The sequence below is a fragment of the Mycobacterium sp. TY814 genome (assembly GCF_030755175.1).
Lineage (GTDB): Bacteria > Actinomycetota > Actinomycetes > Mycobacteriales > Mycobacteriaceae > Mycobacterium.
The window spans coordinates 461,374-519,044 of sequence record NZ_JAUFRY010000002.1; the positions used below are offsets into that span (position 1 = coordinate 461,374).

The 57,671-nt window shown below is 67.2% G+C and carries 43 protein-coding genes (2 of these 43 only partly in view); 33 read left to right on the forward strand and 10 right to left on the reverse strand.

Annotation, left to right across the window (positions count from 1 at the left end):
- A protein-coding gene (locus tag QXH22_RS15855) for a thiamine pyrophosphate-binding protein (protein WP_306244624.1) crosses the window boundary here: on the forward strand, positions 1 to 351 show its 3' portion. 2,688 nt of this gene lie to the left of the window's left edge; the window shows 351 of its 3,039 coding nt (coding positions 2,689-3,039); its start codon lies off the left edge, out of view; it ends in the stop codon at positions 349 to 351.
- A gap of 13 nt (positions 352 to 364) precedes the next feature.
- Here the strand turns inward: QXH22_RS15855 and QXH22_RS15860 are convergent, their stop codons facing one another.
- Positions 365 to 1,732 (reverse strand): cytochrome P450, encoded by a 1,368-nt coding sequence (locus tag QXH22_RS15860; protein ID WP_306276896.1) that lies wholly within the window; start codon positions 1,730 to 1,732, stop codon positions 365 to 367.
- Positions 1,733 to 1,965: 233 nt separating this feature from the next.
- On the opposite strand from QXH22_RS15860, the gene QXH22_RS15865 reads away from it, so the two are divergent.
- From QXH22_RS15865 to proB, 17 genes are all read left to right on the forward strand, one after another.
- Positions 1,966 to 2,532, forward strand: a complete 567-nt coding sequence (locus QXH22_RS15865) for a TetR/AcrR family transcriptional regulator (protein ID WP_306276259.1) — start codon at positions 1,966 to 1,968, stop codon at positions 2,530 to 2,532.
- A gap of 64 nt (positions 2,533 to 2,596) precedes the next feature.
- Positions 2,597 to 3,253 (forward strand): heme oxygenase (biliverdin-producing), encoded by a 657-nt coding sequence (locus QXH22_RS15870; RefSeq protein WP_371934235.1) that lies wholly within the window; start codon positions 2,597 to 2,599, stop codon positions 3,251 to 3,253.
- Positions 3,254 to 3,333: 80 nt separating this feature from the next.
- Entirely contained in the window at positions 3,334 to 4,590 is a 1,257-nt protein-coding gene (locus QXH22_RS15875) for a trans-acting enoyl reductase family protein (RefSeq protein ID WP_306276260.1), read from the forward strand.
- Between the two features lie 103 nt (positions 4,591 to 4,693).
- Positions 4,694 to 5,281: a DUF937 domain-containing protein gene (locus QXH22_RS15880; RefSeq protein WP_306244618.1), complete on the forward strand. Its 588-nt coding sequence runs from the start codon at positions 4,694 to 4,696 to the stop codon at positions 5,279 to 5,281.
- Positions 5,282 to 5,370: 89 nt separating this feature from the next.
- Positions 5,371 to 6,006, forward strand: coding sequence for a LysM peptidoglycan-binding domain-containing protein (locus QXH22_RS15885; RefSeq protein ID WP_306276261.1), 636 nt, complete (start codon positions 5,371 to 5,373; stop codon positions 6,004 to 6,006).
- Between the two features lie 64 nt (positions 6,007 to 6,070).
- A complete protein-coding gene (locus QXH22_RS15890; RefSeq protein WP_306244616.1) occupies positions 6,071 to 8,716 on the forward strand; it encodes a valine--tRNA ligase in 2,646 nt (881 codons plus the stop codon).
- Complete coding sequence (locus QXH22_RS15895; protein WP_306276262.1) at positions 8,716 to 10,155, forward strand: folylpolyglutamate synthase/dihydrofolate synthase family protein; 1,440 nt, start codon at positions 8,716 to 8,718, stop codon at positions 10,153 to 10,155. Before QXH22_RS15890 ends, QXH22_RS15895 begins: the two co-directional genes overlap by 1 nt.
- Positions 10,152 to 10,532 carry a DUF4233 domain-containing protein gene (locus QXH22_RS15900; RefSeq protein ID WP_306244614.1) on the forward strand — a complete coding sequence of 127 codons (381 nt, stop codon included), beginning with the start codon at positions 10,152 to 10,154 and terminating at the stop codon, positions 10,530 to 10,532. The genes QXH22_RS15895 and QXH22_RS15900 overlap by 4 nt, the downstream gene beginning before the upstream one ends.
- A gap of 217 nt (positions 10,533 to 10,749) precedes the next feature.
- Positions 10,750 to 11,205 carry a hypothetical protein gene (locus QXH22_RS15905; RefSeq protein WP_306276263.1) on the forward strand — a complete coding sequence of 152 codons (456 nt, stop codon included), beginning with the start codon at positions 10,750 to 10,752 and terminating at the stop codon, positions 11,203 to 11,205.
- 47 nt (positions 11,206 to 11,252) lie between these two features.
- Positions 11,253 to 12,415 (forward strand): IS3 family transposase gene (locus QXH22_RS15910; protein ID WP_142283724.1). Its coding sequence is split into 2 segments (ribosomal slippage): positions 11,253 to 11,537 and positions 11,540 to 12,415, totalling 1,161 coding nucleotides; the frame shifts between segments, so codons are not numbered across the junction.
- Between the two features lie 19 nt (positions 12,416 to 12,434).
- A complete protein-coding gene (locus QXH22_RS15915) occupies positions 12,435 to 13,703 on the forward strand; it encodes an RNA-directed DNA polymerase (RefSeq protein WP_306276264.1) in 1,269 nt (422 codons plus the stop codon).
- A gap of 172 nt (positions 13,704 to 13,875) precedes the next feature.
- The gene (gene ndk, locus QXH22_RS15920) at positions 13,876 to 14,286 is read left to right on the forward strand and encodes a nucleoside-diphosphate kinase (protein WP_306276265.1); all 411 of its coding nucleotides are present in this window, start codon (positions 13,876 to 13,878) and stop codon (positions 14,284 to 14,286) included.
- Positions 14,287 to 14,581: 295 nt separating this feature from the next.
- A complete protein-coding gene (locus tag QXH22_RS15925) occupies positions 14,582 to 17,515 on the forward strand; it encodes an Rne/Rng family ribonuclease (protein ID WP_306276266.1) in 2,934 nt (977 codons plus the stop codon).
- 203 nt (positions 17,516 to 17,718) lie between these two features.
- Complete coding sequence (gene rplU, locus QXH22_RS15930) at positions 17,719 to 18,030, forward strand: 50S ribosomal protein L21 (protein ID WP_055577886.1); 312 nt, start codon at positions 17,719 to 17,721, stop codon at positions 18,028 to 18,030.
- Positions 18,031 to 18,042: 12 nt separating this feature from the next.
- A complete protein-coding gene (gene rpmA, locus QXH22_RS15935; RefSeq protein ID WP_306244611.1) occupies positions 18,043 to 18,309 on the forward strand; it encodes a 50S ribosomal protein L27 in 267 nt (88 codons plus the stop codon).
- Positions 18,310 to 18,361: 52 nt separating this feature from the next.
- Positions 18,362 to 19,801 (forward strand): GTPase ObgE, encoded by a 1,440-nt coding sequence (obgE, locus tag QXH22_RS15940; protein ID WP_306276267.1) that lies wholly within the window; start codon positions 18,362 to 18,364, stop codon positions 19,799 to 19,801.
- Positions 19,801 to 20,907, forward strand: coding sequence for a glutamate 5-kinase (proB, locus tag QXH22_RS15945; protein ID WP_306244608.1), 1,107 nt, complete (start codon positions 19,801 to 19,803; stop codon positions 20,905 to 20,907). The genes obgE and proB overlap by 1 nt, the downstream gene beginning before the upstream one ends.
- On the opposite strand, the gene QXH22_RS15950 is transcribed toward proB, so the two are convergent.
- Positions 20,904 to 21,542, reverse strand: a complete 639-nt coding sequence (locus tag QXH22_RS15950; protein WP_306276268.1) for a TetR/AcrR family transcriptional regulator — start codon at positions 21,540 to 21,542, stop codon at positions 20,904 to 20,906. The genes proB and QXH22_RS15950 overlap by 4 nt on opposite strands.
- A gap of 95 nt (positions 21,543 to 21,637) precedes the next feature.
- On the opposite strand from QXH22_RS15950, the gene QXH22_RS15955 reads away from it, so the two are divergent.
- Together QXH22_RS15955 and QXH22_RS15960 are read left to right on the forward strand one after the other, a co-directional pair.
- Positions 21,638 to 22,897, forward strand: a complete 1,260-nt coding sequence (locus QXH22_RS15955; protein WP_306244605.1) for a cytochrome P450 — start codon at positions 21,638 to 21,640, stop codon at positions 22,895 to 22,897.
- 179 nt (positions 22,898 to 23,076) lie between these two features.
- Positions 23,077 to 23,241, forward strand: coding sequence for a hypothetical protein (locus QXH22_RS15960; protein WP_306244604.1), 165 nt, complete (start codon positions 23,077 to 23,079; stop codon positions 23,239 to 23,241).
- On the opposite strand, the gene QXH22_RS15965 is transcribed toward QXH22_RS15960, so the two are convergent.
- Positions 23,225 to 24,094, reverse strand: coding sequence for an NAD-dependent protein deacetylase (locus QXH22_RS15965; protein WP_306276269.1), 870 nt, complete (start codon positions 24,092 to 24,094; stop codon positions 23,225 to 23,227). The two genes, QXH22_RS15960 and QXH22_RS15965, sit on opposite strands and share 17 nt — an antisense overlap.
- A gap of 47 nt (positions 24,095 to 24,141) precedes the next feature.
- Between QXH22_RS15965 and QXH22_RS15970 the strand changes: the two genes are divergently transcribed.
- Positions 24,142 to 26,184: an NAD(+) synthase gene (locus QXH22_RS15970; protein ID WP_306276270.1), complete on the forward strand. Its 2,043-nt coding sequence runs from the start codon at positions 24,142 to 24,144 to the stop codon at positions 26,182 to 26,184.
- 82 nt (positions 26,185 to 26,266) lie between these two features.
- A complete protein-coding gene (locus tag QXH22_RS15975) occupies positions 26,267 to 27,466 on the forward strand; it encodes a Fic family protein (RefSeq protein WP_306276271.1) in 1,200 nt (399 codons plus the stop codon).
- Between the two features lie 55 nt (positions 27,467 to 27,521).
- On the opposite strand, the gene QXH22_RS15980 is transcribed toward QXH22_RS15975, so the two are convergent.
- Entirely contained in the window at positions 27,522 to 28,397 is an 876-nt protein-coding gene (locus QXH22_RS15980) for a ribokinase (RefSeq protein ID WP_306276272.1), read from the reverse strand.
- Positions 28,398 to 28,467: 70 nt separating this feature from the next.
- Here QXH22_RS15980 and QXH22_RS15985 point away from each other — a divergent pair, with 70 nt between their 5' ends.
- The 6 genes from QXH22_RS15985 to QXH22_RS16010 all read left to right on the forward strand — a co-directional run bounded on the left by QXH22_RS15985 (position 28,468) and on the right by QXH22_RS16010 (position 36,575).
- Positions 28,468 to 29,217: a hypothetical protein gene (locus QXH22_RS15985; RefSeq protein ID WP_306276273.1), complete on the forward strand. Its 750-nt coding sequence runs from the start codon at positions 28,468 to 28,470 to the stop codon at positions 29,215 to 29,217.
- A 134-nt stretch (positions 29,218 to 29,351) separates the two neighbouring features.
- Positions 29,352 to 31,532: an adenylate/guanylate cyclase domain-containing protein gene (locus QXH22_RS15990; protein ID WP_306276274.1), complete on the forward strand. Its 2,181-nt coding sequence runs from the start codon at positions 29,352 to 29,354 to the stop codon at positions 31,530 to 31,532.
- Positions 31,532 to 32,980 (forward strand): mechanosensitive ion channel domain-containing protein, encoded by a 1,449-nt coding sequence (locus QXH22_RS15995; protein WP_306276275.1) that lies wholly within the window; start codon positions 31,532 to 31,534, stop codon positions 32,978 to 32,980. The genes QXH22_RS15990 and QXH22_RS15995 overlap by 1 nt, the downstream gene beginning before the upstream one ends.
- On the forward strand, positions 32,980 to 34,227 hold the full coding sequence (locus QXH22_RS16000; protein WP_306276276.1) for a glutamate-5-semialdehyde dehydrogenase: 1,248 nt from the start codon (positions 32,980 to 32,982) through the stop codon (positions 34,225 to 34,227). Before QXH22_RS15995 ends, QXH22_RS16000 begins: the two co-directional genes overlap by 1 nt.
- Positions 34,228 to 34,257: 30 nt before the next feature.
- Positions 34,258 to 35,133 carry a MoxR family ATPase gene (locus QXH22_RS16005; protein WP_306244591.1) on the forward strand — a complete coding sequence of 292 codons (876 nt, stop codon included), beginning with the start codon at positions 34,258 to 34,260 and terminating at the stop codon, positions 35,131 to 35,133.
- Positions 35,133 to 36,575, forward strand: a complete 1,443-nt coding sequence (locus tag QXH22_RS16010) for a VWA domain-containing protein (RefSeq protein ID WP_306276277.1) — start codon at positions 35,133 to 35,135, stop codon at positions 36,573 to 36,575. The genes QXH22_RS16005 and QXH22_RS16010 overlap by 1 nt, the downstream gene beginning before the upstream one ends.
- A 75-nt stretch (positions 36,576 to 36,650) precedes the next feature.
- Here the strand turns inward: QXH22_RS16010 and QXH22_RS16015 are convergent, their stop codons facing one another.
- Positions 36,651 to 37,643 carry a bifunctional 2-polyprenyl-6-hydroxyphenol methylase/3-demethylubiquinol 3-O-methyltransferase UbiG gene (locus tag QXH22_RS16015; protein WP_306246343.1) on the reverse strand — a complete coding sequence of 331 codons (993 nt, stop codon included), beginning with the start codon at positions 37,641 to 37,643 and terminating at the stop codon, positions 36,651 to 36,653.
- A 203-nt stretch (positions 37,644 to 37,846) separates the two neighbouring features.
- On the opposite strand from QXH22_RS16015, the gene nadD reads away from it, so the two are divergent.
- The 5 genes from nadD to QXH22_RS16040 are packed head-to-tail and all read left to right on the forward strand — an operon-like array spanning position 37,847 to position 41,123.
- The gene (nadD, locus tag QXH22_RS16020; RefSeq protein WP_306276278.1) at positions 37,847 to 38,512 is read left to right on the forward strand and encodes a nicotinate-nucleotide adenylyltransferase; all 666 of its coding nucleotides are present in this window, start codon (positions 37,847 to 37,849) and stop codon (positions 38,510 to 38,512) included.
- The gene (gene rsfS / locus QXH22_RS16025; RefSeq protein ID WP_306244585.1) at positions 38,509 to 38,892 is read left to right on the forward strand and encodes a ribosome silencing factor; all 384 of its coding nucleotides are present in this window, start codon (positions 38,509 to 38,511) and stop codon (positions 38,890 to 38,892) included. The genes nadD and rsfS overlap by 4 nt, the downstream gene beginning before the upstream one ends.
- Positions 38,889 to 39,560: a glucosyl-3-phosphoglycerate phosphatase gene (gpgP, locus tag QXH22_RS16030; protein WP_306244584.1), complete on the forward strand. Its 672-nt coding sequence runs from the start codon at positions 38,889 to 38,891 to the stop codon at positions 39,558 to 39,560. The genes rsfS and gpgP overlap by 4 nt, the downstream gene beginning before the upstream one ends.
- Positions 39,547 to 40,290 (forward strand): diglucosylglycerate octanoyltransferase, encoded by a 744-nt coding sequence (octT, locus tag QXH22_RS16035; protein ID WP_306244583.1) that lies wholly within the window; start codon positions 39,547 to 39,549, stop codon positions 40,288 to 40,290. Before gpgP ends, octT begins: the two co-directional genes overlap by 14 nt.
- A gap of 2 nt (positions 40,291 to 40,292) precedes the next feature.
- Positions 40,293 to 41,123, forward strand: coding sequence for a DegV family protein (locus tag QXH22_RS16040; protein ID WP_306244582.1), 831 nt, complete (start codon positions 40,293 to 40,295; stop codon positions 41,121 to 41,123).
- A gap of 10 nt (positions 41,124 to 41,133) precedes the next feature.
- On the opposite strand, the gene QXH22_RS16045 is transcribed toward QXH22_RS16040, so the two are convergent.
- The 5 genes from QXH22_RS16045 to QXH22_RS16065 form a co-directional block, all read right to left on the reverse strand.
- Entirely contained in the window at positions 41,134 to 42,669 is a 1,536-nt protein-coding gene (locus tag QXH22_RS16045; protein ID WP_306276279.1) for a PecA family PE domain-processing aspartic protease, read from the reverse strand.
- A gap of 97 nt (positions 42,670 to 42,766) precedes the next feature.
- Positions 42,767 to 48,931 carry a PE domain-containing protein gene (locus QXH22_RS16050; protein WP_306276281.1) on the reverse strand — a complete coding sequence of 2,055 codons (6,165 nt, stop codon included), beginning with the start codon at positions 48,929 to 48,931 and terminating at the stop codon, positions 42,767 to 42,769.
- 75 nt (positions 48,932 to 49,006) lie between these two features.
- Positions 49,007 to 54,364: a PPE family protein gene (locus QXH22_RS16055; protein ID WP_306276282.1), complete on the reverse strand. Its 5,358-nt coding sequence runs from the start codon at positions 54,362 to 54,364 to the stop codon at positions 49,007 to 49,009.
- Positions 54,365 to 54,653: 289 nt separating this feature from the next.
- Positions 54,654 to 57,560, reverse strand: a complete 2,907-nt coding sequence (locus QXH22_RS16060) for an RND family transporter (protein WP_306276284.1) — start codon at positions 57,558 to 57,560, stop codon at positions 54,654 to 54,656.
- On the reverse strand, positions 57,557 to 57,671 hold the 3' end of the coding sequence (locus QXH22_RS16065; RefSeq protein WP_306244575.1) for an MmpS family transport accessory protein. It continues 341 nt past the right edge of the window; only the last 115 of its 456 coding nucleotides appear in the window; its start codon lies beyond the right edge, outside the window; its stop codon occupies positions 57,557 to 57,559. The genes QXH22_RS16060 and QXH22_RS16065 overlap by 4 nt, the downstream gene beginning before the upstream one ends.

Sequence of the window (57,671 nt, forward strand, 5' to 3'; positions counted from 1 at the left end):
ATCAAGTTCGAAAGCGAGATCATGGGATGGCCTGACCACGGGTCGGCCCTACCCGACATCAATTTTGCCGAGTACGCCAAGTCCGTCGGTGTGCAGTCGTGCCGGGTGAACTCGTTGCGCGCCTTCCGTTCTGCGTTCAACGAGGCCATCGGCACCCCTCGTCCTTATCTGATCGATGCACGCTGCGTTCTCAACGACGCCCCGATACAAGCGGGAAAGAAGAACTGGCGACAGATTCTCGGGTTCTTCGTGGCCTGGTCCAGGGAGGGCTCCGGTTCGATCGGTTCGTTCCGTGAAGTGGTGCGCGCCGTCGTGCTCGGCAAGCTCGATGAAAAGGGCTTCACCGGATAGTTCCGGCGATGCACTAGGCCCTGGACAAGCAGACTGGAAGGCCGTCTCGCAGAGTCACCGAGAAGGTGAAGCGGGATTCCGGTTGCCATCCCTCGGGCAGGCTCAGTCGATACCGCTGAAAGAGGATGGTCAGGAAGAACTGAGCGGCCATGTACGCCATCGTGGTACCCAGGCAGAAGTGCTGCCCGGAACTGAAAGGCATGAACGCAAGCCGTGGTCGCGCCCGCACCTGGTCGGGGTCAATGAATCGGCCCGGGTCGTATCGGTCGGGGTCCGGCCACCACCGCGGATCGCGGTGCACCACCGACATGCTAGCTCCCACGAGGGTGAGCTTGGGTAGCCGATAGCCGCCAAGTTCGTTGTCGGCCATGCAGAACCGGGGAAAGAACGGGTGTCCCTGCATCCGCTGGCCCTCGTCGAAGCATGCCCGCGCCCAATTAAGCCGACCCACGTCGTCGTAGGTGGGCAGCGCCCCGTCAAGTGCCTCGATTTCCTCGTACAGCTTCGCCAATTGATCGGGGTTCTTCAGCAAGAGCGCGACAGTCCACGTGAGGGCTGCGCCGGTCGGGTCGTAGGCGCCACCCAGCAGACCGACGATTTCGGCGGCGAGGTCCGGCCGAGAGATTGGTGAGCCGTCCTCGTATCTGGCGTCCAGCAACGTATCGAGGAAATCCGGCGTGTCAAGCGGGTGAGCCCGGCGATCTTTGATGAGCTGCCCGACGAACCGGTAGATCCGTGCCAGGGCCGGAAACAGGCTTGATCTTCCTTGTCGCGGAAGCAGATTGGGAAATGGCACCATCAATGTGGTCAGGCCGAGCAAGCCGGTGATCGCCCGCATATCAGCATCCAGCCGACGCAACTCACAGTCGTCGATCGAGGTTGAGAACAGCGCCCGCAGATAGACTTTCAACGTTGCCAGCGAGATTTCCTGCTGCAGATCAACCGACTGTCCGGTTCCGGCCAGTGACGACCATCGGTCGAGCCGTTCGTCGAACTCCCGACAGAAAATGTCGGCCATCGTCACCAGGTGCCTGCGCGTGAACATCGGCATCAGCATCCGCCGGCGCTCCCGCAACTTGGGGCCTTCGAGCATGATGCTGTTGGCCCCGATGAGGGTCAGCAGGGGACCGACCGGACTGTATCGGCTGTAGCGCCCGTCCGGATCGTCCATGAATTCGTGCAGCAGGTCCGGATGAGTTACTGCGACCAAGTCCAGGAACGGCATCGGAATGCGGAAGATGTCGCCGTAGTCTGCAGCCCCGCGCCTCATCAGCGCAAAGGGATCCCGACGCAACTGGAAGAAGGAACCGACGATCGGCAACCCTCTCGGCCCCGGCGGCAGCGGTGTGGGACGGCCGTAGCCCCGCGCGGCACCCATCATCGTGGGCACCGACAGTCGGGTTGGCCAGAGCGGGTCTTGCCGCAAGGCCGTGAAGACACTGCGCCGACCGGTCGACCGAGGGCTCTTGGGCCCTACCTGTTGGGTGGTCTCCCTATTGGGCTGTTGAAAAACCGGCTCCTCCGCAGCGGTCACCGTGCTCCACGTCCTCTCGTTAGGGTTACCTAACTTATTCAAGCACGGGGTAGGCGCCAGGTCGGAGTTACAGTCACGGCGTGCCCAAGATCACTGCCGCATCCGTGGAGCAGCATCGCGAGCAGGTGCAACGGCGCGTCTTCGACGCTTTCGTCTCGCTGATGGCCGAGCAGAGCTTCGACGCGATCACCATGGCCAAACTCGCCGCTGCGGCAGGCATCGGGCGCACGGCCATCTATCACCATTTTCCGGACAAGGAAACGGTGGTGGTTGCGTTCGCAACCCAGGAAACGAGCAGCTACATCGACGGACTCCGGGCCCTCCTGGCCGGTGTCGACGATCCGGTCGACCGCCTCACGATCTACATGCGCCATCAGCTTGATGCCGGCCAGAAATTTCACATCGGTTTGGGCCCGCAGCTTTACGGCGCCCTGTCGCAGGGCGCGCTGCACGCCATCCGCGGTCACATCGTGGCCATCGAAAACGTTCTGCGGGACATTTTGAATGCCGGTGTCGCCCAGGGCATTTACACGTTCGAGGACGAGAGCGCGACGATATCGCTGATCCATGCCTGCCTCGCGCCCCGGGATCTACCCGGGGTGGCTGTCGAACGGTTCGTGCTTCGTGCGCTCGGCGTTACTTTCTGACATACTGTCAAGATCGTTTTGACATGTTGTCATTATAGTGGCCGATCTATCGAAGGAGTCGCCCGTGTCGCCGAGTGTCGCTGAAGCCGTCCGGCCTTTATCTGTCGCGATGAAAGAGGGCTCGATGACCGAGCATGCCGCGGCGGAGCACTCACCGTTCGTATCGGAACTTCTTGCCGGTCGAGTGAACGAACGGGGCTACGCCGACTACCTGCTGCGGTTGCGCGCAGTTTACGGTGCACTGGAAACCGCCATCCGGATCCATAGCGACGACCCGCTGGTCGCCGCAGTCTTCGACCCGGCGCTGGAGCGCCTGCCGGCCATCGATGCCGACTTGGACCACTGGTTGCCGGGCGGCGCGCGCGAGGTCGTCTCGCCAGCCGTTGACGCATACCGCGACCGGATCACCGACGCGACATGGGGAGGTGCGCTGGTGGCCCACCACTACACGCGCTACCTCGGTGATCTCTCCGGTGGCCAGATCATAGGCAAGATCCTCAACCGCACGTACGGTCTTGACGGATCCGGCTTGGCGTTCTACGACTTCCCGATGCGGGCCAAGCCTTTTAAGGATTCCTACCGCGCCCGCCTGGACGGCCTCAGCCTCGATGCCGATGCGATGGATCGCACCGTCAACGAGGTGAAGGTCGCGTTCGGGCTGAACCAAGCGTTGTTCGACGAGCTGGCCCAGAGCCTGCCCGCATACCGACGCCGGCCTTGAGGTCCCTAACGCGCACCCCGTTGTCCAGACTTGCCGGGCCGTAGCCCGATGTCGCGGTGCGCGCGGGTAGCGTCGGGACGGTGACCGACACGCCACGCGAATTCGACATCATCGTCTATGGGGCAACGGGCTTCGTGGGGAAGCTGACCGCCGAATATCTCGCCCGGGCAGGGGGAGACGCGCGAATCGCGCTGGCCGGCAGGTCAAGAGAACGCCTGGAAGCGGTCCAAAAGACGTTGGGACCCGGCGCCCAGGACTGGCCGTTGATCGCCGCCGACGCCACCTCCGAGTCGTCGCTCAAAGAGATGGCCGCACGCACCCGGGTCGTCATCACCACCGTGGGTCCCTACACCCGCTACGGGCTGCCCCTGGTGGCGGCGTGTGCCGCGGCCGGCACCGACTACGCCGACCTGACTGGTGAGGCGAACTTCGTGCGCGACAGTATCGACCTCTACCACAAGCAGGCCGCCGACACCGGTGCGCGCATCGTGCACGCCTGCGGGTTCGACTCCGTTCCGTCGGACCTGACCGTCTACGCGCTGTACCGTGCCGCGCACGACGACGGCGCGGGTGAGCTGACCGAGACGAATTACGTCGTCAGGTCCATGCGGGGCGGGGCATCCGGGGGAACCATCGCCTCCGGCGTGGAAATCATGCGCACCGCCGCGGAAGACCCCGATGTCCGCCGTCAGATGGCCGATCCCTACACCTTGAGCACCGACCGCGCTGCCGAGCCTGAGCTGGGGGCACAACCCGACCTCACCCTGCGTCGCGGTGGTCGGATCGCGCCGGAACTGGCCGGCCTGTGGACGGCCGCGTTTCCTATGGCGCCCTCCAACACCCGGATCGTTCGGCGCAGTAATTCACTGATGAATTGGGCCTATGGTCGCACGTTCCGCTACACCGAAACCATGAGTGTGGGGTCCTCGCCGTTGGCGCCCGTCGCCTCAGCCGTCATGACCGGGTTCACCGGTGCGTTCTTCGCCGCGGGCAGTCGCTTCCTCAACCGGGTGCCCAGCGGGTGGCTGGAACGGGTGCTGCCCAAATCAGGGAGCGGGCCGAGCGCCCAGGCCCGCGAGCGCGGCTACTACAAGGTGGAGACGTACACCACCACGACCTCCGGCGCCCGCTACGTGGCGCGCATGGAACAGCGTGGCGACCCCGGTTACAAGGCCACCTCGGTGATGCTGGGGGAGTGCGGCCTCGCCCTGGCCAAAGACCGCGACAAGCTCTCTGACCTGCATGGCGTGCTGACCCCGGCGGCGGCGATGGGTGACGCGCTGCTGGCCCGGTTCCCACAGGCAGGTATCGAGCTACGGACCGAACGGTTAAATTGACGGGCCAGTTGAAATCCGCCTGATCAAAGGGTGTTGATCCGCTCCCGCTGGGTCTAGTGTCGTAGCTGCTCGCCTCCCATCCCAGCAACGAAGGTGGATCACGATGGCCGGTCTCGACGATCTTTATCAGCAAATTCCCACTTCGAGCATCGCGTCGAAGCTGGGGGCTGATCAGGGCGAAGTCGAGAAGGCGGTGCATACGCTGGTTCCGGTGCTGCTCAGCGGATTGCAACACACGTCGCAGGATCCCGAGCACGCCAGCAAGATCGAGGATGCCGCCAGCGGCCACGCCGCCCGTGGACTGCTCGATGCCGGCGGCGGTGTCGAGCACGTCGACGAGAACGACGGACACCAGGCGGTCGCGACCCTCTTCGGCGGCAAGGACACCGACGAAGTCGCCGCCGCTCTGGCCGGTGGCGGCGCCGGAAACAGTGATCTGCTCAAGCAACTATTGCCTATCGTGTTGCCAATAGTGTTGGCCTACATCGGAAAACAACTCAATTCCGGTGCACCGGCCGAGGCTCCCGCCTCGCAGCAACGCAGCTCCGGCGGCGGGTTGGGGGACATCCTGGGCAGCATCCTGGGCGGTGGCAACGACAAGTCGCTGGGCGGCATTCTGGGCAGTGTGCTGGGCGGCAAGGGCGGTGGTCTCGGCGACATTCTCGGCGGCCTGCTCGGCGGCAAGAAATAACCTGCGCCACAACACAATTGCGTCGAGCGCAAGTCTGGCTCGGTCGCGTCATCAAGTCCGGTAATTGAGAGTGATGGAGAGGAAAGCTCATGGCAGACAGGCTCACCGAAGGTCAGAAGCTGGTGAAGGGCGAGTCCCTGACGTCGAATAACGGTGCCTACACGCTGACCTTGCAGGACGACGGCAACCTGGTGCTGGCCGTATGGGGCAAGCCGATTTGGGCGACCTCGACCAACGGCCAGGATGTGGTGCGCGCCGAGGTGCAGACCGACGGCAATTTCGTGCTCTACACCGCCGACAAGCCGGTGTGGCACAGCGACACCAAGGGTAAGAAGCAGGTCCAGCTCGTCCTGCAGGACGACCGGAATCTGGTGCTGTACGCCGCCGACGGGCCCGCGTGGTCGACCAAGACCGAGACCGACGGACCGCCGCCGCCCGAGCCTGTGGCCGAGGCGGAGAAGTCCGGCTCGAGTTCGGGCTGGTGGGGATCCGATGAGCCGGCGGAGAACGCTGTCGCCGAAGGGCAGGCCGAGCCGGCACCCGAAGCCCCGCCGGCCGAACCCGAGCCCGCCGCACGCACCTACACCGTCGAGTCCGGCGACACTCTGTGGGCGATCGCGGAGCGGTTCTACGGCGACGGCAGCAAGTATCAGGTCATCGCCGACGCCAGCGGGATCCCCAACCCCGACCTGATCCACCCCGGCCAGGTGCTCACCATCCCGTAGTCGGTTTTCACCTGCGGGTTCAGGCCCTTACACGGGCGCGGCTGGCGGTTCCTAGAATTGACCGGTGACCGCCAGCCCCCGCCCCGTCGATGACCAGTTGCCCAAGTCCTGGGATCCGGCCGCGATGGAGGGCGCGATCTACCAGAACTGGGTAGATGCCGGCTACTTCACCGCGGATCCCGAGAGCACCAAGCCGGCGTACTCCATCGTGCTCCCGCCGCCGAATGTCACGGGCAGCCTGCACATGGGCCACGCGCTCGAGCACACCATGATGGATGCGCTGACCCGGCGTAAGCGCATGCAGGGCTACGAGGTGCTGTGGCAGCCGGGCATGGACCACGCCGGCATCGCCACCCAGAGTGTGGTGGAAAAGCAGCTGGCGGTCGACGGCAAGACCAAGGAGGACTTCGGCCGGGAGCTGTTCGTCGAGAAGGTCTGGGACTGGAAGCGCGAGTCCGGTGGCGCGATCGGCGGCCAGATGCGCCGGCTCGGGGACGGCGTCGACTGGAGCCGGGACCGCTTCACCATGGACGAGGGCCTGTCGCGGGCGGTGCGGACGATCTTCAAGCGCCTGTACGACGACGGCCTGATCTATCAGGCGGAACGGCTGGTCAACTGGTCGCCGGTGCTGGAGACGGCGATCTCCGACCTCGAGGTCAACTACCAGGATGTCGAAGGCGAGCTGGTGTCGTTCCGGTACGGCTCGCTCGACGACGCTGAACCGCACATCGTGGTCGCGACGACCCGGGTGGAGACCATGCTGGGCGACACCGCCATCGCGGTGCACCCCGACGACGACCGGTACCGCGACCTGGTCGGCACCAGACTGCCGCACCCCTTCGTCGATCGCGAGATGATCGTGGTCGCCGACGAACACGTCGATCCCGAATTCGGTACCGGCGCAGTCAAAGTCACCCCCGCGCACGATCCCAACGACTTCGAGATCGGGATGCGCCACCAGCTGCCGATGCCCTCGATCATGGACACCAAGGGCCGGATCGCGGACACCGGAACGCAATTCGACGGCATGGACCGGTTCGAGGCCCGGGTGAAGGTGCGGGAAGCCCTTGCCGCCCAGGGCCGGGTCGTCGAGGAGAAGCGGCCCTACCTGCACAGCGTCGGGCACTCCGAGCGCAGCGGGGAGCCGATCGAACCCCGGCTGTCGCTGCAATGGTGGGTCCGGGTGGAATCGATGGCCAAGGCCGCCGGGGACGCGGTGCGCAACGGCGACACCGTGATCCACCCGGCCAGCCTGGAACCGCGCTGGTTCGCCTGGGTGGATGACATGCACGACTGGTGCATCTCGCGCCAGCTGTGGTGGGGCCACCGCATCCCGATCTGGTACGGGCCCAACGGGGAAATGGTGTGCGTCGGTCCCGACGACACCCCGCCGGACGGGTGGGAGCAGGACAGCGACGTGCTGGACACCTGGTTCTCTTCGGCCTTGTGGCCGTTCTCCACCCTGGGCTGGCCGTCGAAGACTGCGGCGCTGGAGAAGTTCTATCCGACAAGCGTTCTCGTCACCGGCTACGACATCCTGTTCTTCTGGGTGGCCCGGATGATGATGTTCGGCACCTACGTCGGCGGCGACGACGCCATCACCCTCGACGGCCGCCGGGGCCCGCAGGTGCCGTTCACCGACGTGTTCCTGCACGGGCTCATCCGCGACGAGTTCGGTCGCAAGATGAGCAAGTCCAAGGGCAACGTCATCGACCCGCTGGAATGGATGGACAAGTTCGGGGCCGACGCGCTGCGTTTCACCCTGGCCCGCGGCGCCAGTCCGGGCGGCGACCTGGCCATCGGCGAGGACGCCGTGCGGGCGTCGCGCAACTTCGGCACCAAACTGTTCAACGCGACCAGGTACGCGCTGATGAACGGCGCGGCCCTGGCCCCACTTCCCGACGAACTCACCGACGCCGACCGCTGGGTGCTGGGCCGGCTGGAAGAGGTGCGCGCCGAGGTCGATGCGGCCTTCGACAGCTACGAGTTCAGCCGCGCCTGCGAGGCGCTCTACCACTTCGCCTGGGACGAGTTCTGCGACTGGTATGTCGAGCTGGCGAAAACGCAGCTCGCCCAGGGGCTTTCGGGCACCACCGCGGTGCTCGCCGCCGGCCTGGACACCCTGCTGCGGCTGCTGCACCCGGTGATCCCGTTCATCACCGAGGCGCTGTGGCAGGCGCTCACCGGCCAGGAGTCGCTGGTGATCGCCGACTGGCCCAAACCCTCCGGCATCACGCTGGATCCGGTTGCCGCGCAACGGATCACCGACATGCAGAAGTTGGTGACCGAGGTGCGCCGGTTCCGCAGCGATCAGGGCCTGGCCGACCGGCAGAAGGTGCCGGCCCGGTTGGTCGGTATCGATGACGCCGATCTGAACAATCAGGTTCCCGCCGTGACGTCGCTGGCCTGGCTGACCGAACCGGGTGACGACTTCAGCGCGTCGGCGTCTCTCGAGGTCCGCCTGAGCACCGCGACTGTCGTCGTCGAACTCGACACCTCGGGCACCATCGACGTGGCGGCCGAACGCCGGCGGCTGGAAAAGGACCTGGCCGCCGCGCAGAAGGAACTGGCCTCCACCGCGGCCAAGCTCGGCAACGCCGACTTCCTGGCCAAGGCGCCCGAAGCCGTCGTCGACAAGATCCGCGCCCGCCAACAGGTGGCTCAGGAAGAGACCGACCGGATCACCGCCAAATTGGCGGCGCTGCGCTGATGTCTGAGAGTTCGGAATCGCAGGATTGGGAAGCGGGCACCAGCCTGGGTCCGACGCCGGACGAGATCGCGGCCCTGCTGCAGGTGGAACATCTGCTGGACCAGCGCTGGCCGGAGACGCGCATCGAGCCGAGCCTGACCCGGATCAGCGCCCTGATGGACCTACTCGGGTCGCCGCAGCTGAGCTATCCGTCGATCCACATCGCCGGCACCAACGGCAAGACTTCGGTCGCGCGGATGATCGACGCGCTGGTCACCGCGTTGCAGCAGCGCACCGGCCGAACCACCAGTCCGCACCTGCAGTCGGCGGTCGAACGCATCTCGATCGACGGCGAGCCGATCACGCCGGCGCGGTACGTGGACGTGTATCGGGAGATCGAGCCGTTCGTGCACATGGTCGACCAGCAGTCGCAGGCTGACGGGGGGCCAGCGATGAGCAAGTTCGAGGTGCTCACCGCGATGGCGTTCGCGGCGTTCGCCGATGCCCCGGTCGACGTGGCCATCGTCGAGGTCGGCATGGGCGGCAGCTGGGACGCCACCAACGTGCTGAACGCGCCGGTGGCCGTCATCACCCCGATCAGCGTCGACCACGTCGATTACCTGGGCGCCGATATCGCCGGGATCGCCAGGGAAAAGGCGGGCATCATCACCCGGGCCCCGGAAGGAGCGCCGGACACCGTCGCGGTGATCGGGCGCCAGAGTCCCGAGGTGATGGACGTGCTGCTCGCCCAGACGGTGCGTGCCGACGCCGCGGTCGCCCGGCAGGACTCCGAGTTCGCCGTGCTCGGCCGTCAGGTGGCCATCGGCGGCCAGTTGCTGCAGCTACAGGGCCTCGGCGGGGTGTACCCCGACATCTACCTGCCGTTGCACGGCGAACACCAGGCGCACAACGCGGCGCTGGCGCTGGCCGCGGTGGAGGCGTTCTTCGGGGCGGGCGCGCAGCGTCAGCTGGACGTGGACGCCGTGCGCGCCGGATTCGCCGCCGTGACCAGCCCCGGGCGGTTGGAGCGCATGCGCAGCGCCCCCACCGTGTTCATCGACGCCGCGCACAACCCCGCCGGCGCGGCCGCACTGGCGCAGACGCTGACCGACGAGTTCGAGTTCCGCACCCTGGTGGGGGTGCTCGCGGTGCTGGCCGACAAAGACGTGGACGGCATCCTCGCCGCACTGGAACCGGTGTTCGACTCGGTCGTCGTCACCCACAACGGTTCGCCCCGTGCGCTCGATGTCGAGGCGCTGGCTGCGGCGGCGCAGGAGCGGTTCGGGCCCGACCGGGTGATCCCCGCCGATACGCTGCGCGACGCTATCGACACCGCGACGGCACTGGTCGACGCAGCCGATCAGGAAGGCGAGATGTTCTCCGGCACAGGCATTGTCATCACCGGTTCGGTCGTCACCGCCGGCGCCGCCCGCACCTTGTTCGGTCGTGATCCGCAATGACCGAAGACGCGGCACCGCCGCCCGACCCGTGGAAGAGCTTCGCCGGGGTGATGGCCGGAACGCTGATCCTCGAGGTGATCGTGGTGTTGCTGGCGATCCCGGTGGTGGGCGTCGTCGGCGGCGGCTTCAGCGGCGCGTCACTGGGTTACCTGATCGGATTCGCCGTACTGCTGGTCGTGCTGACCGGACTGCAACGCCGGCCATGGGCGATCTGGGTCAACCTCGGTGCTCAGCTGATACTCGTCGCCGGGTTTCTGGTGTATCCGGCCGTCGGTCTGATGGGCCTGCTGTTCACCGCGGTGTGGGGGCTGATCGCCTATTTGCGCGCCGAGGTCCGGCGGCGGCAGGAACGCTGGACGCCGCCGCCCTCGGTGTGACGCATTTCGCCCGGTTCGTCGAAACTGCGGCCAGGGCGGGGACAAGGGCCGCCGGGTAGCCCTGAGCGCAGAATCGATGCTCGCACCGCAGGCTCAGTTGTTCGGCTGCGAGTCCATCATTCTCGATTGAAGAACTCAGTCCCCGCCTGACGGTGACGGTACGAGGTCGTCCTAAGTGCTCACAGTAACGAGGCCGGCGACTTGGGAGAATGTTCCGATGGCGCGCAGTAATCCACCGGGTGGCATGGACAGTTATTCGGCCGTAGCGGACAAGTTGAAGATAGATCAAGCGCTGTCGGCGCTGCAGCCCAATGATCTGTTGCCGCCGCGACCTGACGATAAGGTCGGTGGAGCGGTTGGAGAGCGTTTCGTGCGCGCCATCGAGCATTCGCTGATCAGTGGTCGATATGAACCGGAGACCGCAGTTACTGTCCCGGTGACGAAGCCAAAGTATGCGACACGACCCGCAGCGCTAATGAACTTAATTGACCGGGTTGTGTATGAAGCGCTTGTCGAGCCGTTGCGGTCTCGGATCGAGCGAGGGCTCGTATCCGACGGAGTGGTTTTCTGGCCACGCGGCTTTGAGATGGACAAACGTTGGCGTGAGTTCGAGGCGTTATCACAACAAGGCGGCAACGATTACATCGTCCGGGTCTGCTGCACGAATAGGTGACATCTGAGTTGGCTTGCCCAGCATGGGCGGGCTGGAAGGATGTCCCCATGGCAAGGCCCTACCCCCGCGAGTTCCGCGACGACGTCGTCCGGGTCGCTCGCAACCGCGATGACGGTGTAACGATCGAGCAGATCGCCACCGATTTCGGAGTGCACCCGATGACGCTGCAGAAATGGCTCCGTCAGGCCGACATCGACGAAGGCACCAAGCCCGGCAAGAGCGCCAGCGAGTCCGGTGAGCTGCGCGAAGCCCGACGGCGGATCAAACTGCTAGAGCAAGAGAACGAGGTGCTGCGCCGGGCCGCAGCGTATTTATCGCAGGCCAATCTGCCGGGAAAAGGGTCTACCCGCTCGTGAAAGAGCTCGCCGCCGACGGGATCCCCGTCGCGGTGACGTGCCGGGTACTCAAGCTCTCCCGCCAACCGTATTACCGCTGGCTGGCCGACCCCATCACCGAGGCCGAACTCATCGAGGCCTACCGCGCCAATGCGCTGTTCGACGCGCACGCAGACGATCCGGAGTTCGGCTACCGCTACCTCGTGGAGGAGGCGCGCGATGCCGGCGAGCCGATGGCCGAGCGCACCGCATGGCGGATCTGCTCGCAGAATCGACTGTGGAGCGTGTTTGGTAAGAAACGCGGCAAGAACGGCAAAGTCGGGCCGCCGGTGCACGACGATCTTGTCGAGCGTGACTTCACCGCTGAAGGGCCAAATCAGTTGTGGCTCAGTGACATCACTGAGCACCGCACCGGTGAGGGCAAGCTCTACCTCTGTGCGATTAAGGACGTGTTCTCCAACCGGATCGTCGGCTACAGCATCGACTCCCGAATGAAGTCACAACTGGCCATCCGGGCACTACACAGCGCGGTAGCCCGACGCGGAGATGTCGCGGGGTGCATTCTGCACTCGGATCGCGGATCTCAGTTCCGGTCAAGGAAATTCGTACACGCCTTGAATCAACACGAGATGGTCGGCTCTATGGGCCGTGTCGGAGCCGCCGGCGACAACGCCGCCATCGAGAGCTTCTTTAGCCTGCTGCAGAAGAACGTGCTCGACCGCCGCCGCTGGGACACCCGAGAACAACTCCGCATCGCGATCGTCACCTGGATCGAGCGCACCTACCACCGGCGCCGCCGCCAGTCCGGCCTCGGGCGGTTGACCCCGATCGAATTCGAAGCAATCATGACCACACCGGCCAGTCAGGCCGCGTGACCGAAACTGTCACCTGATCGTGCAGCAGACCCTCCGTTCCGACGTCACGGGATTCTATGAATCTATAGATCACGCCGTCCTCCAGGACATCTTGGTCAGGCTGACCGGGAGAGTCGATGTGATTGGGGCGCTGATCGATTTTCTCGGTCAAGTGATGGGCGGGCCTCGTGGATTGCCTCAAGGTATTGCAACAAGCGACGTCCTGGCGACGGCTTACCTCAGCGCTGTCGATGCGGAGATGCTCAGGAACGGTTTCGATTACCGCCGGCATGGCGATGACATCCGGATAGCCGTAGCCACGCATGATGATGGGCGCCGCGCAATTCACCGATTGGAGAGCCAACTTCGTTCAGTGAGGTTGCTCATTAACTCTGACAAATCCCGAGTTCTTCATCGCAATACATACGTCACGCAACTCGGGGCTGTCGAGGCCACTCGCAAGGGTGTGCACGGCAGGATCTTGAAGGAACGGAAGGAGGCATTGAGTGACGCATCTGACGACGAGATCGAACGACTTGTCGAGGGAGCCGACCTCGGCGTAGAGACGTTGTGGGCGCTCTTTTATCACCGCACGATTAGCTTGGAGGAACTAGCTGAGAAACTGAGCACTCATCTTCAACCGGATCAGGTCACCGTGGCTGTGGGATCGTTTAGCGAAGCGATGAGACGTATGCCAGGTTCTGGGCCTTCGGCTTTGGCTGAAGACGAATTTCACGGGCTTGTGTCGACAGCGATGACGATCCTCCTCGCCAAGAAGCTGCCCGATGCGATCGAGTCCGCACCAATGCTCGTCGGCCGGTTTCCCGACAAAACCGCGCTGGTCGCCACGTACCTCAGTGGCCTTGCGACAAGCTATCCGCAGCGAGTTGAAACGGCCAGCGTGAAGGCGCTTACCTCTGGATACCTCACGGGATGGCAGCAGGCGTGGCTAATGGCCGTCTTACGCAGAGTTGCGGAATCAACGAGGTTTACGCACTTTGGAGCGGCGCTGGAGGTAATTGTCGATGTAGCACACGACGAGGACGCCTCTTGGTTGGCCAGAGCGGAGGCCGTCCGGCTACTTGCGCAGGTTCGCAAGCTAGATCACAAGCTGCTACTTCGTGTCTGGAATCGTGCACCAAACTCTGTCCGCGCGGATCTTACTGCTGCTGCGGCAGTAGTGGCACGGACCGAAGGAGCTGTGTGGGCTGAAGCCTTCTGCGACTCAATGAAGTCGGATCCAATCGCCGATGTCGTACTCCACCGAGTCGCCAACGCGTTGCAGCAGGCAGCAGTCGCGGGTGGTTGACATCTGTGATTCGACGAAGTCTTGCTGTTCCTGTTTGGCCTCTAGTTGACGAACTAGGGTGTTGATTGATGGGCATGGCAGTTGCGGTCAAGTCCGACGATATGGCTCTACCGCAGGTCCCCTAACTGATCCCGGCTTGGGTCTGGGTCCTCCGACCTCTACTCTGTGCACCGTGACCGAACGGACCCTCGTATTGATCAAGCCCGACGGCGTGGAGCGCCAGTTGATTGGCGAGATACTCAGCCGCATCGAGCGCAAAGGCCTCAATATCGCAGCGCTGGAGCTCAGGACTGTCGGAGAGGACCTGGCCCGCCGCCATTACGCCGAGCACGACGGCAAGCCGTTCTTCGGTTCGCTGCTCGAATTCATCACCTCGGGACCGGTGGTGGCGGCCGTCGTGGTGGGAACGCGGGCGATCGCCGCGTTCCGGCAGCTCGCCGGTGGCACCGACCCGGTGGAAAAGGCCACGCCCGGGACCATTCGCGGCGATTTCGGCCTGGAGACCCAGTTCAATCTGGTGCACGGGTCCGACTCCGCCGAATCGGCCCAGCGCGAGATCGAACTCTGGTTTCCGGGCATCTGAGCGGGGCCGCGCCGAAGGGGAGCGTGATCCCCGGAAGTGATGTGGGATACTGACTGCGGGTGAACGTCGTCGAACTGGCGTCGGACACCCGAATGAAGACTCAGGCAAGCGCGACCACCGCCAGTCCGCGGTGCGGCGCAGCATGTCGAGCCGTCATTCAGTACGGCACCGAGTGGGCTCACCTGGGCTGCTCGGGGCGAGACCATCACAAGTCCGGGAGAAGTAACCCGGACCCATAGCGAAGCCCTCGAGTGGCCGCGTCGACATGACGCGCCCGGGGGCTTGAGGAGAATTCGTGGTAGACGATGCCCCAACTTCAGACTCCACAGACGAGCCGAACGAGCGTGAGGACCTGCCCGACCGCCTGAGGGTGCATTCGCTCGCGCGGACGCTGGGAACCACCAGCAGGCGGGTGCTGGACGCGCTGGCCGCTCTCGACGGGCGGATTCGCAGCGCACATTCCAGCGTCGACCACGTCGACGCGGTCCGCGTGCGCGACCTGCTGGCGGCCCAGCCCGACACGCTCGAAGCCGCCTCCGAAGGCGGTGACGACTCGACGGCCGAACCCGAATCCCGGCTGATGCTGGAGACGGTGGAGATCCGCGAGACTCACGAGACCGTCATCGAGCGCCCGCACTACATGCCGCTGTTCGTCGCGCCCCAGCCGCTGCCCGAGCGGGTCGAGACCGACGACGAAGCCGCCGACGACACCGTGGCAGACGACTCCGATTACGCCGACGACTCCGACGGTCAGGGCACGGGGGCGGACGACGACGAGGACCAGTCCGACCGTCCCGCCAACAAGCGCCGGCGCCGCGGACGCCGTGGCCGCGGCCGTGGGCGTGGCGAGCAGAACGGCGCCGACGGCGACAACCAGGCCGGTGACAACGCCGGGGCCGAGCAGAGCGGCGCCGACGACACCGACGAGAGCCAGGATTCCGACGAGGACGCCGACGACAACGAGAACGGCGACGAAGAGACCGCGGGCGAAGGCGCCACCCGTCGCCGCCGCCGGCGCAGGAGGCGCAAGACCGGCTCCGGCGACGACAACGACGACAGCCCGTCACCGGACGACCCGCCCAACACCGTCGTGCACGAGCGCGCGCCGCGCAGCGGCGGCAAGTCCGGCTCTGACGACTCCGGTCCCGGCGAGATCAAGGGGATCGACGGCTCGACGCGGCTGGAGGCCAAGCGCCAGCGCCGCCGGGACGGGCGCGACGCCGGCCGCCGCCGCCCACCGGTGCTGACCGAGGCCGAGTTCCTGGCCCGGCGCGAAGCCGTGGAGCGGGTGATGGTGGTCCGCGACCGGGTGCGCACCGAACCGCCGCACCCTGGCGCCCGCTACACCCAGATCGCCGTGCTCGAAGACGGCATCGTGGTCGAGCATTTCGTGACCTCGGCGGCCTCGGCGTCCCTGGTCGGCAACATCTACCTGGGCATCGTGCAGAACGTGCTGCCGTCGATGGAGGCCGCGTTCGTCGATATCGGTCGCGGGCGCAACGGCGTGCTCTATGCCGGTGAGGTCAACTGGGAGGCCGCCGGCCTGGGCGGAGCTGACCGCAAGATCGAACAGGCCCTCAAGCCCGGCGATTACGTCGTCGTGCAGGTGAGCAAGGACCCGGTCGGACACAAGGGCGCCCGGCTGACCACGCAGGTGTCCCTGGCCGGCCGGTACCTGGTGTACGTCCCCGGGGCGTCGTCGACCGGCATCAGCCGCAAGCTGCCCGACACCGAGCGCCAGCGCCTCAAGGAGATTCTGCGCGAGGTGGTCCCGTCCAACGCAGGCGTGATCATCCGTACCGCATCAGAAGGCGTCAAAGAGGACGACATCCGCGGCGATGTCACGCGGTTGCAGGAGCGCTGGAACCAGATCGACGCCAAGGCCGCCGAGATCAAGCAGAAGGCCGCGGGCGCCGCGGTGGCGCTCTACGAAGAGCCCGATGTGTTGGTCAAGGTCATCCGGGACCTGTTCAACGAAGACTTCTCGGGCCTGATCGTCTCCGGTGACGAGGCCTGGAGCACGATCAACGAATACGTGAATTCTGTTGCCCCCGACCTGGTTTCGAAGCTGACCAAGTACGAGCCGGCCGGTCAGGAAGGCCAGCCCGGCCCGGACGTGTTCGCGGTGCATCGCATCGACGAGCAACTGGCCAAGGCGATGGATCGCAAAGTGTGGCTGCCGTCGGGCGGCACGCTGGTGATCGACCGCACGGAAGCGATGACGGTGGTCGACGTCAACACCGGCAAGTTCACCGGATCGGGCGGCAACCTGGAACAGACCGTCACCAAGAACAACCTCGAAGCGGCCGAGGAGATCGTGCGGCAACTGCGGTTGCGCGATATCGGCGGCATCGTGGTCATCGACTTCATCGACATGGTGCTCGAGTCCAACCGCGACCTGGTGCTGCGCCGGCTCACCGAGGCGCTGGCCCGCGACCGCACCCGCCACCAGGTTTCCGAGGTGACCTCGCTGGGCCTGGTGCAACTGACCCGCAAGCGACTGGGAACCGGACTGATCGAGGCGTTCTCCACGTCATGCCCGCATTGCGCCGGCCGCGGCATCGTGATGCACGCCGACCCGGTCGACTCGGCGCCGGCCATTGGTCGCAAGACCGAGTCCGGCGGACGCCGCAGCAGGCGGTCGAAGAAGCCGCGAACCGAGCAGCCGAGCGAGAACGGCGTGGTGGCCAAAGTCCCGACGCACGCCCCGGGCGAGCACCCGATGTTCAAGGCGATGGCCGCGTCGTCCCGCGATGAGGACGAGAACGGCGAGGCCGACGAGGAGCTGACGGCCGAGACCGACGAGCAGACCGAATCGCTGGTTGCGGCCGGGGTCGACGAGTTCGAGGACGAAGACGTCGCCGACGAGGACGTCGAGGACGAGGACGACGTCGAGGACGAGGACGTCGAGGACGTGGACGAGGACGTCGAGGACGAGGACGTCGATGATGAGGACGTCGATGAGGACGAGGACACCGACGAACTCGACGACGAAGATCTCGACGAGGACGATGACGACGAGGACGTGGACGAACTCGACGACGAAGACCTCAACGACGAGGACGACGAGGACGAAGACGTGCTGGACGACGGCGAGGACCTGGACGACAGCCAGGACGGCGATGCCGCCATCGAGGTCCCGTCTGTGGTGATCGCCGAGGTTTCGGCGCCGCCGCGACGGCGCCGCGCGGCGGGACGGCCGGCCGGGCCGCCCATTCACGCGGACTGAAGACCGCAGCCTGGAAACCCCAGGCCCGGTTTGACCCTGTAGGAGCTGGTCACGTACCCTTGGACAGTTGTCGTCAGGGCTCTTTTCGAGATGTGACCGACGACAGCGGGCCAGTACCGAGCCCGCACCCAAGACCATCACCCGCGCCGGGTTCGCCCGCGCGCGAGTGTGACGCAGACAGATGAGAAGAGGCAGGAGCAACGATGGCGACCTACGCAATCGTCAAGACCGGCGGTAAGCAGTACAAGGTTGCCGTCGGCGACGTGGTCAAGGTCGAGAAGCTGGAGTCCGAGCCGGGCGCGAACGTGTCGCTGCCGGTCGCTCTGGTCGTCGACGGCGCCAACGTCACCACCGACGCTCAGGCGCTGGCCAAGGTCGCCGTCACCGGCGAGGTGCTCGAGCACACCAAAGGCCCGAAGATCCGCATCCACAAGTTCAAGAACAAGACCGGCTACCACAAGCGGCAGGGACATCGTCAGCAGCTGACGGTCCTCAAGGTCACCGGCATCAAGTAGGGGCGAGCAGACATGGCACACAAAAAGGGCGCTTCCAGCTCACGCAACGGTCGTGATTCCGCCGCACAGCGGCTCGGCGTGAAGCGGTTCGGCGGTCAGGTCGTCCAGGCCGGCGAAATCCTGGTCCGTCAGCGCGGCACCAAGTTCCACCCGGGCGTCAACGTCGGTCGCGGTGGCGACGACACGCTGTTCGCCAAGGCGGCCGGAGCGGTCCAGTTCGGCGTCAAGGGCGGCCGCAAGACCGTCAACATCGTCGCAGCCGGGCAGACCGCCGACTGAGTGCCGGGGACGTGCCTGGCAGCACGTCCGTGGCCGATTGAGGGGAAGCCCGATGCCTCGATTCGTCGATCGGGTCGTTATTCACACGCGAGCGGGTTCCGGCGGCAACGGTTGCGCGTCGGTACACCGCGAGAAATTCAAGCCGCTGGGCGGCCCGGACGGCGGTAACGGCGGCCGCGGCGGCAGCATCATCTTCGTCGTCGACCCGCAGGTGCACACCCTGCTCGACTTCCATTTCCGCCCGCACGTCACCGCGCAGTCCGGCAAGCAGGGGATGGGCAACAACCGGGACGGTGCCGCCGGCGCCGACCTGGAAATCAAGGTCCCCGACGGCACCGTGGTCCTGGATGAAAACGGCCGGATGCTGGCCGACCTGGTCGGCGCCGGCACCCGCTTCGAAGCCGCCGCCGGTGGCCGCGGCGGTCTGGGCAACGCCGCTCTGGCGTCCCGCGCCCGCAAGGCCCCCGGCTTCGCGCTGCTCGGGGAACCGGGGCAGGAACGCGATCTCACCCTCGAACTCAAGACCGTCGCCGACGTCGGCCTGGTCGGGTTCCCCTCGGCGGGTAAGTCGTCACTGGTGTCGGTGATCTCGGCGGCCAAACCCAAGATCGCCGATTACCCGTTCACCACGCTGGTTCCCAACCTCGGGGTGGTGTCGGCCGGCGAGCATGCCTTCACCGTCGCCGACGTGCCGGGGCTGATCCCCGGCGCCTCCGAAGGCCGTGGTCTGGGACTGGACTTCCTGCGGCACATCGAGCGCTGCGCGGTGCTGGTCCACGTGGTGGACTGCGCCACCGCCGAACCGGGACGCGACCCGATTTCCGACATCGACGCGCTGGAAGCCGAACTGGCGGCCTACACCCCGACCTTGCAAGGGGACGCTGTGCTGGGCGACCTGGCCGAGCGGCCACGCGCGGTGGTGCTCAACAAGATCGACATGCCCGAGGCGCGCGAGCTGGCCGAGTTCGTCCGCGACGAGATCGCCGAGCGCGGCTGGCCGGTGTTCCTGGTGTCGACGGTCACCCGGGAAGGGTTGCAGCCGTTGATCTTCGGGCTGTGGCAGATGGTCTCGGAGTACAACGCCACGCGACCGGTGGTGATACCCCGGCGCCCGGTGATCCGTCCGGTGCCGGTGGACGACAGCGGCTTCACCGTGGAGCCCGATGGCGAGGGCGGCTTCGTGGTCACCGGCTCGCGGCCCGAGCGCTGGGTCGGCCAGACCAACTTCGACAACGACGAGGCGGTCGGCTACCTTGCCGACCGATTGGCCCGCCTGGGCGTGGAGGACGAACTGCTGCGGCTGGGCGCCCGCCCCGGCTGCGCGGTGACCATCGGTGAGATGACGTTCGACTGGGAGCCGCAAACCCCTGCGGGAGGCCAGGTTCCGTTGACCGGCCGCGGCACCGACGTGCGACTCGAGCGCAGCGACCGGGTGGGTGCCGCCGAGCGCAAAGCCGCCCGGCGGCAACGTCGGGAGCGCGACGACAGCTGATGACCAGTCAGCATCGCGAACGAATCCGCACTGCGCGCAGCGTCGTCGTCAAGGTGGGCACGACCGCGCTGACCACCGAGTCGGGCATGTTCGATGCTGGACGGCTGGCCGAACTCGCCGATGCGATCGAGACACGGATGCAGGCGGGCTCCGACGTGGTCATCGTCTCCTCCGGCGCCATCGCCGCCGGCCTGGAACCGCTCGGATTGGCCCGTAAGCCAAAGGATCTGGCCACCAAGCAGGCTGCGGCCAGCGTCGGGCAGGTTGCCTTGGTCAACTCCTGGAGCGCGGCGTTCGCCCGGTACGGCCGCACCGTGGGCCAGGTGCTGCTGACCGCGCACGACATCGCCATGCGCGTGCAGCACAACAACGCCCAGCGCACGCTGGACCGGCTGCGCGCGCTGCGTGCGGTGGCGATCGTCAACGAGAACGACACGGTGGCCACCAACGAGATCCGTTTCGGCGACAACGACCGGCTGTCGGCGCTGGTGGCGCACCTGGTCGGTGCCGACGCCCTGGTGCTGCTGTCCGACATCGACGGCCTCTACGACGCTGACCCGCGAAAGTTCAAGGGCGCCAGATTCATTCCGGAGGTGACCGGTCCGCAGGACCTGGACGGCGTGGTGGCCGGACAGAGCAGCAATCTCGGTACCGGCGGGATGGCCTCGAAGATGTCGTCGGCGTTGCTGGCGGCCGACGCCGGGGTGCCGGTGTTGCTGGCGCCGGCCGCGGATGCCGCGACGGCGCTCGCCGATGCCTCGGTGGGCACCGTGTTCGCTCCCCGGCCCGAGCGGATGTCGGCCCGCCGATTCTGGGTCCGCTACGCCGCCGAGTCGACCGGCTCGCTGACGCTGGACGAGGGGGCGGTGCGTGCCATCCTCGGGCAGCGCCGCTCACTGCTGCCCGCGGGCATTACCGCGGTGTCGGGCAAGTTCTTCGGTGGCGACGTCGTCGAACTGTGCCGACCGGACGCCACGGTGGTGGCGCGCGGCGTCGTGGCGTACGACGCTGCCGAACTGGCGACGATCATGGGTCGCTCCACCACGGATCTGCCGGGAGAGTTGCGCCGCCCCGCGGTGCACGCCGACGACCTGGTGGCCGTCTAGTCTGCGGGCTTGAGATACAAAGCGGCCCAAATTATTTCGACCAGCGTGTCGGTGAGCTGGGCGTCGTAGTCCGGCGGCTGCACGGGCAGGTGCAGCTGGCAGGCCCGCTCCACCATCAGGGTCAGCGCGCTGGCGGCGGCCGGTGCCGAGAGGCCGGGCCGGATCGAGCCGTCGGCCTGGCCGCTGTCGATGACGCCGGTCACCCGCTGCGATATCGCTGTCAGCAGGTCGCGGTAAGTCTTGGCGGTAGCCGGGTCGTAGCCGGCCATTTCGCTGAGCGCGACCAGCACCGGCTGGTGGCGGCGATAGGTGGCGACGATGCCGGCGATCGCCGCCTTGAGGTCGTCGGGGTCACGCCGGTCGGCCACTGACCACCACCGGTCCCCGGCCGCGGCGAGGTCGTCGAAGACGGCGGCGGCCAGCCGGCGCAGCAGGTGACCCTTGTCTTCGAAGTAGATGTAGAAGCTGGCCCGGGAGATACCGGCTTCACCGGCCAGGCGGTCGACGCTGAGTTCGGTGAAGCTGGCGCCCTCGCCCATCAGCCGTTCGGTGGCGTCGAGCAGCCGGCTCTCCATGTGCTCGCGCCGCTGCTGGCGTCCCTGGCGCCCCTGCGGCTTACGGGTGACCGACGGCATCCGACGAGCTTAGCGGCAAAAGGACCATATTGACTAGACAATATGTCTAGTCATATGGTCGGGTTGATCAGCCAGGGTGTCGATGGAGGGACCAGATGACAGCGACGTGCGCGAGTGACCGGACCTACGACGCGATCGACCTGTCCTCGCCCGAGTTCTGGTCGACCACCGCCGAGGATCGAGAACGCTCGTTCGCGGTGCTGCGCGCCGAACGCCCGGTGAGCTGGCATTCCCCGGTCAAGGACACCTTGATGGACGACCCCGACGACCCCGGGTACTGGGCGGTGACGCGACGCGCCGACATCGTCGCGGTGAGCCGCAACAACGACGTCTTCCGGTCCGGCAAGGGCGTGATGTTCGCCAGCATTCCGGAGGAACTGCTCGAAGCGTCGCAGTCCTTCCTGGCGATGGACCCGCCGCGACACACCAAACTGCGCAAGCTGGTCAGCGCGGCATTTACGCCCCGGCAGGTTCGCCGGATCGAACAGTCCATCCAGTCCAACGCCAAGGCCATCGTCGGGGAGTTGCGGGAGGCCGGCAGCGGCGCCGACTTCGTCGAGTACTGCGCCAAGGAGCTGCCGATCCGGACGTTGTCGGACATGGTGGGCATTCCCGAATCCGAGCGGCAGCAGGTCGCGCACGCGGCCGACGCCCTGGTGTCCTGGGCCGATCCGGAGTACCTCGCCGGCCGCGAACCGCTGCAGGTGGTGTTCGAAAACCAGATGTACCTGCACCAGGTGGCCGGTCAGTTGGCCGCGGAGCGCCGGGAGAATCCGGGCGAAGACCTGTTCAGTGCTCTGGTGAACGCCGAGGTGGACGGCGACCGGCTCTCCGACGCCGACGTGGCCGCCTTCTTCGTGCTGCTGGCTGTGGCGGGCAACGACACCACCCGGCAGACCACCAGCCACGCCCTCAAGGCGCTCACCGACTTTCCGGACCAAAGGGCCTGGCTGCATGCGGCTTTCGAGGATCGCATCGGAACCGCGGTCGAGGAATTCGTCCGCTGGGCCACCCCTGTGATGACCTTCCGCCGCACCGCCGCAACCGATTTCGAGCTCGGCGGACAACAAATCAGGGCGGGTGACAAGGTAGTGATGTTCTACGCATCCGGCAACCGGGACGTCGAGGCCTTCGACGAACCGGGTCGCTTCGACCTGAGTCGCAGCCCTAACCCGCACGTCGGGTTCGGCGGTGGAGGCGTGCACTTCTGCCTCGGTGCGCACGTGGCGCGGGCACAGTTGCGCGCCATCTTCGGTGAACTGCTGGCTCAGCTGCCCGAGATTCAGGCGGGCGAACCGGTGTATGTACCGGGCAATTTCATTCACGCCATCCGCAGCATGCCCTGCACTTTCTGACAGCCGGGCCGCAGAGGACTACAGTCGCGAACGCTCGTGGCGCACTGTGCCCCGGCGGTCGCTTCCCGAAATCCGCTTCTAGAAAACGTTGAGGGATCTCCCGAGGATCCGCACAGGCGCCTCCGAAAAGCTCTTCGCATCAGCGAATTCAGCCAGAATCGGAGAGAACCATGTGGGCTTTGACGACATCTCACGGCATGCGCGTCGACAACATCGAACGCGAGCAGGACGCCCGGCAGGCGGTCTACATGCTGGGTCACCCGCGGCTCATCGGCCCGTACTCGTGGCAGGTGGTGGACAACCGTGGCCGCCAGTTCGTCGCCGAGGTCAGAAGGGCGCGCTGACCCCCAGTTCGCCGGCGAGCAACGTCAGCATCTCCGAACAGCCGCCGTGGACCGTCACGGTGGCCAGGTCATCCCCGCGGGTGCGGCCTCGGTTGACGATCGCCACCGGGATGCCGTTGGCGGCGGCGTGGCGCACGAACCGGTATCCGGAGAACACCGTCAGCGAGGAACCGGCCACCAGCAACGCCTCGGCCTGATCGACGAGTGAGTATGCCTGATCGACAACGTGTTTGGGGACGCTCTCACCGAAGTAGACGATGTCGGGCTTGAGCATGCCGCCGCAGACCGGGCAGTCGAGGTAGCGGAATGAATCGGTGTCGGCGACGACGGCGTCGGCGTCCGGCGCCACAGCCAGGCCGCCGACGGCTTCGGAACGCTCGATGAATCCGGGGTTGAGCGCCTCGAGCTGCTCGGCCAGCACGGCGCGGCTCATGCGGTGGCCGCAGCTCAGGCAGGCCACCTGGGCGTAGGTGCCGTGCAGATTGATGACGCGGGAACTGCCGGCCTTGGTGTGCAGCAGGTCGACGTTCTGGGTGATCACTCCGTTCACCACGCCGCCGCGTTCCAGCGCGGCCAGCGCCCGGTGCCCAGCGTTGGGCTGTGTGTTGTCCATATGCCGCCAGCCCAGATGGTTGCGCGCCCAGTAACGCCGCCGGAATTGTGGGTCGGACGTGAACTGCCGGATCGTCATCGGGTTGCTGGGTGGGGAGTCAGGTCCTCGGTAATCGGGTATGCCGGAGTCCGTGGAAAGGCCCGCGCCAGTCAGCACCGCGATCCGGCGACCGGACAGCAGCGCGATGAGTTCGGGAGATTCCACTCCATCGAGACTATGCACTAGTTGGCACCCCGTCATCCGACCTCGACGTCGGCAATGCGACAGTAACGCGAGAATGGAGGGCGATGAGCTTCTACTCCGCATACCGGCACGGGTTCGTGCGCGTCGCCGCGTGCACGCACCACACCTCGATCGGCGACCCGGCCGCCAATGCTGCGTCGGTTCTCGGGTTGGCGCGCCAGTGTCACGACGACGGCGTGGCCCTGGCGGTGTTCCCGGAACTCACGTTGTGCGGATATTCGATCGAAGACATCCTGCTGCAGGATGCCCTGCTGGACGCCGTGGAAGAGGCACTGAGTGAGGTCGTGACCGCGTCTGCCGACCTGCTGCCGGTGCTGGTGGTCGGCGCCCCGTTGCGCCACCTGCACCGCATCTACAACACCGCGGTCGTCATCCATCGCGGCGCCGTACTGGGTGTGGTGCCCAAGTCCTATCTGCCGACGTATCGCGAGTTCTACGAATACCGGCAGATCGCGCCGGGAGACGGTGAGCGCGGCAGCATCCGGATCGCCGGCAGCGATGTGCCGTTCGGTCCGGACTTGCTGTTCACCGCGTCGGACCTGCCGGACTTCGTGCTGCACGTCGAGATCTGCGAAGACATGTTCGTGCCGGTGCCGCCCAGCGCGGAGGCGGCCCTGGCCGGGGCGACCGTGCTGGCCAACCTGTCCGGCAGCCCGATCACCATCGGCAGGGCCGACGACCGCTGCCTGCTCGCCCGCTCGGCGTCCGCGCGGTGTCTGGCCGCCTACGTGTATGCGGCGGCGGGGGCAGGGGAGTCGACCACCGACCTGGCGTGGGACGGCCAGACCATGATCTGGGAGAACGGCACCGAGTTGGCGTCCTCGGAGCGATTCCCCACCGGCGAGCGGCGGTCGGTCGCCGACGTCGACACCGGGTTGCTGCGCTCCGAACGGTTGCGGATGGGCACGTTCGACGACAATCGGCGCCACCATCGGGTGGTCACGGATGCCTTCCGCCGGATCGAATTCCGCCTCGACCCGCCCGACGGCGATATCGGTCTGCGGCGCAACCTCGAGCGCTTCCCGTTCGTGCCGTCCAATCGCGAACGGCTGGAACAGGATTGCTATGAGGCCTACAACATCCAGGTGGCCGGGCTGGAGCAGCGACTGCGGGCGCTGGACTATCCGAAGGTGGTCATCGGCGTCTCGGGAGGATTGGATTCGACCCACGCGTTGATCGTCGCGGCCAAGGCGATGGACCGGGAGGGCCGGCCGCGCAGCGACATTCTGGGATTCACCCTGCCGGGGTTCGCCACCGGTGAGCACACCAAGAACAACGCCATCAAGTTGGGTGAGGCACTCGGCATCACGTTCGAGGAGATCGACATCACCGAGACCGCCAAGCGGATGTTCGAGGAGATCGGCCACCCCTTTGCGCGTGGCGAGAAGGTGTACGACGTCACCTTCGAGAATGTGCAGGCCGGCTTGCGTACCGACTACCTGTTCCGGCTGGCGAACCAGCGTGGCGGCATCGTGCTGGGCACCGGTGATCTCTCGGAGCTTGCGCTGGGTTGGTCGACATACGGTGTGGGCGACCAGATGTCGCATTACAACGTCAACGGCGGGGTTCCCAAGACACTGATCCAGCACCTGATCCGCTGGGTCATCTCCTCGGACCAGTTCGAGAAGGATGTCACCGACGTGCTGCAGTCGGTGGTGGACACCGAAATCACCCCTGAACTCGTCCCGGCCGGCGAGGAGGAGGAGTTGCAGAGCAGCGAGGCGAAAGTCGGACCGTATGCGCTGCAAGACTTCTCGTTGTTTCAGGTGTTGCGGCGCGGCTTCACGCCGTCCAAGATCGCGTTCCTCGCCTGGCATGCATGGAGTGACCCGGAGCGCGGCGAGTGGCCGCCCGGCTTCCCCGAGAGCAACCGGCCGTCGTACTCGTTGTCGGAAATCCGGCACTGGTTGCAGGTGTTCGTGCAGCGGTTCTACTCGTTCAGCCAGTTCAAGCGCTCGGCTTTGCCTAACGGCCCCAAGGTCTCTCATGGCGGATCACTCTCGCCGCGGGGGGACTGGCGCGCTCCGTCCGACATGTCAGCGCGGATATGGCTCGATGAGATCGAGCGTGAGGTACCCGAAGGCTGAGTCATCTTTCGGCAAGCCCGAAGTGATAGCGCCAAACCCTCTTATTATCAGTTAGCGATCTAAGTGATGATAAAATTCGTCCGTGTCATCAGTTAACTCAGGCACCAGAGTGGCATACGAGACGCTGATTTGGGAGACGCCCGTTGAGGCCGGCTACGGGCGCTCGGACCTGCGTGCCGCCCTTCGCCAGTCCGGTCAGTACCAAGCCGCCGTTCCAGCCGAGATCGCGGACTTAGACGTCAGCCTGCCTTCCGGCGTGCTGGCTGACGCAGAGGAAGCCGCCCAGGAGATCGCGCGGTTCGATACAGAACTTGGTGGTGAAATCGCTCCCTTCGCTTCGGTGCTGCTGCGCACAGAATCGGCGGCCAGCTCCAAAATTGAGAACCTAACCGCCAACGCGCGCGCGATCGCCGAAGCCGAGACGCTCGGGACCAGCAAGCGTCTCAACGCGTCGATGATCGTCGCTAATACCAGAGCGATGCAAGCGGCTGTCGACCTGGCCGGCCAGCTAAGCGGTGACGCAATTTTAGCTATGCATGACGCGCTGATGCACGAGAGCGAGCCAGGTATCGCCGGCAAATGGCGCACGGAGCAGGTGTGGATCGGCGGCGGCAACTTCGGCCCGCGCGGCGCCGATTTCATTGCACCGCATCACGATAAAATTCCGGCAGCCATCGATGACCTAATCCAATTTGCCAAACGCGCTGACATAGCGGTCCTTCCGCAGATCGCGATTGCGCACGCACAATTCGAAACCATCCACCCGTTCCCCGACGGCAACGGGCGCACCGGCCGAGCGATGATCCAGTCGATGCTGCGCAACAAACGGCTGGCCCGGCAGGTCACCGTCCCTGTCTCAGCGGGACTGCTAACCGACACCACTGCATATTTCGATGCACTGACCGCCTATCGCGACGGTGATCCCGCACCGATAGTTGAACGATTAGCTATGGCTTCGATGCTGGCCGTCGTGAACGGTCGAGAACTAGTTGCCGACCTCCGAACGGTACGAGGAGGATGGGAGTCGAAGATCAAAGCTCGTCGTGACTCGGCCGTTTATCGCGTGGCGGACTTGCTTATGAAACGCCCTGTGGTCAATGCCCAATTAATCAGCGATGAACTCGGGATACCCATGACCAATGTGTACCGATACCTGGAACCTCTCGCCGGGTACGGGATCATCGTTGAGTTCACCGACCAGACCCGCAATCGAGCGTGGCGCGCGCCGGAAGTTCTGTACGCGCTGGACGCCTTCGCAGAACGCGCCGGTCGGCGCGCCTGATATTCAGCAGGCGACCGGGTCGGCCGGTCGACTCCCTGTCGTCGCGTTCCACGGTCTACGGCGACGGCACTCCCAAGGCAGCGGCGTCTATCTCGGCGGCGCCCGGGGCACAATCACCGGCACCGCGCACCAATGTGGCCAAAGCGCCGGCCGCACACGCCCTCCGTAACGCGACCAGCCGCTCGGCGGGGGATCCCGAACGAGCAGGCCAGTCAGCGGCCAGAACTCCCGCGAACACGTCGCCGGCACCCGTGGTGTCCACCGCCGTCACGGCCGGCGCGGGAACCTCGAACTCACCATCGGGACCGAGGTAACGGGCACCCCGCGCGCCCAGGGTGATAATGAAATGCGCAGGGCGCCAGGGCCAATGACCCGCCTCATGCTCGTTCACGATCACCACGTCGGCGATGCCGGCCAGTTCGGCCACCGCATCGCCGTGCTGTCCCGCAGGCGAGGCATTGACCATCACCACGGCGCCAGCGGACCGGGCGTGCCGCGCGGCCTCCAGGGCCGCCGGCACCGGAATCTCCAACTGGGTCAACAACACATCGCAATCAGCGACCGAAGTTTCAGACACCGACAGCGCGGCATTGGCGCCGGGCGCCACCACGATGGTGTTCTCCCCGTCGCCGTCCGCCACAATGATCGCCGTCCCGCTGGGGCCCTGCCGGCGGGCGACGCCGTCCACGTCGATACCGGCAGCCAGCAGATGCGCCAACAACTGTGGACCGGCGGAGTCGTCACCGACCGCGCCGACGAACTGCACCCGCGCGCCGGCGCGCGCCGCCGCCACCGCTTGATTGCCGCCTTTGCCGCCGGGCGCGTACGCCAGCGACGACGCCAACACCGTCTCACCCGGACGCGGCAGACTGGCGACGTCCAGCGTCAGATCCCAGTTGATGCTGCCCACCACGCACACCCGCGTAGACATGTTGTCGACAGTAGATGGCCGCCCGAAAACTTGGGCACGGTAGCCGCCGAGCCCAAGCTACCGTGCCGCCATGGAAATCGTGACCCCCCTGCTGAGCTGGGGAATCCCGGCTCTGGTGCTGGTGTTCATCGGCGTCAGCCTCTATCGCCTCAGGAGGCCCCGGTTCACCGGCCCGGCGCTGACGGGAGTCGCACGCATCCTGTCGGTGCAGTCGACCGGCACGGTGATCAACGACCGGTACGTCTGCAAGATCAACCTCAGCGTCGAGCTCCCCGGCCGCGAACCGTACGAGGTAACGGTGCGGCAGGCGGTCCATCCGATCCAGATGCCCTCCGTCCAGCCCGGTCTGGTCGTCTCCGTCGAGGTTGACTCCACCAAGCCGGACAAGGTCCGGATCGACCCGGGCGCACGGGTGCACGGGGCGGCCCAGCCCCCGAGTACCGCAGCCCTCGCCGCGGCGTACAACGAGCACAAGCAGCGGCACGGTGCCGCCTCGGGCCAGTGGGCGTCGGCAGCGCAGCTGCTCGCATCGGGCCGGCGCGTGCCGGGCGTGCTCAGGTCGTTCGCCTCGACCGGAAACACGTTGCGCAGCTTGGGGAGAGAGGCCACCGCGATGCCTGAGCTGCTCGACGCGCCGCAATATGTCATCGAGATGGAGCTTCGATTCCCGAACCTGGCGCCGATCGTCGGCCGCAGCGTCCAATCAATACCGGACGATCACGTGCCCTCTCTTGCGGTCGGGCTCGAACTTCCTTGTGCGGTCGACCCTTCGGACCCGGCGCGCCGGTTTGTGGTGGATTGGCAGCACGCCATCCACTGAAAGCCGGGCGTCACCGAACGGTGAATTCTCGGACACGTGCCGACGTCACTTCCCGCAAAACGCCGATATCCACCGGTCAGAGAGCTAGTGTGCAGCGTGATCGGAGACCCGGGACAAGGCAGAAGGGAAGCCGATTGACGTCGGGCGAGCCAACAGAATCGGAATCGGAGGCGCTGAGCGCTCCGGCTAAGAAGCGCGTCCGCCGTCTTTTGCCAGGCTTCCGTTTCAAGATCAGCATTCAGTCCAAGATCCTCGTCGCGCTGCTGTTGTCGAGCATTCTGTCCATCGCTGTTATCGGCTACATCGGCGCCATCTCCGGGCGCAACGCCTTGCGCGAGGTCGAGTCCGAGCGACTCATCGAACTGCGCGAGTCGCAGAAGCGGCAGATCGAGGCGTTGTTCCGCGAGGTGACGAACTCACTGATCGTCTACAGCGGGGGCTTCAGCATCGACCAGGCCGTCATCGCTCTGACGGCCGGCTTCAATCAACTGAACAACGCGACGATCAGCGGCCCACAGCAACAGGCGCTCGCCAACTACTACCAAGATCAGATGATCAAACCCATTCAGCGGGTGACGGGGGAAGAGCTCGATCTCAACGCGCTGCTGCCGAAAACCAACGCCGAGAAGTACCTTCAGGCCAATTACACCGCCGTAACCAAGCCCAACACCGACCCGCCGGTGGATCCGGGCGACGGCAGCGCCTGGACGGCCGCCAACGCCCGCTTCGACTACTACATGCGCAGCATCGTCAGCCGGTTCAACTACCGGGACGCGCTGCTGTTCGACATGGACGGCAATGTCGTCTACACCGTGGACAAGGGTCCCGACCTCGGCACCAACATCCTGACCGGGCCGTACCGCGAATCGAATCTGCGTGAGGCGTATCTGAAAGCGTTGCGCTCCAACGACGTTGAGTTCGTCTGGATCACCGACTTCGAGCCGTACCAGCCCCAGCTCGACGTGCCGACCGCATGGGTGGTGTCGCCGATCGGTCTGGACGGCAGATTTGACGGCGTGATGGCGCTGCCGGTGCCGATCGCCAAGATCAACTACATCATGACCGCCAACAAGCAGTGGCAGGCCGCCGGCATGGGCGCGGCGACCGAGACTTACCTTGCCGGTCCCGACGGTCTGATGCGTTCTGATTCACGGCTTTTCCTGGAGGACCCGAAGGAATACCGGCGCGAGGTGATCGCGGCCGGCACCGCTCCCGATGTGGCGGACCGGGCCATTCGACTGGGCGGTACGACGCTGGTGCAACCCGTGCGCAGCGCCGGTTTGAAGGCCGCGCAGCGTGGTGAGACCGGGGTAACGATCGGCACCGACTACACCGGTAATAAAGAACTGGAAGCCTACGCGCCGCTGAGCATCCCGAATTCCGATTTGCAGTGGTCGGTCCTGGCGACCCGGGACGACTCCGATGCTTTCGCGCGGATCGGACGCTTCACCAAGGCGCTTGCCGTCGCCGTCGCGGCGATGGTCTTCGCCATCTCGGTGGCAGCCATGGTGATCGCCCAGGCGGCGGTGCGTCCGCTGCGCCGCCTCGAAAAGGGTGCGCAGAAGATCAGCTCCGGCGATTACGAGGTCAACATCCCGATCACCTCGCGTGACGAAATCGGAGATCTCACAGGCGCGTTCAACGAGATGAGCCGGAACCTGGCGATCAAGGAAGAACTGCTGAACGAGCAGCGCCGGGAAAACGACCGGCTGCTGCTCGCGCTGATGCCGGAGTCGGTGGCACAGCGGTACCGCGAGGGTGAAGGGACCATCGCGCAGCAGCACCAGGACGTCGCCATCATCTATGCCGACATCGTCGGGCTCGACGAGATCTCGAGCGAAGTCGCGAGCGACGAACTGGTCGGCATCGTCGACGACCTGTTCCGCCAGTTCGACGCGGCCGCCGAATCCCTTGGGGTGGAACGGATTCGCACCTTCCACAACGGCTACCTGGCCAGCTGCGGGGTCGTCACGCCACGTCTGGACAGCATTCACCGAAGTGTGGAGTTTGCGCTCGAGATGCGGCGCATCATCGAGCGCTTCAACAGCCAGAGCCGGCACGTATTGCGCCTGCGGGTGGGGATCAACACGGGCAATGTGGTCAGTGGATTGGTGGGCAAATCCGGGCTCGTCTTCGACATGTGGGGCGCCGCGGTCAGCCTGGCTTATCAGATGCACAGCGGCTCACCGCAACCCGGCATCTACGTCGCATCCCAGGTGTATGAGGCGATGCGCGACACGCGCCAGTTCACGCCGGCCGGCACGATTTCCGTCGGTGGAGAAGAGCAGGCCATTTACCGGTTGTCGGAGCGGTAATGAACTTCTTCAACTCGGACTGGTTCTACTGGGCGATCGGCGTGGCGATCGGATTTCCGGTCTGCCTGATCCTGCTCACCGAGTTGCACCACATCCTCACCCGCCGGGGTAATCGGCTGGCCCGCCAGGTCGGGGTGATCCGCAACTGGCTGCTACCGCTCGGGGCGCTGCTCCTGATCCTGGTAAAGGCGTCGCAGATCTCGGCAGGCGAAATCCCGGTCCGCATTCTCACCACCGCTTTCGGCTTCCTCGTGCTGGTGCTGCTGCTGTCCGGGCTCAACGCGACGATCTTCGAAGGCGCGCCTGAAGACAGCTGGCGCAAGCGACTTCCGGCGATCTTCCTCGACGTCGGCCGGTTCGCCCTGATTGGCGTCGGACTGGCGGTGATCCTGTCCGTCATCTGGGGGGTGCGGGTCGGCGGGGTGTTCACCGCCTTGGGCATCACGTCGGTGGTCATCGGCCTGATGCTGCAGAATTCCGTCGGCCAGATCGTGTCCGGCCTGTTCATGCTCTTCGAGCAGCCGTTCCGGATCAACGATTGGCTGGACACGCAGACCGCCCGGGGCCGCGTCATCGAGGTGAACTGGCGCGCCGTGCACATCCAGACCGGCGGCGGCCTGCGGATCATGCCCAACTCGATGCTGGCGACCACCGCATTCACCAACCTCAGCCGCCCGCCCGGCCCGCACAAGTGCTCGATCAATACCACGTTCGCGACGTCGGATCCGCCGGACAAGGTGTGCGAGATGCTGACGCTGGTGGCCAGTGCTCTGCCGCTGATCATGCCCGGGACCACGCCGTCGTCGGTCGCGCTGGGCGCCGGGGAGTACCGCACCACGGTCCGGGTCCACTCTCCGGCGGACGAGGGCGCCACCCAGTCCACATTCGTGCGATGGATCTGGTACGCCGCGCGACGTTGGGAACTGCATCTGGACGGCGAGGCCGACGACTTCTCGACACCGGAGCGGGTCATGAAAGCGTTGCGCACCGTTGTCGCGTCGGAACTGCGGCTGACCCTGGCCGACCAGCAGTTCCTGGCCCCCTACGCCAAAATCCTGCGGTACGGCACCGACGAGATCGTGCAGTACGCGGGCACGGTGCCCACCGCGATGGCCTTCATCGTGTCCGGCAGCGTGCAACTGACGGTGACCGACGCTGATGGGGCCGTGCTGCCCTTCGCAACCCTCACCGAGGGATCGTTCATCGGGGTCACCGCGCTGACCAGGCAGCCCAATCTGGCCGGCGCCTATGCCCTCGAAGAGGTGACCGCGCTGGAGATCGAGCGCGAACATCTCGAGAAGATCGTGATGGACAAGCCGATGCTGCTGCAGGATCTGGGCCGGCTGATCGACGAGCGGCAGAGCAAGGCGCGATTGACCCGCCGTGAACGCGCCAAAGCAGCGACCGCGGTCGCGCCCGGTCTGCGAAAGCCCGATACCCTGGGGTAATGAGTCTGCAAGCACCGGCGCGGCCCGACTTGCGCCAAGAGGTGCACGACGCCGCCCGCCGCGCCCGGGTCGCCGCCCGCATCCTGGCCTCCACCCCCACCCTGGTCAAGGACCGCGCGCTGCACGCCGCCGCTGACGCACTGCTGGCGCACGCCGACCAGATCCTCGCCGCCAACGCCGAAGACCTGGAGACGGCCCGGGCCGCGGGCACACCGGCGGCGATGCTCGACCGGCTGGCGCTCAACCCCCAGCGCATCGACGGTATCGCTGCCGGCCTGCGCCAGGTCGCGGGATTGGCGGACCCGGTCGGGGAGGTGCTCCGCGGCTCCACTTTGCCCAACGGTCTGCAGCTACGGCAGCAGCGGGTTCCGCTCGGCGTGGTCGGAATGATCTACGAGGGCCGCCCCAACGTCACGGTCGACGCGTTCGGGTTGACGCTCAAGTCCGGCAACGCGGCGCTGCTGCGCGGCAGCTCGTCGGCGGCGAAGTCCAACGAAGCCCTGGTCACGGTGCTGCGTGGCGCCCTGGTCGGCGAGGATCTGCCCGCCGACGCCGTCCAGCTGCTGTCTTCGGCCGACCGCGCCACGGTCACCCACCTGATCCAGGCCCGCGGGTTGGTTGACGTGGCGATCCCGCGTGGGGGAGCCGGTCTGATCGAAGCCGTCGTGCGCGATGCGCAGATACCCACCATCGAGACCGGTGTCGGCAACTGCCATGTCTACGTGCACGAGGCCGCCGACCTCGACGTCGCCGAGCGCATCCTGCTCAACTCCAAGACGCGCCGGCCCAGCGTCTGCAACGCCGCCGAGACGCTGCTGGTCGACGCCGCGATCGCCGGGGAGGCGATGCCGCGGCTGCTGAACGCGCTGGAGACGGCGGGCGTCACCGTGCATCTGGATGCCGGTGAAGAAGACCTACGCCGCGAGTACCTGGCGATGGACATCGCGGTCGCGGTCGTTGATGGAGTGGACGCGGCGATCGCGCATGTCAACGAGTACGGGACCGGTCACACCGAAGCCATCGTTACCACCAATCTTGCTGCAGCGCAAAGGTTTACCGAGCAGGTCGACGCCGCTGCGGTGATGGTCAACGCGTCCACCGCGTTTACCGACGGCGAGCAGTTCGGTTTCGGCGCCGAGATCGGTATCTCCACCCAGAAACTCCACGCCCGCGGCCCGATGGGGTTGGCGGAACTGACCTCGACAAAGTGGATTGTCTGGGGTGACGGCCAGACCCGTCCGGCCTGACCCATCTCTCAGATTTCAAGGAGCCCCATTGTGACCGTGCCCGCTCGGCCCACGCCGCTGTTCGCCGACATCGCCGACGTCTCACGCCGGCTCGCCGAAACCGGCTACCTGCCGGACACCGCCACGGCCACAGCGGTTTTCCTCGCCGATCGGCTCGGCAAGCCGTTGCTGGTGGAAGGGCCCGCCGGGGTCGGCAAGACCGAACTGGCCCGCGCCGTGGCCCAGGCCACCGGGTCGGGACTGGTCCGGTTGCAGTGCTACGAGGGGGTCGACGAGGCCCGAGCCCTCTACGAGTGGAATCACGCCAAGCAGATCCTGCGTATCCAGGCCGGTTCCGGGGACTGGCAGTCGACCAAAGATGACGTGTTCAGCGAGGAATTCCTGCTGCAGCGTCCGTTGCTGACCGCGATCCGGCGCACCGACCCGACGGTGCTGTTGATCGACGAGACCGACAAGGCCGACATCGAGATCGAGGGCCTGCTGTTGGAGGTGCTCTCGGACTTCGCCGTGACGGTTCCGGAACTGGGCACCATCACCGCCACCCGGACCCCGCTGGTCGTGCTGACCTCCAACGCGACCCGGGAACTGTCGGAGGCGCTCAAGCGTCGCTGCCTGTTCCTGCACATCGACTTCCCGACCCCCGAACTGGAACGCCGCATCCTGCTCTCGCGGGTGCCCGAACTGCCCGAGCATCTTGCTGAGGAGCTGGTGCGCATCATCGGCGTGCTGCGCGGCATGCAGCTCAAGAAGGTCCCGTCCATCGCCGAGACCATCGACTGGGGCCGTACCTTGCTGGCGCTCGGCATGGACACCATCGACGACGCCGTCGTCGCCGCCACGCTCGGCGTGGTGCTCAAGCACCAGTCCGATCAGCAGCGGGCGACCGGCGAGTTGAGGCTGAACTGATGGCTACCCGGCGCATCCGTCCCTCCCGGCCGCTCGCGCCGCACGGGTTGCCCGGGCACCTGGTCGGGTTCGTGGAAGCGCTTCGCGCCAGCGGGATCTCGGTGGGCCCTTCGGAAACGGTGGACGCCGGGCGGGTGATGGCCACCCTGGGTCTGGAGGACCGGTTGGTGCTGCGCGAGGGCCTGGCCTGTGCGGTGCTGCGCCGGCCCGACCACCGCGACACCTACGACGCCATGTTCGACCTGTGGTTCCCCGCGGCGCTGGGGGCCCGGGCGGTGGTGCTGGACGAGGACGCCGCCGGCGACCCGGACGGGCTGCCTCCCGACGACGTCGAGGCCATGCGGCAGATGCTGCTGGACCTGCTCGCCGACAACCCGGACCTGGCCGACATGGACGAGCGGCTGGTCCGGATGATCGCCCGGATCGTGGAGGCCTACGGCAAGTACAACTCCAGTCGCGGCCCGTCCTTCTCGTCGTATCAGGCGCTCAAGGCGATGGCGCTGGACGAACTGGAAGGCAAACTGCTGGCCGGGCTGCTCGCCCCCTACGGCGACGAGCCCACCCCGAGTCAGGAGCAGATAGCGAAAGCCATTGCCGCGCAGAAGATTTCACAGCTTCGGAAGATGGTGGACGCGGAGACCAAACGGCGCACCGCCGAGCAGCTGGGTCGCGAACACGTCCAGATGTACGGCATCCCGCAGCTGTCCGAGAACGTCGAGTTCCTGCGTGCCTCCGGTGAGCAGCTGCGGCAGATGCGCCGCGTGGTGGCGCCGTTGGCGCGCACCCTGGCCACCCGGCTGGCGGCGCGGCGGCGCCGCTCCCGCGCCGGGACGATCGACCTGCGTAAAACGCTGCGCAAGTCGATGTCCACCGGTGGCGTGCCGATCGACGTCGTCTTGAAGAAGCCCCGCCCGGCGCGTCCGGAACTGGTGGTGCTCTGCGATGTGTCCGGTTCCGTCGCCGGCTTCAGCCACTTCACCCTGTTGCTGGTTCACGCTCTGCGCCAACAGTTTTCCCGTGTCCGCGTCTTCGCGTTCATCGATACCACCGACGAGGTGACGCACATGTTCGGTCCGGAGGCCGATCTGGCGGTGGCGATCCAGCGGATCACCCGGGAAGCCGGCGTGTACGCGCGCGACGGTCACTCCGACTACGGCAACGCCTTCGTCTCGTTCGTGCAGGCGAACCCGAACGTGTTGTCGCCGCGCAGTTCTCTGCTGGTGCTCGGCGACGGGCGTACCAACTACCGCAACCCAGCCGTCGACGTGCTCGCCGACATGGTGAACGCCGCCCGGCATGCGCACTGGCTCAATCCGGAGCCCAGACACCTCTGGGGCAGCGGGGATTCAGCGGTGCCACGCTATGAGGAAGTCATCACGATGCACGAGTGCCGGTCGGCCAAGCAGCTCGCGTCGGTGATCGACGCGCTGCTGCCGGTGTAGCTTTCCCTGGCCGAGCAGACGCAAAATCACCGTGGAGCATGCGCTCCGAGGCGATTTTGCGTCTGCTGGCGGGGTTCAGCGGGTCTTGCGGAACACCAGCCAGCGCATTTCGATCGGGCTCTTGTCCCGTTCGACGGGGAACACGTCGAGGCCGCTGACCCAGTCGGCGTACCAGCTGGTGGGCGGCCAAGCCCCCTGCGGCAGGTTCGCCTGCTCGTATTCGTACACCGAGTCGTCGGCCACCAGTTCCAGCGGCAACCCCTCGGACGCGGTTGCCAGCTCCTGGCGGGAGAACATGCCCGTGTACGCCTGCTGCCCGAACTCGCGAGCGGCGTCGTCGATTTCGTAGCCGTAGCGCGGCAGGAAGGTGTTGAACACCAGCTGCCCGCCGGGCGCCAGGCAGGCGGCGGCCAGCTCGAACAATCTGCGCAACTGTTGCGCTGAGCGGAAGTCCGGCACGACCTCCGACAGCAGGATCAGCTGGTAATCCTGGCGCAGGTCGTCGGTGGTCTCGAAGACGTTGCGCACGATGACCCGCACGTCCAGACCCTCGGCCCGGGCCTGCGACCGAATGATCTCGGCGAACTTCGGCGTCAGCTCCACCACGTCGACCGGGTGTCCGCGCCGGCCCAGCGGAAGAGCGTTGCGCCCCGTCCCCGCTCCGATGTCGAGCACCGGATGCGAGCGGGCGTCGGCCGCCTCGTTGGCCAGTGCCCAGATCCGGGCGTCGGGCTCGGTGCCGAACAGCGGTGGTTCGCGGGTGCTGATCCAGTTCTCGTAGGCTTCGGCGACGGTGAACCAGCGCGCGTTGACCTGATAGTGCAAGGTCGGGCCCACGGGTGCGTTGTAGCTGATGACGATGTTGGACCGTTGGGAAATCGAGTAGGCCTCGGCCAGCTGGTTCTGCAGCACGGTCCGCAGGTGGGCGAGTTCCTCGTCGTTGAACTCGCGGCCCACTCCGGCGAAGATGCGGCTGCACATCTCCACGTACTCGTCGAGCAGGCTCGGCACGGCTGGCAGCGAAATCTCGCCCGTGACCACGGAACGGCTGTAGAACCGCCGGGTCATGGCGTCTTTCCAGTCTTGTTGCTGATCTACGGCGGCCGGCAGCGAATTTTCCACAGGACTCCTTCTACACGATTCCCCGCGCGGGTGTAAGGCATTGACGCAAGACATCGGATCTTTTGAGAACTTGACGCGTGGCGCCGCGGGCCCACGGTCGTTCCTCGGCAGGTAATGCCTGATCGCGGGCTCCAGTAAGCTGGCAAACCATGCAAAAGCAGCTGCGCAGGCTGGGCGTCATGGGCGGGACGTTCGATCCCATCCATTATGGCCACCTGGTTGCTGCCAGCGAGGTCGCGCACAAGTTCTGCCTCGACGAAGTGGTGTTCGTCCCCAGCGGGCAGCCGTGGCAGAAGGACCGGCAGGTTTCGGCCGCCGAGGACCGGTATCTGATGACGGTGATCGCCACCGCCTCCAACCCCCGGTTCTCGGTGAGCCGGGTCGACATCGACCGCGGCGGTCCCACGTACACCAAAGACACGCTGCGCGACCTGCGCACTCTCAACGCGGACGCCGAGCTGTACTTCATCACCGGCGCCGACGCCCTGGCGTCCATCCTCACCTGGCAGGGCTGGGAAGAGATGTTCGAGCTGGCGCGTTTTATAGGTGTCAGTCGACCCGGCTACGAGCTTCGCCACGACCACATCACCGACGTTCTGGGCGAGCTGCCTCAGGAAGCACTGACACTGGTGGAGGTTCCCGCGCTGGCGATCTCCTCGACCGACTGCCGGCAGCGCGCTTTGGAGCGCCGCCCGCTGTGGTACCTGATGCCCGACGGCGTCGTGCAATACGTCTCCAAGCGACGCCTCTACCGAACCCCCGAGAGGAGCGAGAACCCGGCCGCCCCCAGTGTGGCCGCCGGAAACAGCACATGAGCGCACATCAAGAAGCGATCGACATGGCAACGGTGGCCGCCGCCGCCGCGGCATCGAAACTGGCCGACGACGTCCTCGTCATCGACGTCTCCGGCCAACTCGTCATCACCGACTGCTTCGTCATCGCCTCGGCGGCCAACGAACGGCAGGTCAACGCCATCGTCGACGAGGTCGAGGAGAAGATGCGCCGGGCCGGCTACAAGCCCGCCCGACGTGAAGGTGCCCGGGAGGGCCGCTGGACACTGCTGGACTACCGCGACATCGTCGTACACATCCAGCACCAGGACGACCGCAATTTCTACGCGCTCGACCGGTTGTGGGGCGACTGCCCGCTGGTGCCGGTCGACCTCGGCGACCAACGCGACGGGACCGGGGAATGAGGGCGCGCCGGCTGGTCATGCTCCGGCACGGGCAGACCGACTACAACCTCGGCAGCCGAATGCAGGGTCAGCTCGACACCGACCTGAGCGAACTGGGCCGCGCCCAGGCCGTCGCCGCGGCCGAGGTGCTGGGCAAAGTGCAACCGCTGCTGATCGTCTCCTCGGACCTGCGGCGTGCCTTCGACACGGCGACCAGGCTCGGCGAGCAGACCGGTCTGGGGGTGCAGGTCGACCCGCGGCTGCGCGAGACCCATCTCGGCGACTGGCAGGGCATGACGCACACCCAGATCGATGCCGAGGTCCCCGGCGCCCGATTGGCGTGGCGTGAGAACGCCGGCTGGGCGCCGCACGGCGGTGAAAGCCGGGTCGACGTGGCCGCCCGCAGCGTGCCATTGGTGGCCGAACTGGTTGCCGCCGCACCGGAGTGGGGTGGGCCGGGCGCGCCCGAGCGCCCGATCGTGCTGGTCGCCCACGGCGGCCTGATCGCCGCGCTGTCGGCCGCGCTGCTGAAGATCCCGGTCGCCAACTGGCCGATTCTGGGCGGGATGGGCAACTGCAGTTGGGTCCAGCTGAGCGGCCACTCGGAGGATGACGCCGGGTTCGAGGACATCCGGTGGCGACTGGACGTATGGAACGCGTCGGCGCAGGTGGCCAATGACGTCCTCTGATTCCGGCGCCAGGCCCACCCTCTTGATCTTCGCCGACTCGCTGTCCTATTACGGCCCCACTGGCGGGCTGCCTGCCGACGATCCGCGCATTTGGCCCAATATTGTTGGTGCGCAACTTGATTGGGACGTGGAGTTGATCGGCCGGATCGGCTGGACCTGCCGGGACGTGTGGTGGGCCGCCACCCAGGACCCGCGGGCCTGGGCGGCGTTGCCCAAGGCCGGTGCGGTGGTCTTCGCCACTAGTGGCATGGACTCGCTGCCGTCGGTGTGGCCCACGGCAGTGCGCGAGCTTATCCGTTACGTGCGGCCGCCGCGGTTGCGGCGCTGGGTGCGCGACGGCTACGGCTGGCTGCAGCCCCGGCTGTCGCCGGTGGCCAGATCGGCACTGCCGCCGCAACTTACCGCGTATTACCTCGAAAAGACTCGCGGCGCAATTGATTTCAACCGCCCCGGTATCCCGGTGGTGGCGTCGCTGCCGTCGGTGCATATCGCCGAGACCTACGGCAAGGCGCACCACGGGCGCGACGGCACCGTAGCGGCGATCACGCAGTGGGCCGAGGAGCAGAACATTCCGCTGGTCGATCTCAAGGCGGCGGTTGCCGAGGAGGTCATGAGCGGGCGCGCCAATCCGGACGGCATCCACTGGAATTTCGAGGCTCACCGCAGCGTCGCCGAGCTGATGCTCAAGGCGCTCGCCGAGGCCGGGATTCCGAACGAGAAGACACGCTGACCTTGACCGTCCGGGTCGTCACCGACAGCTCGTCGCGCCTACCGGCCGAATTGCGGGATCGGTGGGGGATTCGTGAGGTGCCGCTGCATATCCTGCTCGACGGCGCCGACCTGCGCGACGGCGTGGACGACGTGCCCGAAGACATTCACAAGCGTCACGCCACCACCGCGGCGGCCACCCCGGCCGAACTCGGCGCCGCCTACAAACAGGCCCTGGCCGACAGTGATGGGGACGGCGTTGTGGCCGTTCACATTTCGTCGGGTCTGTCCGGAACCTGCCGCGCCGCCGAACTGGCTGCTGCCGAATTCGGTTCCGCGGTGCGGGTTGTGGATTCCAAGTCGACGGCGATGGGTACCGGGCTGCTGGCCGTGACCGCCGCTCGGGCGGCCGCGGACGGGGCCGATCTGGACGCCGTAGCAGCCGCCGCGGCGGCCGCGGTGCGCCGCACACACGCCTACATGGTGGTGCATCGCCTGGACAACCTGCGCCGCAGTGGCCGCATCGGCGGTGCGAAGGCTTGGTTGGGCACCGCGCTGGCGCTGAAGCCGCTACTGCACATCGATGACGGGAAACTGGTTCTGGCGCAACGTATCCGGACATCCAAGGGCGCCATCGCGGCAATGGTCGACCAGGTGTGTGAGATCGTGGGCGAGCGCCAGGCCGCGCTGGCCGTGCACCACGTCGCCAATCCTGACGGCGCGCGGGAAGTTGCCGGCGCGTTGGCCGATCGGCTACCGACGTGCGAACCCGCGGTCGTGACGCCGCTGGGCCCGGTGCTGGCACTGCACGTCGGCGACCGGGCGCTGGCCGTCTGCCTGCAACTGGCCGAGTGACTGCGGCGCGTCAGACCTGCTGGACGAAGACCGTCCTGCCTATTCCGTCAGCGGTGTTCTGGAAATAGACGGGCAACAGTGAGAAGGGGTAGGACCCCGTGTTGAACACGTAATAGCCGGAACCATAGGTTGGGCCGGTCGCTGAGGTGACAACAAATGGGGTGTTATCGGCTGTGACCGTCTGCGTGTAGAGGGGCACACCGTTGATGGTGGAGACGGTGATTACCGTTCCCGCCGGCAGGTGGTTACCGATGTTGAGGCCCGGCACCAGCGACTGCGGGACGGCTCCGAGTGCACCCCCGGTATCGATGAATGCGCCGACGGTCTGCGGTAGTTCATGGTTGATCTGAACTTGCACAACGGTTCTCGGGGATCCGCCCAACCCGACATAGGGGGGCAGCGGATTGGGTCCGAACTGCATCGTGCCGCGTGGCAGGTTGACCAGCACTCCGTCGTCCAGGTGATCAGGTAGCGCTTCGATCACCGAAGTGGGGAACGGAAAGTCGTTGTTCTGGCCCACGCCGAGGTAGGCGGGCAGGGTCGACAGATCCACCGCTGTTCCGCCCAGCGAAGCCGAGGTGGCGACGCCGACGGTGGTCGGTTCCGTGACGATTCCGTTTCCGAAGTTCAGGGTGGTTTGATACGTCTGGTAATTGACTAGCAGCGTGCCGCCGTAACTGACGCTGCCCGTGCCGGTGGGGGCGCCGAGAGTGGCCAGATCGACGTAGCTCGGCGGCACTACCAGCCCGGATGCGCCGGAGTCGACGATGACGGGCGACGTCGGTCCGCCACCCACCGTGATATTCAGCATCGGGCTGCCGTACTGACCGGGATAGATCAGCGTTTGATTCGGACCCAGTGCGGTGCTGATCCCTGCGGTGCCGGGCTCGCCCAGCAGGCCGCCCCGACCGCCCATGCCGCCCACGCCGCCGGGCCCGCTGGCCCCGCCCGTGCCGCCGATACCGATCAGACCCGCCGACCCGCCCGCGCCGCCGGGCATGCCGCCGTAGAGATTGCGGCCGCCGGTGCCTCCGTTGCCCACCAACAAACCGCCCGCGCCGCCGGCGCCTCCGGCCACTCCGTAGCGGACGCTGACGCCGCCGGTGCCCCCGTTACCGAACAGCCAGCCGCCGGCTCCGCCCGGCGTTCCCACGCCTTGAGCCGTGGTGTAGCCGTCGACGCCGTCACCGAAGAGTGGGCGCCCGGTTGCCTCCAGCACCGGGTCGTTGATGAGGTGCGACACATTGGAGGCCAGGTATTTGGCGAGAGCGATTTCGGCGACGGCATATTCGCGCGCGGTTTCCAGAATCCTGACCCGGAATTGCTCGTAGGAAACGGAAAACTGCTCGGCCGCCTGCTGGTACTGCTGGCCGTGCTCGGCAAAGAAAGTCGCAATCGCCTCGGAGACCTCATCGGCGCTCGCAGCGGCCAGATTCCCGGTGCGAAGCGCCGCCGAAGTATTCATTGCCTGCAGGGCAGACCCGACGGTCTGCAGATTCGCCGTTGCGGATATCAACTGTTCCGGAGACACAAGCACGAAAGACACGGCAGCCCCCAATCGCTACGCGCTGTCGCCGGCGACAGTGCTCGAACTGTAACTCCGGAGTGGACGCTCCGGAGTTGGCCTGGTGTACGTAGCCGGATCAGACACCGCCGGGGCCGCCAGTCCCGCCCTTGCCGCCGGTGCCGCCGGTGCTGCCGACTGCGGGACCGCCCGTGACGCCGTCGCCACCACCGGTGCCTTTGCCGCCTGTACTGCCGGTGCCGCCCGTGCCGCCGGAGCCGCCGGTGCCGCCGTTGGCGCCGGCGCCGTTCGTGCCCCCGGCCCCGCTGGTGCCGCCGTCGCCGCCCTTGCCGGCGGTGCCGCCGTCACCGCCCTTCGCGCCGGTGAAGCCCGAGCTGGGCAGGCCCGCGCCGCCGGTGCCGCCGGTGCCGCCGTTCCCGGCGGCCCCGCCGTTGCCGGCCGTGCCACCGACAAAGGTCGAGCCATTGAAGCTGCCGGCGTCACCACCCCTACCGCCGTTGCCGCCGCCTCCGCCGACACCGCCCAAGGTTGGGGCATTCGTGCCTTTGCTCGAACTGCCGGTGCCGCCACTGCCGCCGGTGCCACCGCTGCCGCCGGTACCGCCGATGTTGGTCGTGACGGCGCCTGTGCTCGCGCCACCGGCCCCGCCGTCGCCGCCGCGCCCGCCGACACCGCCCTTGGCGGGGATCGACGTGGTGTTGCTGCCGCCGTTACCGCCCTGGCCGCCGCCGCCACCGTTGCCGCCCGCCGCGGTGAGGTCGCCGATGCCACCTTCGCCACCGCTGCCGCCGTTGCCGCCGGCTCCGCCCGGCGCAGCGGGACTGCCGTTGCCGCCCTTGCCACCGGAGCCGCCGTTGCCGCCGGTACCGCCGACGGCGCTGAGAGCGCCACCCTTGCCGGCGATCCCTGCGGCGCCGCCGTTGCCGCCGTCGCCGCCCCGGCCGACGTCGTCGCCGAGAGGCCCGCCGTTGCCGCCGGTGCCGCCGTTGCCCCCGTGGCCGCCGCTGCCGCTGGCGCCGTTGGTTCCACCCGGGCCGGAGTTGCCGCCGTTGCCGCCCTTGCCGCCGGCCCCGCCGCTGCCGCCCGCGTCAGCAGCGAAAGACGCGCCCGCGTTGATGCCCTGAGCGCCGTTGCCGCCGTTGCCGCCCTTGCCGCCGCCGCCGCCGTTCCCGGATGCGGCGCCGTTGCTGTTGGCGCCGGCACTGCCGCCGTTGCCGCCTACTCCGCCGGCACCGCCGGCCGGGGCGCTTACGCCGCCCGCGCCGTTGTCGGCGCCGGCGTTCCCGCCATTGCCGGCGTTGCCGCCGGTGCCACCGCTGCCGCTGACACCTCCGGTGCCGGTGGAGGTTCCGCCGTCGCCGCCCTTGCCGCCGGTACCGCCGGTGTCGCCCGCTTTGCCAGTCGCACCGGTGAGGCCGTTGCCGCCGGCGCCGCCGGCGCCGCCGTCGCCGCCTCGGCCACCACTGCCCTGCGTGCTGCCCGTGCCGGTGGCGCCGGCGTTGCCACCCGCACCGCCGGCACCGCCGGCGTTACCGGCACCGGAGCCCGTGACACCGTTGCCGCCGGTGCCGCCGTTGCCGCCCGCGCCGCCGCTGCCGGCTTTGCCGCCGATGCTCCCGGCACCGATGGCGTTACCGCCGTTGCCGCCCGCGCCGCCGTTGCCGCCCGCGTCTCCCACGGTGCCGGCCACGCCGCTGTTGCCGTGGCTGCCCTTGCCGCCAGTGCCGCCGTTGCCGCCGGCTGCGCCGCTGCCCGCGGCGGCACCGCCGGTACCCGCTTTGCCGGCGTCACCGCCATTGCCACCGGCGCCACCCGAAGGTGCCGTCACGCCGCCCTTCCCGGCGTCGGCGCCGCCGTTGCCGCCGTTGCCGCCGTCGCCACCGCTGCCTGCGCTGCCACCGGTTGTGCCGCCGTTGCCGCCGTTGCCACCGTTGCCGGCCCTGCCGCCGGCGCCGCCGACGGCTCCGCTGCCCTCGCTGACTCCGCTGACACCTCCGGTGCCGCCGTTACCGCCGCCGCCGCCCTTGCCGCCGGTGGTGCCGCCGACGCCGCCGTTACCGCCGTTGCCGCCGAGTCCGCCGACGCCGCCGTTGCCGCCGGCCAGGCCCGAATTGAGAGCCGCATCGCTGCCCGTGCCACCGGTACCGCCCGTGCCGCCCTTGCCGCCGGCGCCGCCGACGCTGCCCGTGCCTGCGGCGGTGCCGCCGACCCCGCCGGCACCGCCGTTACCGCCGCCTCTGCCGCTGTTGTCAGTGCCGGCGCCGCCGTTGCCGCCGTCTCCGCCGGCACCACCGACACCGCCCTTGCCCGCGCCGGTACCGCCTGAGCCCGCTGCGCCGGCGTTGCCGCCCTTGCCGCCGGCGCCGCCGGACGGTGCGCCGGAGCCGCCGGAGCCGAGGTCGGAGCCTGCATCACCGCCGCGGCCGCCCGCGCCGCCGTTGCCGGCATTGCCGGCCTTGCCGCCGGTACCGGAGGCGTTGCCGCCGTTGCCGCCGAGGCCGCCGGCGCCGCCCGCGCCGCCGTGGTCGCCGGCGGCGCCTACGCCGCCGGTGCCACCGGTGCCGCCGGTACCACCCGTGCCGCCGATACCACCGGCGGCACCACCGCTCGCCGCGCCCGGACGGCCACCCGCGCCGCCCCGGCCGCCCGCGCCGCCGGCGGGGGCTGTCGTGCCGCCGGTCCCGGTGTCGGTGCCTCCGGCTCCGCCGTCGCCGCCGCTGCCGCCCGATCCGCCGTTGCCCGCTTTTCCGCCGGCGCCCGAGGCGTTGCCGCCGATGCCGCCGGCCCCACCCAGACCGCCGGCATCGCCTGTCTTGCCGGCGATGTCGGTTCCGCCTCTGCCGGTAGCACCGCTGCCGCCGTCACCGCCGTTACCGCCGATGCCGCCGCTGCCTTTCGTGGTCCCGGTACCTGCCGTGCCGGCGTTGCCGCCGTTTCCGCCGGCACCGCCCGCCGGCGCGGTGGCCCCGCCGCCGCCGATGTCGGCACCGCCCTTTCCGCCGTGGCCGCCGTTGCCCCCATCGCCGGCCTTGCCGCCGATGCTGCCGGTGCCGGTCGCGTTGCCGCCGTTGCCTCCAGTGCCGCCGTTGCCGCCGGCGGTTCCGGCTGCGCCGGCCGCACCCTCGCTGCCTTTACCGCCGTTGCCGCCGGTACCGCCGTTGCCGCCGGTGCCGCCACTGCCGGCGACGGCTCCGTTACCGCCGGTGCCGGCGTTGCCGCCGGTGCCGCCGTTGCCCCCGGTGCCGCCACTGCTGCCTGCAGCGGAGTAACCGGTGCCCCCGTTGCCGCCGGCGCCGCCGTTGCCGGCCTTTCCGCCGATGCTGCCCTTACCCGCGGCGTTGCCGCCATTTCCGCCGGCGCCGCCGGCGCCGCCGTGATCACCGGTCGTCCCGACGCCACCAGCGTTGCCGTTCGCGCCTTTGCCGCCGGCCCCGCCGGCGCCGCCGACGCCGCCGCTGCCAACGGTGTCGCCGTTGCCGCCGTTGCCGGCGTCGCCGCCGTTGCCTCCTTTGCCGCCGGCCGGGGCGGTGGCTCCGCCCGTGCCGGTGTCGGCCCCGCCATCACCACCGGTCCCGCCGGCCCCGCCGTTGCCGGCTTTGCCGCCGATGCCGCCGGTGCCGGTGGCGTTGCCGCCGTTGCCGCCGGCCCCGCCACGGGCACCGTCGGTCCCGGCGCTGCCGGCCGCGCCGGCATTACCGTTTCCGCCGTTTCCGCCGTTGCCGCCGCTGCCACCGGCGCCTCCGACGCCCGCGCCCGCGTTGCCGCCGTTGCCGCCCGCACCACCGTTGGTGCCGGGTGCCCCCGCAGCGGTGAGACCGTTGCCGCCATTGCCGCCGGCACCACCATCTCCGGCTTTGCCGCCGGTACCGGTGGCGCCGCCGCTCCCGCCGTTACCGCCGGTCCCGCCGTCGCCGCCGGCGTCGCCCGCAGCGCCGATGACAGTGCTCGCGTTGCCGTCGGCGCCTCGGCCGCCGGCTCCGCCGTCGCCGCCGTTGCCCCCATGCCCTGCGGCTTTGCCACCGGTGCCGGCCTGGCCGGCGTCACCCCCGTGGCCGCCATTGCCGCCGGACGGCGCCGTCGCGCCACCCGTGCCAGTGTCGTTACCCGCGTTGCCGCCGTTACCACCCGCGCCGCCGTTGCCGGCGTTGCCGCCGGTGCCATTGACGCCGGCGGCACCACCGTTACCGCCGGCGCCGCCGCTGCCGCCTTTGGTTCCGTTGGCGCCGAGCGCGCCGTTTCCGCCAACGCCGCCGTTTCCACCGTTTCCGCCGCTACCCCCGGTGCCGCCGCCACCCTGAACGGCGCCACTACCCGCGACACCGGCGTTTCCGCCGTTCCCGCCGGCGCCGCCTTTGCTCCCGGGTAGGCCAGAGGTGGCTTTGCCGCCACCGGCACCGCCCTTGCCGCCGTCTCCGCCGTTGCCGGCATTGCCGCCGGTCCCGGTAACGCCGCCGCTGCCGCCATTGCCGCCGGCCCCGCCGGCGCCACCGTTGTCACCGGCTCCGGAGACTCCGCCCGCGGCACCGTCTCCGCCTCCGCCACCGGCACCGCCGTTACCCCCGACACCGCCGCGACCCGCGGTTAAACCGGTGCCCGCCTTGCCGGCGTCGCCACCGTTACCGCCGGCCCCTCCGGACGGAGCGGTCAACCCCCCGCCGCCGCTGGTACTTGAGTAGCCTTTTCCACCGGAACCTCCGGCGCCGCCATTGCCGGCGTTGCCGCCGGTGCCCATCGCGCCGCCATCGCCGCCGTTGCCGCCGATACCCCCGTTGCCACCGGCGAACCCGGCCTTGCCGGACCCGCCGTTGACGCCGCTGCTCCCGTCCCCGCCGTTGCCGCCGTGACCCCCGGTACCGCCGTGGCCCGTTGCGGCGCCGGTACCTGCGGCCCCCGCCGCGCCACCGTTTCCGCCGGCGCCGCCGGCGCTGCCGGCTCCGTTGCTGGCGCCGGCCTTTCCGCCGTCACCGCCGGCACCGCCGTTTCCGGCGTTGCCGCCGATGCCGGTGGTACCCGCGCCACCGGCTCCGCCTGCGCCGCCGTCGCCGCCCTGACCACCGCCGCCGCCTTGCAGACCGGAGCCGGTAGCGGCGATGCCACCGTTGCCGCCGTGACCGCCGGCGCCCCCGACCCCACCGCTGCCCGCGGTGCCGCCCGCTCCGGAGCTGCCGCCCGCCCCGCCGGCGCCGCCGCGGCCGCCCGCGAACCCGGTCGCGCCCACAGCGCCGCCGGCGCCGTCGGCTCCGGCACCGCCGGCCCCGCCATTGCCGCCGCGACCGAAGCCACCGCCTCCGACACCGGTGCCGCCGGCTCCGGCATCGCCGCCGTGCCCGCCCGCCCCGCCGTCGCCACCGGCCCCGGGGGTGCTGATGCCCGCTCCACCCGCACCACCGACACCGCCGTCACCGCCGACCCCCGCGACGCCCAATTTTCCTGCGATGCTTCCCGGTCCGCCGGCGCCGCCGACGCCGCCGGCTCCACCTGCTCCGCCCGCAGCACCCGGAAGGCCGGCACCACCCGCCCCGCCGACACCGCCCGCACCGCCGGCGCCCCCGCTGGCCAGACCCAACATCTGGCTGGCACCGCCGGCCCCGCCGCTTCCGCCGGCGCCGCCGGCTTGCCCCGCGGCGCCGGGCGCACCCGCCCCACCCGCGCCGCCGGTGCCGGCGAAACCGGTCGTCGTTCCACCATTGCCGCCGCGCCCACCGTCGCCCCCGCGCCCACCCGGGGTGACGGCATCGCCACCGGCACCGCCGGCGCCCCCATTGCCGTTGGCGCCGGCATTGCCGCCGGCGCCGCCCTGCTGGCCCGGCGCGCCGGAACCACCCCTGCCGCCGTTGCCGGACACCCAGCCACCGTCGCCGCCGTTCTCACCAGTGCCCGCCCTGCCGTCCGCGCCGTCGCCGATGATCGGCCGGTCCGTCAGCAGTTCGCTGGGGGCATTGACGAGGCCCATCAGGCCCGTCGCCAGCGGGCTGTCCAACAGCGGTTGCAGCAGCCCGGCGTTGCCGAACTCGATGCGCTCATACGCCGCCGCGCCCCGCTGGAATGCCTGGACAAACTGGTCATTCGCCGCTGCGGCCTGCGCGCTGGCCGCCTGGTATTCCTGGCCGAAGGTGCCGAACAGTCGCGCGATCGCCGCCGAGACCTCGTCGGCGGCCGCGGCCGCGATGCCCGTCGTCGGCGACGCCGCGGCCGCGCTGGCGGCCCGGATCGACTCGCCGATGTCGAACAGGTTCGTCGACGCCGCGGCCAGGGCCGCCGGTGTTGCAATGACGTAAGACATCGGCACCTCTGAATCAGTCTTCGGAAGCGGGCAAGTGTGCTGTGCAATCGATCGGACGAGGGATCATCGGCGCCTCTAGAACAGCGTGAGCGGGCCGGCAAAGCTGATCGGAATCCGGTCGATCGTGATCGACGGCAGATCGAACGCCGGCAAAGCACCGGACAGCCCCTGCCCCAACGGAATTCGCGGAATTGTCAGACCCGGGAAGGTCAGCGACGGGATGGTCACCGACAGCGGCAGGCCGACTTCGATCGGGTCCACGGGGATGGAGAATCCGGGAATGCCGCCTGGTGGGGTCGCCACGGTGAACCACGGGATTTCCCATGCGGGCGTCGTGCTGGTGCTGGATCCGCCGAGATTGATCTGCGGGACAAGGCCTCCACTGAAATAGATCGCACCGGTGGTGGTCGCAAGGCCGGTCTTGATCTCGTCGAAATGCAGGAACGCGTCGGCGGCCAGCTGGGGGATGCTGATGGGCTGGACCGAGACTGGGCCCGCGGTTGCGCTCGGGTCGAGTCCCAGGTGAAGGGGCGGTGTGGAGAAGGACGGAATGGTGATCGGACCGATGCCGCCGCCGAGGTCGAAGCCCAGCGGAATCGACGGAATGTGGAACGAGGGGAGTACGGCGGGGCCGATGCCTCCGTTGGCGGTGACGTAGAGCAGTTTGTAGGGCGGCAGCAGGTTGTCCGGGGTGGCCAGTTTGACGATGGCGTCCAGGCTGGCCTGGATGGCGGGGATGGTTCGGGCGGGAATGGTGAAGCCCTTCGGCCCGGCGGAGAGATTGAGGTCAACCAGGTTGTTGGCCGGGAAGGTCAGTCCGTTCGGGAAGAGCGTGGCGCCGTCGACACCGCCCGGCAACCGGAAGCCAAACGGAATCTTGTCGATCATGACGGCCGGCGTGTTGAACGCGTGCGTGCCGCCGCTGAAGATTATCGAATACGGATCCTGGGTCGCGCTGCCGAGGACGAGGGGGTTGACAAAGAGCAGGTCGGTCAGCGGACCCGAACCGATCGAGATATAGGCCCCCGTAGGCGCGGGGACCGGGTCCCAGGGCGCATTGCCGCTGGTCCATATGACGAATGGCGATATCTTCGTCGCCGCGGTCTTGAACGCGTCGAAATGGATGGTCGCCAACGGGTCGTTGAAGATCGCGGGAATCGTTTGGGACGGGATGCCGATCGGACCCAGGCCGATGTCGCCGGTGATGTCGATGGGGATGTTCGGAAGCTCGATCGGCGGGATGGTGAAAGCCCCATGGCTCAGGCCGAAATTGAGGCCCAGAGGAATGGTGGGAATGGGGAGGTCCGGGATCTTTACCGGGCCCAGGCCGCCGGAGAACTGGAAATCGACCAGGTTGAGTGACGGGGGAATGCCGTCGATGGGGTTGAGCAGGGTGGCGTCGAGGTGCACGTGCAGCGGAATGGGGTCGATCGTGTAGCCGTCCGGGAAGATCGTGAACGGCTGCAGGCCGCCGGTCAGCGTGTAGGTGACCGGAATCGGGTTCTGCGGGATGGACAGTCCACCGGGGAACAGGGTGAAGGCGGGGATGCCGCCGTGGGTGTCGATGGTCAGGGGAATCGGGGAGGTCGCAATTCGCGGGATGTTGATGTCCGGAAGGTTCAGCGTGATGCTGCCGGTCCGGGCATCGGTGGCCCCGTTCTGGACGAGGATGCCGGCGGTCGGTCCCAGAGTGTTCAGCTGCTGGCTGATCGCGAACTGCCCGAACGACCACGGGGGCAGGTTGTCGGGCTTGTATTGGGCGTTGAAGCCGATCGCCGGAAGCTGCAGCGTCGACGCGGTGCTGGCGGGGATGTTGAGCGGAATCACGATCTGCTGCGCCGGCATGTTGAGGCCCTCGAAGAGGGTGATGGCGGGCAGCGCCACGCCTTGGTGGATTTCCACCGGTATTGCGGGCACGTCGATCTGCGGCACGGTGAAGGGATTGATGTAAATGGTCTCGTTGATGTTGATCGGCACCCCTGGAACGTGAATGGGGTCGATGTGGACGGGACCGAGGTTCTGGTTGATGTCCAGAAGGGTGATCCCCAGACTGGGGTCGGCCACATTCTGGTAGTCGCCCGTGAAGAGTGCGCCGATGCTGTGGTCGCCGGAGATCAATATCCCGTCATTGAAGTCACCCGAATTGGCCAATCCGACATTGCCGTCGCCGCTGTTGAACAGGCCGGAGTTGACATTGCCGGGGTTGAACGCGCCGAGGTTGGCGTTACCCGCGTTGAAGAAGCCCAGATTGCGCTCGCCGGCATTGCCCAGTCCGCTGCTGAAGTTGCCGGCGTTGAAGAGGCCGGTGCTGCCCAGACCGGAGTTGCCGATACCGACGTTGTTGCTGCCCGAGTTGAAGAAGCCGACGTTGTTGGTGCCGGAGTTGAACAGGCCGATGTTGCCGGTTCCGGAGTTCCAGCCGCCGAAACCGTTCTGGTTGTCGCCGACCAGCCCGATGCCGACGTTGCCGGTGCCGGTATTGCCGAACCCGATGTTGCCCGACCCGGCGTTGCCGAATCCGAAGTTGCCCGACCCGGCGTTGCCGAGGCCGACATTCTTGCCCACCAGGGCGCCTAAAGCACCGTTGCCCCAACCGATGTTGGCATCGCCGATATTTCCGCCACCCAGGTTGTAGCTGCCGATGTTGCCGTTGCCGAGGTTGAGACTGCCCAGGTTGCCGCTGCCGAAGTTGTATACACCGGCGTTGCCCAGTCCCGCGTTCATCAACTGCTGCTGGAGCCAGGTCGTACCGGAGGTCAGCACGTCGCCCAGTTGCGGCCCGATGCTCCCCGGCAGGGCGAGGTTCGATCCGATCGGGATGGCGGGAATAAGTGTTTCCGGAATGGTGAACTGCGGTATTTCCGTCGCGAAGTCGAGCGGAATCGACTGTGTATAGCCGATGCCCGGGATGGTGGCGGCGGAGACGATGTCCAACGGAATATCGATTGGAATCGACCCGCCCAGCGAAAGCGGCGGAATGGCGATGGGCGACGTCATGAAATCGAGCGGCACCGTCATTGCATCGATACCCTGATTGACGACGAAGGCGAAGACGTTTCCTTCGAGTTGTCCGCCTATGACCGGTATGCCCCGGAGAGTGAACGGTATCGAACCGATGTTGACATTGATGCCGATTGGCTCGCTGGTAAGGGTTCCGGTGGTGCCGAACGGCGGAATGACAATGGGCTCTTGCGTGACGAATCCATAGTTCGTGATGCCGTTCAAGCCCAGGCCGATGGCGGGGGTGGGAATAGTGGGTAAGCCGAGGTTCAGGTTGATGTTGCCGGTTCCCCCCGCACGGATCGCCTGAATGAGCGGCGCCGCCGGAATATGGATGGGACCGATGCTCCCGGTGGTGGGCACCGGGGTCGGCGAGAGCACCGTGGCGTTGATTCTGAACGGGAATTGATCGATGCGGAAGCCGTCCGGAAAAACGGTGAACGGATCGGAGCCGACGGAGAAATTGGTGAGGCTGACCGAGTTTTCCGGGAATGTGAGGCCACCCGGGAACAACGTCATGGGATTGATGCCGCCGTTGAGGCCCAGAGTGACGATGTTCTGTGCGGGAATGCTGATGTCGGGCAATGCCAGTGGGGTGGTCGCCAGATCGAGAGTCTGCGGACCGTAGAAAAGGGCGTCGACCGCGACGTTGATGTTTCTCAGAACGAGAGAAGGCAGGCCGCTGCCCAGACTCATGCTGGCGATGTCGATGCGTGCGTTCGGGCCGCTGATCGGGCCGAGCTGGAGCTGCCCGGTGAGATTGAGCGGGTCGAGAAGGTTGACCGAGGAAATGGTGTTCTGGGCCAGGGCCACGGTGCCCGTCGCGTGCAGCGGTATCTGCGGAATGGCGATCTCGGGAACGGTGAAGCTGCCGATGCTGACGGTCGCGTTGGTGATCGCGGCGTGCGCCTGCGGTATGGCGATGGGTGCGACGTGGACGGGCCCCACGATGCCATTGGCCGTGATCGTGAGGGGAATCGACGGAAGTGGGAACAGGGGCACCACGCGATCGGCGCGGACGACGGTATCCACTGACGCCGGGATCGCGTCGATGGTGATCCTCGGCGTGCTGAAGCCGTCGATCTGGCCGGCCGTGCTGATCGTCAGCGGAATGGCGTGCTCGGGCAGGGAGAATCCGGGGATGGTGAAGGCCCCGGTGCCGGCCTTGATGCCGACATCGAAGTGCAGCGGGGCGTCGGGGATGCTCAAACCGCCCGGGAACAGCGTGAGCGCAGGGGTCGTGTAGCTCAGCTGCGCGGCGATGGGATTGACGCCGGGGTTGATGAAGACGCCCTGGCTCAGGAAGAGGGGCCCCGCCCACAGTCCGGACGTCTGAATGCCGCCCGGCACCAGATTGAATCCGGGAATGGTGATGATCTGAGTGGGGAACTCGATGGCCGGCACCAGGGTGATGGGCGACACCGTCAAGGGGCCGATGTCGATCGGAATGCTGAAGTCCACCAACGGGATTGCCGGGACGTGGATGGGTGGAACGGTCAGCGGCCCCAGCAAGAAGGTCTGGTGGAAGTTCAGTGGGATGGTCGGAAGGATCTGAATCGGTTCGATGGTGATCGGGCCGACGGCTCCGGCGACGTTCAGTTCCAGGGGAAGGGTGATCGGGAAGATGTCGAAGCTGGGGCCGGTGGCGCTCAAGAATCCGGTGAGTGGATTGCCCGCATTCAGCAGGCCGAGCAGACCGAGGTCAGCCGCAGCCGCTCCCGCGGCGCCGGAGACGAGAGTCCGTGCGATACCGGCGCTGACGAATCCCGTGCCCGGCTGGCCCAGAATCCCGGGAAGGCCGCCCGGGACGGGCCCCGTACTCGAGACCGGCGCACCGGGGCCGCCGGCGATTCCCTGCGCCGTCGCGGCCACCGAGTCGGCGGCGGTCATCAGGCCGGAGATCCCGCCGAGCAACTGGGCCGGTCGGGTGAAGGACTGCAACCCCGACACCAGCGACGACGCGTCCAGGTGGTATCCGGCCATGGCGGCCACGTCCTGCGCCCACATCGCCTCGTAATCGAATTCGGTGGCGGCGAGCGCGGGCATGTTCTGGCCGAACAGGTTGGACAGCGCGAGTGACACGAACTGCGACCGGTTCGCCGCAACGACCGCCGGGTGCACCGTGGCCGCCAACGCTGCCTCGAAGGCACTCACCACCGCACGCGCCTGCACTGCCGACGAGTCGGCCGCGGCCGCGGCCGCGGCCAGCCATCCCGCGTACGGCGACGCGGCCGCCGCCATCGCTGCCGCCGAGGGTCCTTGCCAGGACCCGGCAATCAACCCTGACGTGACCGAGTTGAACGATTCCGCGGCCGAGCCCAGTTCGGCGGATAGTCCCTCCCAGGCAGCGGCGGCCGTCAGCAAAGGTCCGGAACCCGCACCGCCGTGCATCAGCGCCGAGTTGACCTCCGGCGGAAGAACGAAAAAGCTCAACTGCCCCACCTCTGCTGAAACATCGCGGAATCCCCGTTCGATTGAGGAGGTGAGCTTATATCTCGGCGGGCGCCGGCATTGCGCTATTCGAAAAAGCCACTACGCGAAATGTGCGGACACCACAAAGGGTGTGCACATTGCCCAAACTGATTGTGCACATTGCCTAGCAGAGCCAAAACGGGTGGTCGATCCTCCGAAGTAATGGTAGGCGCTCAGCGGGCGGCAACCGTTGATGTGCGCGGGATATGCGCGCTTAGTGCATTCTCACTGGAAAGCGACTCGCGCGAATTCAGCGGGAGACCGCTTTCGCCGGAATGAATACATTATCGCTGCCGCGCGGATGTACCACTTGCGGCCACCAGAACCACCGCCCCAGCAAAGTCGCGATGGACGGCATCAACAGCGTGCGCACGATCAACGTGTCGAGCAGCAGGCCGATACACACCGTTGATCCGAACTGACCGAGCACCCGCAGGTCGCTACCGAGCATCGACGCCATGGTGAACGCGAACACCAGGCCGGCGGCGGTCACCACGCCGCCGGTGCCGGCCATCGACCGGATGATGCCCGTCTTGAGCCCGGCATGAATTTCTTCTTTGAACCGGGAGACCAGTAGCAGGTTGTAGTCCGAACCGACGGCCAACAGGATGATCACCGACAGCGCCATCACGATCCAGTGGATCTTGATACCGAACAGGTCCTGCCAGATCAGCACCGACAGCCCGAATGACGCGGCGATGGAGCTCGCCGCCGTACCGACGATCACCAGTGCGGCCACCACGCTGCGGGTCAGCAGCAGCATGATCATGAAGATCAGGGTCAGCGCTGAGACCACCGCGATCATCAGGTCGTACTTGGCGCCGTCATGCATGTCCTTGAACGTCGCGGCGGTACCGCCCAGATACACCTTCGCGTCGGACAGCGAGGATTGCTTGAGACCCTCCTGCGCCGCGGTCCGTTCCGAATCGACGCGCGAAATCCCTTCCGGCGTCATCGGATCGCCCTGGTGGGTGATGAAGAATCGCGCAGACTTGCCGTCCGGCGACAGGAACATCCGCAGACCGGTCTGGAAGTCCGGGTTGTCGAACGCCTCGGGCGGCAGGTAGAAGAAGTCGTCGTTCTTGGAGGCGTCGAAACTCTGGCCCATCACCACGGCGGTGTCGCTGAGCGCCTTCATCTGATCCAGCATTGCCGAGAAAGTCGCTTGCATGGTCAGCGTCAGCGCTTTGGTCGTCTTCATCGTGGTGATCATCGGCGGGATCAGCACCAGCATCGAGTGCGTGGCATCCGCCGTGCGCTGGATGTCTTTGGTCAGCAGGTCGAACTGCCCTGCCAATTGATCGAATCCGTCCAGCGACTCGAACAGGGACCGCAAAGACCAGCAGATGGGAATGTCGAAGCAGTGCTTCTCCCAATAGAAGTAGCTGCGGATCGGGCGCCAGAAATCGTCGAAGTCGGCGATGTGGTCACGCAGGCGGTTGGTGATCTCGGCGGTTTCGGCGGTGGTTTTGGCGCTGTCGTCGGCGGCGTTGGACAGTTCCGACGTCACCTTGTACATGCGCTCCATGGTCTCGATCATGAACTGCATCTCGTCGGCCATCTTGGTGATGTCCTTCATGCGGTCCTGCAGGAAGGCCATGTTCTGCATCGTCGTCTGGCTCTGCATGCTGTTCTGAAAAGGTATGGAGCTGTGCTGAATCGGGATACCCAGCGGTCTGGTGATGTCCTGCACCATGGCAATACCGATGGTGCGCATCACGTTCTTGGCCACCCGGTCCAGCACCAGCATGTCGGCCGGGTTGCGCATGTCGTGGTCGGCCTCGACCATCAGCATGTCCGGATCCATCCGCGCCTGCGAGAAGTGCCGGTCGGCGGCCTGCTGGCCGAGGTTGGACGGGGCCGACGCGGGCAGGTAGTAGCGGTCGTTGTAGCTCGTCACGTAGCTGGGCAGGGCCACCATCCCGATCAGGACGATCGCGGAGCTGACAGCGAGAATCGGTGCGGGCCAACGCACCACCGCGGTGCCGACCCGCCGCCACATGCGCCCTTGGCGCGCAGTGCTCTTGGATTCGAAGAGGTGGAACTTGCTTCCGGCGAAGACCACCGCCGGCCCGAGCGTCACGCCGGCCAGCACGACCACCAGCATGCCGATCGCCACCGGTGCACCCATGGTGTTGAACCAGGGCAGCCGGGTGAAACTCAGGCAGTACGTCGCACCGGCGATGGTCAGGCCCGAGCCCAGCACGACGGGAGCAACCCCGCGAAAGGTGGTGTAGTACGCGGTTTCTCGATCCTCGCCGGCACGCAGCGCTTCCTGATAGCGCCCGATCAGGAAGATGCCGTAGTCGGTGCCCGCTGCGATCGCCAGCATGGTCAGAATGTTGGCGGCGAAGGTGGTCAGTCCGAAGACGTTGTGGTAGCCCAGAACTGCCACGATTCCCCGTGACGAGGCGAGCGCGACGAAGGTCATGAACAACTGGACCAGGGTGGTGACGATCGATCGGTAGACCAGTAGCAGCATGATCGCGATCGCGCCCAGGGTGAACAGAGTGATGGTGGCCAGGCTGGCGTTGCCGATGATGTGCATGTCGTCGGACAACGCCGCGGGACCGGTCACATAGGACTTCACCCCGGGCGGTGGCGGATTGTGCTCCAACACCTTTCGGACCGCGTCGACGGAATCGTTGGCCAGCGTGGTGCCCTGGTTACCCGCGAGGTTGAGCATCACGTAGGCACCTTTGGCGTCGGCGCTCTGGGCACCCGCGGCGGTGAGCCGGTCACCCCAGAAGTCCTGGATGTGCTGGATGTGCTCGTGATCCTGGCGCAGTTGGCGGATGATGCCGTCGTAGTAGCGGTGAGCGTCGTCGCCCAGCGGCTGCTTGCTCTCCAGCACGATCATGACCGTGCTGTTGGAGTCGAACTCCTTGAAGTTGTGGCCGAGTCGCATCATCGCCACCATCGACGGGGCGTCGACGGGGGTCATCGGTGCGGAGTGTTGTTCGCTGACCTTTTCCAGCGTCGGAACGATGACGTTGACCAGAACCGTCAGCACCACCCAGGCGATGATGATCGGCACCGCGAAGATGCGGATGGTGTGGGGGATGAGGGGCCGGTGACCGCGCTCGGTGGTTGCGGCGGGCTCGACCGTGATCGGTGTGGTGTCGTCGGTGGCCGTCCTGTGGTTGAGGTCGCTCATGCCGACTTCACCAGGCAGAAGGTCTGGGGATTGACGCCGTCGGACTGTTTCTCTTCCTTGACCACGTTGTCGACCGTGATCCGGCAGCCGATCTGGCTGCCGTCGCTCTGC

Bases quoted from the DNA above. Each gene is read 5' to 3' on its own strand.
- QXH22_RS15950 (WP_306276268.1), bottom strand. From the start codon at position 21,542: ATGCCGTCGGTCACCCGTAAGCCGCAGGGGCGCCAGGGACGCCAGCAG.
- QXH22_RS15970 (WP_306276270.1), top strand. From the start codon at position 24,142: ATGAGCTTCTACTCCGCATACCGGCACGGGTTCGTGCGCGTCGCCGCG.
- octT (WP_306244583.1), top strand. From the start codon at position 39,547: ATGACGTCCTCTGATTCCGGCGCCAGGCCCACCCTCTTGATCTTCGCC.
- nadD (WP_306276278.1), top strand. From the start codon at position 37,847: ATGCAAAAGCAGCTGCGCAGGCTGGGCGTCATGGGCGGGACGTTCGAT.
- QXH22_RS15860 (WP_306276896.1), bottom strand. From the start codon at position 1,732: ATGATGGGTGCCGCGCGGGGCTACGGCCGTCCCACACCGCTGCCGCCG.
- QXH22_RS16015 (WP_306246343.1), bottom strand. From the start codon at position 37,643: ATGACCCGGCGGTTCTACAGCCGTTCCGTGGTCACGGGCGAGATTTCG.
- QXH22_RS15965 (WP_306276269.1), bottom strand. From the start codon at position 24,094: ATGACGGGGTGCCAACTAGTGCATAGTCTCGATGGAGTGGAATCTCCC.
- QXH22_RS15880 (WP_306244618.1), top strand. From the start codon at position 4,694: ATGGCCGGTCTCGACGATCTTTATCAGCAAATTCCCACTTCGAGCATC.
- QXH22_RS15900 (WP_306244614.1), top strand. From the start codon at position 10,152: ATGACCGAAGACGCGGCACCGCCGCCCGACCCGTGGAAGAGCTTCGCC.
- QXH22_RS15885 (WP_306276261.1), top strand. From the start codon at position 5,371: ATGGCAGACAGGCTCACCGAAGGTCAGAAGCTGGTGAAGGGCGAGTCC.
- QXH22_RS16010 (WP_306276277.1), top strand. From the start codon at position 35,133: ATGGCTACCCGGCGCATCCGTCCCTCCCGGCCGCTCGCGCCGCACGGG.
- obgE (WP_306276267.1), top strand. From the start codon at position 18,362: ATGCCTCGATTCGTCGATCGGGTCGTTATTCACACGCGAGCGGGTTCC.
- rsfS (WP_306244585.1), top strand. From the start codon at position 38,509: ATGAGCGCACATCAAGAAGCGATCGACATGGCAACGGTGGCCGCCGCC.
- QXH22_RS15995 (WP_306276275.1), top strand. From the start codon at position 31,532: ATGAACTTCTTCAACTCGGACTGGTTCTACTGGGCGATCGGCGTGGCG.
- QXH22_RS15955 (WP_306244605.1), top strand. From the start codon at position 21,638: ATGACAGCGACGTGCGCGAGTGACCGGACCTACGACGCGATCGACCTG.
- rplU (WP_055577886.1), top strand. From the start codon at position 17,719: ATGGCGACCTACGCAATCGTCAAGACCGGCGGTAAGCAGTACAAGGTT.
- rpmA (WP_306244611.1), top strand. From the start codon at position 18,043: ATGGCACACAAAAAGGGCGCTTCCAGCTCACGCAACGGTCGTGATTCC.
- QXH22_RS15905 (WP_306276263.1), top strand. From the start codon at position 10,750: ATGGCGCGCAGTAATCCACCGGGTGGCATGGACAGTTATTCGGCCGTA.
- QXH22_RS15985 (WP_306276273.1), top strand. From the start codon at position 28,468: ATGGAAATCGTGACCCCCCTGCTGAGCTGGGGAATCCCGGCTCTGGTG.
- QXH22_RS16050 (WP_306276281.1), bottom strand. From the start codon at position 48,931: ATGTCTTACGTCATTGCAACACCGGCGGCCCTGGCCGCGGCGTCGACG.
- QXH22_RS16000 (WP_306276276.1), top strand. From the start codon at position 32,980: ATGAGTCTGCAAGCACCGGCGCGGCCCGACTTGCGCCAAGAGGTGCAC.
- proB (WP_306244608.1), top strand. From the start codon at position 19,801: ATGACCAGTCAGCATCGCGAACGAATCCGCACTGCGCGCAGCGTCGTC.
- QXH22_RS15980 (WP_306276272.1), bottom strand. From the start codon at position 28,397: ATGTCTACGCGGGTGTGCGTGGTGGGCAGCATCAACTGGGATCTGACG.
- gpgP (WP_306244584.1), top strand. From the start codon at position 38,889: ATGAGGGCGCGCCGGCTGGTCATGCTCCGGCACGGGCAGACCGACTAC.
- QXH22_RS16060 (WP_306276284.1), bottom strand. From the start codon at position 57,560: ATGAGCGACCTCAACCACAGGACGGCCACCGACGACACCACACCGATC.
- QXH22_RS15895 (WP_306276262.1), top strand. From the start codon at position 8,716: ATGTCTGAGAGTTCGGAATCGCAGGATTGGGAAGCGGGCACCAGCCTG.